This is a genomic window from Actinoplanes sp. NPDC048988, assembly GCF_043197815.1.
Taxonomy (GTDB): Bacteria; Actinomycetota; Actinomycetes; order Mycobacteriales; family Micromonosporaceae; genus Actinoplanes.
The window spans coordinates 224,409-280,527 of sequence record NZ_JBICTW010000012.1 but is presented as its reverse complement, the minus strand read 5'-3'; the positions used below and the strand labels follow the sequence as shown (position 1 = coordinate 280,527).

General features: G+C 71.3%; 50 protein-coding genes and 1 pseudogene (2 of these 51 only partly in view). 24 read left to right on the top strand and 27 right to left on the bottom strand.

All coding sequences use genetic code 11. From position 1 onward, the window contains the following. The 4 genes in view from ACGFJ7_RS31820 to ACGFJ7_RS31805 are tightly spaced (each overlapping or abutting the next) and all read right to left on the bottom strand, a layout consistent with a single transcriptional unit that may run on beyond the window. Window positions 1-1,385 carry the 5' portion of a molybdopterin-dependent oxidoreductase gene (locus ACGFJ7_RS31820; protein WP_392645427.1) on the bottom strand. Its footprint begins 16 nt before the window's first position, so the window shows 1,385 of its 1,401 coding nt (coding positions 1-1,385); it begins with the start codon at window positions 1,383-1,385; its stop codon lies beyond the left edge, outside the window. Further along, entirely contained in the window at window positions 1,358-2,038 is a 681-nt protein-coding gene (locus ACGFJ7_RS31815; protein WP_392645426.1) for a methyltransferase domain-containing protein, read from the bottom strand. The genes ACGFJ7_RS31820 and ACGFJ7_RS31815 overlap by 28 nt, the downstream gene beginning before the upstream one ends. After that, the gene (locus tag ACGFJ7_RS31810) at window positions 2,035-2,943 is read right to left on the bottom strand and encodes a DUF2064 domain-containing protein (protein ID WP_392645424.1); all 909 of its coding nucleotides are present in this window, start codon (window positions 2,941-2,943) and stop codon (window positions 2,035-2,037) included. Before ACGFJ7_RS31810 ends, ACGFJ7_RS31815 begins: the two co-directional genes overlap by 4 nt. Further along, the gene (locus ACGFJ7_RS31805) at window positions 2,940-3,599 is read right to left on the bottom strand and encodes a glycosyltransferase family 2 protein (RefSeq protein ID WP_360259994.1); all 660 of its coding nucleotides are present in this window, start codon (window positions 3,597-3,599) and stop codon (window positions 2,940-2,942) included. Before ACGFJ7_RS31805 ends, ACGFJ7_RS31810 begins: the two co-directional genes overlap by 4 nt. A gap of 133 nt (window positions 3,600-3,732) precedes the next feature. Here ACGFJ7_RS31805 and ACGFJ7_RS31800 point away from each other — a divergent pair, with 133 nt between their 5' ends. Together ACGFJ7_RS31800 and ACGFJ7_RS31795 are read left to right on the top strand one after the other, a co-directional pair. Then, a complete protein-coding gene (locus ACGFJ7_RS31800; RefSeq protein ID WP_392645422.1) occupies window positions 3,733-4,899 on the top strand; it encodes an NAD-dependent epimerase/dehydratase family protein in 1,167 nt (388 codons plus the stop codon). A 311-nt stretch (window positions 4,900-5,210) separates the two neighbouring features. Next, window positions 5,211-6,512 carry a hypothetical protein gene (locus tag ACGFJ7_RS31795; RefSeq protein ID WP_392645466.1) on the top strand — a complete coding sequence of 434 codons (1,302 nt, stop codon included), beginning with the start codon at window positions 5,211-5,213 and terminating at the stop codon, window positions 6,510-6,512. 4 nt (window positions 6,513-6,516) lie between these two features. On the opposite strand, the gene ACGFJ7_RS31790 is transcribed toward ACGFJ7_RS31795, so the two are convergent. Beyond that, window positions 6,517-7,785, bottom strand: a complete 1,269-nt coding sequence (locus ACGFJ7_RS31790) for a YbiU family protein (protein WP_392645420.1) — start codon at window positions 7,783-7,785, stop codon at window positions 6,517-6,519. A gap of 87 nt (window positions 7,786-7,872) precedes the next feature. Between ACGFJ7_RS31790 and ACGFJ7_RS31785 the strand changes: the two genes are divergently transcribed. Beyond that, the gene (locus tag ACGFJ7_RS31785) at window positions 7,873-8,955 is read left to right on the top strand and encodes an ROK family transcriptional regulator (RefSeq protein WP_392645419.1); all 1,083 of its coding nucleotides are present in this window, start codon (window positions 7,873-7,875) and stop codon (window positions 8,953-8,955) included. 76 nt (window positions 8,956-9,031) lie between these two features. Here the strand turns inward: ACGFJ7_RS31785 and ACGFJ7_RS31780 are convergent, their stop codons facing one another. The 3 genes from ACGFJ7_RS31780 to ACGFJ7_RS31770 are packed head-to-tail and all read right to left on the bottom strand — an operon-like array spanning window position 9,032 to window position 12,281. Further along, window positions 9,032-10,375 (bottom strand): flavin monoamine oxidase family protein, encoded by a 1,344-nt coding sequence (locus tag ACGFJ7_RS31780; RefSeq protein ID WP_392645417.1) that lies wholly within the window; start codon window positions 10,373-10,375, stop codon window positions 9,032-9,034. After that, a complete protein-coding gene (locus ACGFJ7_RS31775) occupies window positions 10,372-11,373 on the bottom strand; it encodes an agmatine/peptidylarginine deiminase (RefSeq protein ID WP_392645415.1) in 1,002 nt (333 codons plus the stop codon). Before ACGFJ7_RS31775 ends, ACGFJ7_RS31780 begins: the two co-directional genes overlap by 4 nt. Then, window positions 11,370-12,281, bottom strand: coding sequence for a nitrilase-related carbon-nitrogen hydrolase (locus ACGFJ7_RS31770; RefSeq protein ID WP_392645413.1), 912 nt, complete (start codon window positions 12,279-12,281; stop codon window positions 11,370-11,372). Before ACGFJ7_RS31770 ends, ACGFJ7_RS31775 begins: the two co-directional genes overlap by 4 nt. Window positions 12,282-12,365: 84 nt before the next feature. On the opposite strand from ACGFJ7_RS31770, the gene ACGFJ7_RS31765 reads away from it, so the two are divergent. Continuing rightward, on the top strand, window positions 12,366-12,986 hold the full coding sequence (locus ACGFJ7_RS31765; protein ID WP_360259982.1) for a TetR/AcrR family transcriptional regulator C-terminal domain-containing protein: 621 nt from the start codon (window positions 12,366-12,368) through the stop codon (window positions 12,984-12,986). After that, complete coding sequence (locus ACGFJ7_RS31760) at window positions 12,973-13,752, top strand: hypothetical protein (RefSeq protein ID WP_360259979.1); 780 nt, start codon at window positions 12,973-12,975, stop codon at window positions 13,750-13,752. Before ACGFJ7_RS31765 ends, ACGFJ7_RS31760 begins: the two co-directional genes overlap by 14 nt. Before the next feature lie 793 nt (window positions 13,753-14,545). Here ACGFJ7_RS31760 and ACGFJ7_RS31755 read toward each other — a convergent pair. Next, window positions 14,546-14,779 (bottom strand): hypothetical protein, encoded by a 234-nt coding sequence (locus tag ACGFJ7_RS31755; RefSeq protein WP_392645411.1) that lies wholly within the window; start codon window positions 14,777-14,779, stop codon window positions 14,546-14,548. A 209-nt stretch (window positions 14,780-14,988) separates the two neighbouring features. Between ACGFJ7_RS31755 and ACGFJ7_RS31750 the strand changes: the two genes are divergently transcribed. Continuing rightward, window positions 14,989-18,345: a family 16 glycoside hydrolase gene (locus tag ACGFJ7_RS31750; RefSeq protein ID WP_360259975.1), complete on the top strand. Its 3,357-nt coding sequence runs from the start codon at window positions 14,989-14,991 to the stop codon at window positions 18,343-18,345. Here the strand turns inward: ACGFJ7_RS31750 and ACGFJ7_RS31745 are convergent. Beyond that, entirely contained in the window at window positions 18,342-19,289 is a 948-nt protein-coding gene (locus ACGFJ7_RS31745; protein WP_392645409.1) for an endonuclease/exonuclease/phosphatase family protein, read from the bottom strand. The two genes, ACGFJ7_RS31750 and ACGFJ7_RS31745, sit on opposite strands and share 4 nt — an antisense overlap. An 86-nt stretch (window positions 19,290-19,375) precedes the next feature. Here ACGFJ7_RS31745 and ACGFJ7_RS31740 point away from each other — a divergent pair, with 86 nt between their 5' ends. The 3 genes from ACGFJ7_RS31740 to ACGFJ7_RS31730 are packed head-to-tail and all read left to right on the top strand — an operon-like array spanning window position 19,376 to window position 22,959. Next, complete coding sequence (locus ACGFJ7_RS31740) at window positions 19,376-20,053, top strand: response regulator transcription factor (protein WP_392645408.1); 678 nt, start codon at window positions 19,376-19,378, stop codon at window positions 20,051-20,053. Further along, entirely contained in the window at window positions 20,046-21,563 is a 1,518-nt protein-coding gene (locus tag ACGFJ7_RS31735; RefSeq protein ID WP_360259971.1) for a HAMP domain-containing sensor histidine kinase, read from the top strand. The genes ACGFJ7_RS31740 and ACGFJ7_RS31735 overlap by 8 nt, the downstream gene beginning before the upstream one ends. Before the next feature lie 55 nt (window positions 21,564-21,618). Next, complete coding sequence (locus ACGFJ7_RS31730) at window positions 21,619-22,959, top strand: DUF2079 domain-containing protein (RefSeq protein WP_392645407.1); 1,341 nt, start codon at window positions 21,619-21,621, stop codon at window positions 22,957-22,959. Window positions 22,960-22,993: 34 nt separating this feature from the next. Here ACGFJ7_RS31730 and ACGFJ7_RS31725 read toward each other — a convergent pair whose 3' ends face one another. Further along, window positions 22,994-23,443 carry a hypothetical protein gene (locus tag ACGFJ7_RS31725; protein ID WP_392645405.1) on the bottom strand — a complete coding sequence of 150 codons (450 nt, stop codon included), beginning with the start codon at window positions 23,441-23,443 and terminating at the stop codon, window positions 22,994-22,996. Window positions 23,444-23,538: 95 nt separating this feature from the next. Here ACGFJ7_RS31725 and ACGFJ7_RS31720 point away from each other — a divergent pair. Both ACGFJ7_RS31720 and ACGFJ7_RS31715 read left to right on the top strand, forming a co-directional pair. Continuing rightward, window positions 23,539-23,913: pseudogene (locus tag ACGFJ7_RS31720) on the top strand (NAD-dependent epimerase/dehydratase family protein); the annotation flags it as partial. A gap of 169 nt (window positions 23,914-24,082) precedes the next feature. After that, the gene (locus ACGFJ7_RS31715; RefSeq protein WP_360259966.1) at window positions 24,083-24,286 is read left to right on the top strand and encodes a hypothetical protein; all 204 of its coding nucleotides are present in this window, start codon (window positions 24,083-24,085) and stop codon (window positions 24,284-24,286) included. Here ACGFJ7_RS31715 and ACGFJ7_RS31710 read toward each other — a convergent pair. After that, window positions 24,255-24,812: a TetR/AcrR family transcriptional regulator gene (locus tag ACGFJ7_RS31710; protein WP_392645403.1), complete on the bottom strand. Its 558-nt coding sequence runs from the start codon at window positions 24,810-24,812 to the stop codon at window positions 24,255-24,257. The two genes, ACGFJ7_RS31715 and ACGFJ7_RS31710, sit on opposite strands and share 32 nt — an antisense overlap. A gap of 93 nt (window positions 24,813-24,905) precedes the next feature. Here ACGFJ7_RS31710 and ACGFJ7_RS31705 point away from each other — a divergent pair, with 93 nt between their 5' ends. The 3 genes from ACGFJ7_RS31705 to ACGFJ7_RS31695 are packed head-to-tail and all read left to right on the top strand — an operon-like array spanning window position 24,906 to window position 27,242. Then, window positions 24,906-25,766, top strand: a complete 861-nt coding sequence (locus ACGFJ7_RS31705) for an NmrA family NAD(P)-binding protein (RefSeq protein ID WP_392645401.1) — start codon at window positions 24,906-24,908, stop codon at window positions 25,764-25,766. Beyond that, entirely contained in the window at window positions 25,763-26,824 is a 1,062-nt protein-coding gene (locus tag ACGFJ7_RS31700) for an FAD-dependent oxidoreductase (RefSeq protein ID WP_392645399.1), read from the top strand. The genes ACGFJ7_RS31705 and ACGFJ7_RS31700 overlap by 4 nt, the downstream gene beginning before the upstream one ends. Beyond that, window positions 26,817-27,242 (top strand): PPOX class F420-dependent oxidoreductase, encoded by a 426-nt coding sequence (locus ACGFJ7_RS31695; protein ID WP_360259958.1) that lies wholly within the window; start codon window positions 26,817-26,819, stop codon window positions 27,240-27,242. The genes ACGFJ7_RS31700 and ACGFJ7_RS31695 overlap by 8 nt, the downstream gene beginning before the upstream one ends. 45 nt (window positions 27,243-27,287) lie before the next feature. Here the strand turns inward: ACGFJ7_RS31695 and ACGFJ7_RS31690 are convergent, their stop codons facing one another. Next, window positions 27,288-29,090, bottom strand: a complete 1,803-nt coding sequence (locus tag ACGFJ7_RS31690; protein ID WP_392645397.1) for a diguanylate cyclase — start codon at window positions 29,088-29,090, stop codon at window positions 27,288-27,290. A gap of 163 nt (window positions 29,091-29,253) precedes the next feature. Between ACGFJ7_RS31690 and ACGFJ7_RS31685 the strand changes: the two genes are divergently transcribed. Next, complete coding sequence (locus ACGFJ7_RS31685) at window positions 29,254-29,538, top strand: hypothetical protein (RefSeq protein WP_392645395.1); 285 nt, start codon at window positions 29,254-29,256, stop codon at window positions 29,536-29,538. Beyond that, on the top strand, window positions 29,535-30,671 hold the full coding sequence (locus ACGFJ7_RS31680; protein ID WP_392645393.1) for a hypothetical protein: 1,137 nt from the start codon (window positions 29,535-29,537) through the stop codon (window positions 30,669-30,671). Before ACGFJ7_RS31685 ends, ACGFJ7_RS31680 begins: the two co-directional genes overlap by 4 nt. Before the next feature lie 10 nt (window positions 30,672-30,681). Here the strand turns inward: ACGFJ7_RS31680 and ACGFJ7_RS31675 are convergent, their stop codons facing one another. Then, window positions 30,682-31,869, bottom strand: a complete 1,188-nt coding sequence (locus ACGFJ7_RS31675; RefSeq protein WP_392645391.1) for a GAF domain-containing protein — start codon at window positions 31,867-31,869, stop codon at window positions 30,682-30,684. A gap of 177 nt (window positions 31,870-32,046) precedes the next feature. Here ACGFJ7_RS31675 and ACGFJ7_RS31670 point away from each other — a divergent pair, with 177 nt between their 5' ends. Next, complete coding sequence (locus ACGFJ7_RS31670) at window positions 32,047-33,822, top strand: NAD(P)-binding domain-containing protein (protein ID WP_392645389.1); 1,776 nt, start codon at window positions 32,047-32,049, stop codon at window positions 33,820-33,822. Here the strand turns inward: ACGFJ7_RS31670 and ACGFJ7_RS31665 are convergent. Further along, the gene (locus ACGFJ7_RS31665) at window positions 33,805-34,491 is read right to left on the bottom strand and encodes an alpha/beta hydrolase (RefSeq protein ID WP_360259945.1); all 687 of its coding nucleotides are present in this window, start codon (window positions 34,489-34,491) and stop codon (window positions 33,805-33,807) included. The two genes, ACGFJ7_RS31670 and ACGFJ7_RS31665, sit on opposite strands and share 18 nt — an antisense overlap. Window positions 34,492-34,600: 109 nt before the next feature. On the opposite strand from ACGFJ7_RS31665, the gene ACGFJ7_RS31660 reads away from it, so the two are divergent. Then, complete coding sequence (locus tag ACGFJ7_RS31660; RefSeq protein ID WP_392645387.1) at window positions 34,601-35,455, top strand: substrate-binding domain-containing protein; 855 nt, start codon at window positions 34,601-34,603, stop codon at window positions 35,453-35,455. On the opposite strand, the gene araA is transcribed toward ACGFJ7_RS31660, so the two are convergent. The 7 genes from araA to ACGFJ7_RS31625 all read right to left on the bottom strand — a co-directional run bounded on the left by araA (window position 35,403) and on the right by ACGFJ7_RS31625 (window position 43,790). After that, window positions 35,403-36,884 carry an L-arabinose isomerase gene (gene araA / locus ACGFJ7_RS31655; RefSeq protein WP_360259941.1) on the bottom strand — a complete coding sequence of 494 codons (1,482 nt, stop codon included), beginning with the start codon at window positions 36,882-36,884 and terminating at the stop codon, window positions 35,403-35,405. The two genes, ACGFJ7_RS31660 and araA, sit on opposite strands and share 53 nt — an antisense overlap. Continuing rightward, entirely contained in the window at window positions 36,881-37,555 is a 675-nt protein-coding gene (locus ACGFJ7_RS31650; RefSeq protein ID WP_360259939.1) for an L-ribulose-5-phosphate 4-epimerase, read from the bottom strand. Before ACGFJ7_RS31650 ends, araA begins: the two co-directional genes overlap by 4 nt. Further along, window positions 37,552-39,198 (bottom strand): ribulokinase, encoded by a 1,647-nt coding sequence (araB, locus tag ACGFJ7_RS31645; RefSeq protein WP_392645385.1) that lies wholly within the window; start codon window positions 39,196-39,198, stop codon window positions 37,552-37,554. The genes ACGFJ7_RS31650 and araB overlap by 4 nt, the downstream gene beginning before the upstream one ends. After that, window positions 39,198-40,211 carry a galactofuranose ABC transporter, permease protein YjfF gene (gene yjfF, locus ACGFJ7_RS31640; RefSeq protein ID WP_360259935.1) on the bottom strand — a complete coding sequence of 338 codons (1,014 nt, stop codon included), beginning with the start codon at window positions 40,209-40,211 and terminating at the stop codon, window positions 39,198-39,200. The genes araB and yjfF overlap by 1 nt, the downstream gene beginning before the upstream one ends. After that, window positions 40,208-41,236: an ABC transporter permease gene (locus ACGFJ7_RS31635; RefSeq protein ID WP_360259933.1), complete on the bottom strand. Its 1,029-nt coding sequence runs from the start codon at window positions 41,234-41,236 to the stop codon at window positions 40,208-40,210. Before ACGFJ7_RS31635 ends, yjfF begins: the two co-directional genes overlap by 4 nt. Beyond that, on the bottom strand, window positions 41,233-42,759 hold the full coding sequence (locus ACGFJ7_RS31630) for a sugar ABC transporter ATP-binding protein (protein ID WP_392645382.1): 1,527 nt from the start codon (window positions 42,757-42,759) through the stop codon (window positions 41,233-41,235). The genes ACGFJ7_RS31635 and ACGFJ7_RS31630 overlap by 4 nt, the downstream gene beginning before the upstream one ends. A 68-nt stretch (window positions 42,760-42,827) precedes the next feature. Then, window positions 42,828-43,790: an ABC transporter substrate-binding protein gene (locus tag ACGFJ7_RS31625; protein WP_360260065.1), complete on the bottom strand. Its 963-nt coding sequence runs from the start codon at window positions 43,788-43,790 to the stop codon at window positions 42,828-42,830. Window positions 43,791-44,138: 348 nt separating this feature from the next. Here ACGFJ7_RS31625 and ACGFJ7_RS31620 point away from each other — a divergent pair, with 348 nt between their 5' ends. Then, window positions 44,139-45,128, top strand: a complete 990-nt coding sequence (locus ACGFJ7_RS31620) for a LacI family DNA-binding transcriptional regulator (RefSeq protein WP_360260062.1) — start codon at window positions 44,139-44,141, stop codon at window positions 45,126-45,128. A 433-nt stretch (window positions 45,129-45,561) separates the two neighbouring features. Here the strand turns inward: ACGFJ7_RS31620 and ACGFJ7_RS31615 are convergent, their stop codons facing one another. Further along, window positions 45,562-46,101: a GNAT family N-acetyltransferase gene (locus ACGFJ7_RS31615; protein ID WP_392645464.1), complete on the bottom strand. Its 540-nt coding sequence runs from the start codon at window positions 46,099-46,101 to the stop codon at window positions 45,562-45,564. A gap of 705 nt (window positions 46,102-46,806) precedes the next feature. Here ACGFJ7_RS31615 and ACGFJ7_RS31610 point away from each other — a divergent pair. Both ACGFJ7_RS31610 and ACGFJ7_RS31605 read left to right on the top strand, forming a co-directional pair. Continuing rightward, window positions 46,807-47,796 carry a LacI family DNA-binding transcriptional regulator gene (locus ACGFJ7_RS31610; protein WP_360260057.1) on the top strand — a complete coding sequence of 330 codons (990 nt, stop codon included), beginning with the start codon at window positions 46,807-46,809 and terminating at the stop codon, window positions 47,794-47,796. A gap of 239 nt (window positions 47,797-48,035) precedes the next feature. Then, the gene (locus ACGFJ7_RS31605; RefSeq protein ID WP_392645381.1) at window positions 48,036-48,944 is read left to right on the top strand and encodes an aminoglycoside phosphotransferase family protein; all 909 of its coding nucleotides are present in this window, start codon (window positions 48,036-48,038) and stop codon (window positions 48,942-48,944) included. A gap of 19 nt (window positions 48,945-48,963) precedes the next feature. On the opposite strand, the gene ACGFJ7_RS31600 is transcribed toward ACGFJ7_RS31605, so the two are convergent. Both ACGFJ7_RS31600 and ACGFJ7_RS31595 read right to left on the bottom strand, forming a co-directional pair. Further along, entirely contained in the window at window positions 48,964-51,210 is a 2,247-nt protein-coding gene (locus tag ACGFJ7_RS31600) for a beta-L-arabinofuranosidase domain-containing protein (RefSeq protein WP_392645379.1), read from the bottom strand. Window positions 51,211-51,272: 62 nt separating this feature from the next. Further along, on the bottom strand, window positions 51,273-52,427 hold the full coding sequence (locus tag ACGFJ7_RS31595; protein WP_392645377.1) for a PucR family transcriptional regulator: 1,155 nt from the start codon (window positions 52,425-52,427) through the stop codon (window positions 51,273-51,275). Between the two features lie 108 nt (window positions 52,428-52,535). Between ACGFJ7_RS31595 and ACGFJ7_RS31590 the strand changes: the two genes are divergently transcribed. Together ACGFJ7_RS31590 and ACGFJ7_RS31585 are read left to right on the top strand one after the other, a co-directional pair. Continuing rightward, complete coding sequence (locus ACGFJ7_RS31590) at window positions 52,536-53,597, top strand: ferredoxin reductase (protein WP_392645375.1); 1,062 nt, start codon at window positions 52,536-52,538, stop codon at window positions 53,595-53,597. Between the two features lie 16 nt (window positions 53,598-53,613). Next, entirely contained in the window at window positions 53,614-54,789 is a 1,176-nt protein-coding gene (locus ACGFJ7_RS31585) for a fatty acid desaturase family protein (protein WP_392645373.1), read from the top strand. Here ACGFJ7_RS31585 and ACGFJ7_RS31580 read toward each other — a convergent pair whose 3' ends face one another. Together ACGFJ7_RS31580 and ACGFJ7_RS31575 are read right to left on the bottom strand one after the other, a co-directional pair. Further along, window positions 54,790-55,248, bottom strand: a complete 459-nt coding sequence (locus ACGFJ7_RS31580) for a peptidoglycan-binding protein (protein WP_360259917.1) — start codon at window positions 55,246-55,248, stop codon at window positions 54,790-54,792. A gap of 375 nt (window positions 55,249-55,623) precedes the next feature. Then, window positions 55,624-56,037 (bottom strand): hypothetical protein, encoded by a 414-nt coding sequence (locus ACGFJ7_RS31575; protein ID WP_360259913.1) that lies wholly within the window; start codon window positions 56,035-56,037, stop codon window positions 55,624-55,626. A gap of 81 nt (window positions 56,038-56,118) precedes the next feature. Here ACGFJ7_RS31575 and ACGFJ7_RS31570 point away from each other — a divergent pair, with 81 nt between their 5' ends. After that, window position 56,119 carries a 1-nt sliver of a histidine kinase gene (locus ACGFJ7_RS31570; protein ID WP_360259911.1) on the top strand. The gene runs 1,106 nt beyond the window's last position, so just 1 of its 1,107 coding nucleotides falls inside the window; the start codon is cut by the window's right edge — 1 of its three bases falls inside, at window position 56,119; the stop codon falls past the right edge of the window.

Genomic DNA, 56,119 nt, shown 5'->3' with positions numbered 1-56,119 from the left:
ACCGAGATCCTGGCCACCCACTTGGTCTGCAGCACACCGGGCCGGTTCGGCGCGATCAGCCGGGCCGGAAAGCCGTGGTCGGCGTCGAGGGCCTCCCGCCCGAGCCGCAGAGCGATCAGCGTCCGATCGTCGCCGAGGTGCGGCCCCGCCACGACCGAACTGCGATAGCGCCCGGACGCCTGCAACGACACGACCTCGGCCTCCACGCCGGCCACGTCCCGGCCCAGCAGACCGGCCAGGTCGCGCAGCCGCACACCCGACCAGGTCGCGGTCGCGCTCCAGCCCTCCACACAGGCGATCGGCAGCACGGCGCTGTGCTGCGGCATCGCCGCCAGATCGGCCAGGCTCAGCGCGACCTCGCGACCGAAACCGGCCACCACGAGGCGATAGGCCGGATCGAGCGCGGCCTCGCGAACCCCGGCCGCCGCCGCGGTCCGGTTGACCGCCAGCCCCTGCGGCCCGTCACCGCGCCGCCGCGGCGCCAGCACACTGACCGCGGCCAGCGGAGCGACGGTCTGCCCCACTGTGGCCACCGTGACGACACCGGCGGCCACCCCGACCGCCACCAGCACCTGCCGCCGCGCTACAGCGCCCTTTCCGCCGGCGGCTTCCCCCTCGCTCCCTTCTTTACTTTCTTCACTTTCTTCGTCTTTGCCGCCTTCGCCGGCCCTCCCCTTCTCCCGCGCTTCCTCGGCCGTCCTCTGACCGCCGGTTCCCTGATCGCGCGCTTCCTCGGCCGTCCTCTCATCGCCGGTTCCCTCATCCCGGGCTTCCTCGCCCGCCCTCTCACCGCCGGTTCCCTCATCCCGCGCTTGCTCGCCCGCCCTCTCTTGCTGGGGCGCGGAGATGTGCCGGCGGCGCAGCGCGGTGCGGGCCGCGGGCAGCTGGACGCCGATGTGTGTCAGAAGGGCGCCGACCGCCAGCCAGGCGATCCAGTAGTGGGCGGTGGTGAAGAAGAACGGCATCGGCGCGTACAGGTGAGCTGTGTTGAGCACGCCGCTCACCACCTGGAACAGCGCGGCGGCGACCAGCGCGGCCACGCTCGCGCGCTCGGCCGCGTGAGCGACACCGCGCACCGGCGGCCAGATGAACAACCGTGGGTAGACCGACCAGAGTTTCGCGCCGAGCAGCGGAACCGTGGCCAGGCCGGTCGCCACGTGCAGGCCCTGGGTGAACCGGTAGAGCCCGGCCGGCCGCGACGGCCACCAGAACCAGCCGGGCGGGTGCTGGATGAGGTGGCTCAGGACGCCGGTGACGAAACAGACGCCGAACGCGGCGCCGAGCGCCACCCCCAGCAAGCTCGTCAGGCGGGCCGACCTCGACGGTCCCGGCGAGGTGGGCCAGGTCAGAATCCGCGTCAGGCGGGAGTCATCGTCGCGAACCATCGGCCCGCCTCCGTCCACGTCGTCCGGATGACCAACGCCGCCGCCCGGGCCAGGGGCGCGAGGTCGTCGGCGGCCACTTGCGCCCAGCGCAGCGGCGCCGCCGGCCCGCCGCTCCCGTCCCGCAGGGTGGCCGTTCCCGCCCAGCTGCCGGCGCCCGGCGCCTCCAGTTCGGCGTGCAGCAGCCCGTGCGGCGCGAGCAGGTCACGGCAGCGCCCCAGCAGCGCGGCCGGATCGCCGCCGATGCCCACGTTGCCGTCGGCGAGCAGCAGGTGCTCCCACCGCCCATGGCCGGGCACCGCCGCGAAGACGTCCCGGCGCAGGGCCAGCGCACCCCGGGCCAGGGCCAGCCGTACGGCGGCCGCACTCACATCGATGCCCAGCGCCGGCCGTCCCCCGGCCAGCAGAGCCCGGGTGAGCCGGCCCGGCCCGCATCCCACATCGAGGGTGGCCCCGCCGCACCGATCGAGCAGCCCGCCGTCACCGGCTCGCACCGACCCGCACCACCCGGCGGCGTCGACCCGGTGTTCGCGCCCGTGAACGTCGCGCAGCGCAAGCGTCGCGTCCTCCCCGGCCGTGGCCCGTGCCAGCGCCCGCTCGTAGACCACGAGGGCCGACCGCTCCGCCGTCGCGCAGTCGGCCACCGTCGCGCTCATGCCGCCCCACCCACAACCGGCCCACCCGCGACCCGCGCGTCCACGCCCGGCCCACCCGCGACCCGCGCGTCCACGCCCGGCCCACCCGCGACCCGCGCGTCCACGCCCGGCCCGGCCGCGACCGGCCCACCCGCGACTCGCGCGTCCACGGCCCACGTGTCCACGGCCCGCCCACCCGCGCCCTGCGCGCCCAAGACCCGCCCACCCAGGACCGGGCCGGACGCGACCGGGCCGGACGCGAACCGCGAACCCGTGCCCATCCGCTCGGAACCGGCCGCCACGGGTGCGAGGATGCGGCGGACCGCGGTGGGGAAACACGCGGTGTCGGGGCAGGCGGCGGCCACCTCCAAGGCGTCGGCGGCGGTGTCGACGTCGCGTAAAGGCGGCAGGAGGTACGGCTGGACGCCGCGGGTTCGCAAGGCGGCCAGAGTCGAAGCGCCGGTGTCCGGTGTGGACATCGGAACGGCCGGCAACACCCGGGCGGCGTCCGTGTCCCGCAGGCCCAGGGCCCACCATCCGCCGTCGTGGGCCGGCCCGAGAACGGAACCGGTCCGGACCAGCGCCTCGGCCGCCGCGCACAGCAGATCCGCGGTGAGCTGCGGGGTGTCCATGCCGATCAGGAGCGTCGGCACGCCGGGCAAGGCGGTGTCGGTGAACGCGTACGCCAATCTCTGCCCCAGCCCCTCACCGCGCTGCGCCACCCGGCACCAACCCGACGGCACGGGGTAGCTGCCTTCGAGGACGGTGGTCCGCCGTACGGCCGGAACTTGATCGACGGTTTTCCAGGTGTCGGCAAGCGCCACCCCGGCCAGCACCGCCGCCTCGGCCGGCGTGCAGGGCGGGCAGAGGCGGGTCTTCACCCGGCCGGGGACGGGAGCCTTGGCCATGACCAGAATCTGGATCATCGGCTCAGCACCGCCCGCATGTCGTTGATCGCCTGTACCGTCCCGCGAACGGTCCCGGTCACCTTCGACCGGGTCCCGGCCGCACGGGGGTGATACGCGACGTCGAGCTCGCGTACCCGCCAACCCGCCCGGGCCGCGGCCAGCAGCAGCTCCAGCGGGTAGCCGCACCGGCGGTCCCGCACGTCCAGCGCGAGCAGCGCGTCACGGCGAGCGGCGCGGATCGGGGCGATGTCGTGCACCGGCAGGCCGGTGGCGCGGCGCACCCGACGGGCGACGACCGCGTTGCCGAGACGCGCGTGCACGGGCCAGGCCCGCACGCCGGTCGGACGACGGCGGCCACCGACGAGATCGGCGTCGCCGTCCCGCACCGGGCCGGCGAGCCGGGGCAACTCGGCCGGATCGAACGAGCCGTCCGCGTCGAGCACACAGACGACGCCGTCGTCCGGGTCCGAAGCCAGAACCCCGGCGTGCACGGCGGCGCCGTACCCACGCCGGTCGACCTCGATCACCCGCGCGCCGAGACGGCGGGCCACCTCCCGGGACCCGTCGGTCGAGCCGTTGTCGGCGAGAATCGGCCGGAACCCGGCCGGCATGCGGGACAGCAGCCACGGCAGGGCGGCGGCCTCGTTGAGGCAGGGCAACACCACATCGGTCATGAACGCCGAAGCTATGCCCGGTCGGCGCCCCCGGATCTTACGGAACGCGAACGTCACCGCCAGTCCTTACGAAGCGCTGACGGATCGGCTCGCACCGCCGCACCACCCGGCCAGCGAACCTATGGTCACCGCCATGGCCCACATCCTCGTGACCGGCGGCGCCGGATTCATCGGCTCGGCGGTCACCGCAGCCCTGACCACCGCGAACCACCAGGTTTCCGTACTCGACAGCTTTCATCCGGTGGCGCACACCAGCCCGCCGGAAGTACCGGACGGCGTCACACTGCACCGGGCCGACGTACGCGACCCGGCAGCCGTCCGCGAGGCGCTGCGCGGCGTCGACGCGGTGGTGCACCAGGCCGCGCTGGTCGGGCTCGGCGCCGGGCCCGGCGACCTCCCCGAATACGTGAGCTGCAACGACCTCGGAACGGCGGTGCTGCTGGCCGCGATGAACGAGGCCGGCATCCGGCGGCTGGTGCTCGCCAGCTCGATGGTGGTGTACGGGGAAGGGAACTACCGCTGCGAGCGGCACGGGGCGGTCCGGCCCGCCGCCCGGGAAGCGGCCGAACTGCTCGCGGGACGATTCGAACCGCCCTGCCCGGACTGCGGGTGCCCGCTGAAACCAGGACTGGTGGACGAACAGACGCCGGTGGATCCGCGCAACGTGTACGCGGCGACGAAGGTGGCGCAGGAACACCTGTGCGCGGCGTGGGCGCGGGAGTGTGGCGGTACGGTGGCGGCGCTGCGCTACCACAACGTGTACGGGCCGGGCATGCCGCGGGACACGCCGTACAGCGGGGTGGCGGCGATCTTCCGGTCGGCGCTGGAGCGGGGCGAGGCGCCGCAGGTGTACGAGGATGGGGGCCAGTTACGGGATTTCGTGCATGTGGACGACGTGGCGGCGGCCAATGTCGCGGCTCTGGACGCCGTGACCGCACTGGCGGGCACACGCGAGTTTTCCACAGTGCCGGCTTGTCCACAGCCCACCAGCACGATCATCGAAAATTCCGGGAGAATGGCGTCGGGGGCTTCCCCCTTGGGAGGGTGGGCTCCGTGGGGTGGTGGATTTCGGGCGTTCAACGTCGCCTCGGGGCGGCCGACCACCGTCGGTGAGATGGCCGGGGCGCTCGCGGACGCCTTCGGCGGCCCTCGCCCGCACGTGACCGGCCGGTTCCGGCTCGGCGACGTACGCCATGTTGTGGCCTCCCCCGCCCGCGCGGCGGCCGAGCTCGGCTTTCACGCCGTGGTGCCACCCGTCGACGGTCTGCGGGAGTTCGCGTGCGCGCCCCTGCGCGGCTGATCCGCCGCCGCAAGCCCGTCCCGAACGGCAGTCCCGACCAGAATGCGCCGTCGCACGGCGACCCCGACCGGAATTCACCGCACGGCGACCCCGACCGGAATTCGCCACACGGCGACCCCGACCGGAATTCGCCACACGGCGACCCCGACCGGAATTCGCCACACGGCGACCCCGATCAGAAGTCGCCGTCGCACGGCGGCCGGCGCCGCGAACCCTTGCCGGACAGCGACCCGGCACAGCTCTCACCCTCGCGCCGGCGCGAGCCTTTGCCGGACAGCGACCCGGATCAGAACCGCGGCGGCCGGCGCAACGTGTCGCCACGGTTGCTCAAGTTGTGGCCGTCTTCCCGGGCCGACCGGTGGGCGCTGGCCGCGGTGGCCGGGCTGGTCGCGCTGGCGGCGGCGACCGGCGCGGTCCTTGGGCTGGCCGGGCGGCCGGTGCACGCGTCGGCCGCTCCTCTCTTCGGCCATGTGCTCCCGCACGCCGGGCCGGGCACCCCGGCCGCGATCGCTGTCGCCCTGGCGGTGATCCGGTGGGGTCCGCGCCTCGCGGAGCGGGTGCCGTGGCGGACGCTGCTCGCGGCGACCTGGGCCGCCGCGACCGCGTGGACGTTCGCCCTGGCGCTGGTGGACGGCTGGGGGCGCGGTGTCGCGGGGCGGCTGACCACGCCGTACGAATATCTCGCCGAAGTGCCCGGCGTGACCGACGTTCCCGCCATGCTGCGGGGTTTCGAGGGCCGCATCCTGGACGGCGGCCCCGACCCGTGGACCACCCATGTGGCCGGGCATCCCCCGGGGGCGCTGCTCGCTTTCGTCGGCCTGGATCGGATCGGGCTGGGCGGCGGCGCCTGGGCGGCGGTGTTCTGCATAGTGGCCGGGGCCTTCGCGACTGCGGCGATCCTGGTTACCGTGCGGGCCTTGGGCGACGAGCGAGCGGCCCGGACCGCGGCCCCTTTTTTGGTTCTCTTCCCCGGGGCCGTCTGGGTCGGCGCCTCGGCCGACGGCCTCTTCGCGGGGGCGGCGGCGGGCGCGATCGCGCTGTTGACCGTCGGCTTGTCTCGTCCTTCGCCGTGGGCGGTCGCCACCGGCGGGGTGGGGCTGGCCGCCTGCGCGTACCTCTCCTACGGCCTGGTTCTGCTGGCGCTGCCCGCCCTCGCGGTGGTCGCGGTTCGCCGCACCCGGTGGCGGCTGCTGATCTGGGCCGTTCTGGGGGCGGCCGCGGTCGTGGCGGCGATGACGCTGCTGGGTTTCGCGTGGTGGCACGGCTATTCGCTGGTACGCCTGCGTTACTACCAGGGTCTGGCCTCCGACCGCCCGTACGCGTACTGGGTGTGGGCGAATCTGGCGGCGTTCGCTCTCTGCGCCGGCCCGGCCGCGGCCCCGATCCTGCGCCGTGCCGCCCGCGCTCCACTTGTCGCGGCGTGGGCGGCGGCCGCTCTTTTGGCGGACCTGTCCGGGATGAGCAAGGCCGAGGTCGAGCGGATCTGGCTGCCGTTCGCGGTCTGGCTTCCGGCCGCGGCAGCGCTGCTGCCGCGGCACGATCGACGGTGGTGGCTGGCCGCGCAGGCCGTCACCGCCCTGCTGGTCAACCACCTGGTGCTGACCGCCTGGTGAGATCTCAGGCCAGGCCGAGGCCGCGGCGGCCGATGTCGTTGAGGTCGCTGGGCTGGAAGCGGTCGGGCCATTCGCGCTCGTAGTGCTCGGCCGGGAAGTCCGAGGGGCTTTCGCCCTTGGCGAAGGCGTCGCGGACGTTGGCGGCGTACTTCTCGTTGCGCGGGCACCACGGCGCGGCCGGGATGTACATGACGTTGCCCCAGCCCTTCTGCGCCTCGACCGGGGCGACGCTGTGGATCATGTCGCAGTGCCACCAGACGGAGTCGCCGGCGCGGACGTCGGGGATGCCGGACAGGGCCTCCATGAGAGGGGCGTGCCATTTGTGGCCGGCCGGGAAGACCTGGTTGACGGTGACGCCGCACATGTCGTCGTCGGGAACGTCGGACAGCAGCGGGCGCAGCATCAGGTACGCCATCGCCTCGGGGATCGGGACGGTGTGCAGTACGCCCTGGTCGTGGTCCATGTCGGACAGGGCGGTCCAGCCCTGGAACGTGCGGAAGGCCGAGCACATCGTGGAGCCGGGGTACTGCGGTCCGTCGGTGCGATGGGCGGCGTCCCACGGGTCGTACTGCTCGACGCTGCCGTCGAACAGGTGCCGGAAGGCCTGCTGGTAGGCCTGGGTCATCCACAGGTCGAGGGTGCCCGGGTCGAGGTGTGTGCCGAGGCCGGCCGAGTCGGCGCCCTCCGGGCGGCGGCGGATCCGGTCGGGGTAGAGCGAGTCCCGGTTCGGGTCGAACCACTGCGTGCCGTCGGGCGCCGTGTGCTTCCACTGGCTGTTGAGGAAGGCCTGCACCGTGGCCATGCGCTCGCTCTGCCGGGCCTGCATCTGCGCGTGCGACCAGTAGATCGGGTAGATCTCGGGTTTGGAGCCGACGCTGCCGAAGAAGTCGTCGCCGGGACCGCGGTAGTTCTCGAAGAAGCGGTTGCCTTCGACGTAGTCGACGATGTCCTGGTCCCAGCGCAGCGCCTGCTCCCGCTCGAAGTGCCCGCGCACGACGAGACAACCGCGCTTCTTGAGCAGTTCCGTGGGGGCGGTGCCGGCCTCGATGTCGGCGTAGTCGACGACCGGCCAGATCTCCTCGCCGCGGCGGCGGGTCGCGACGATGTCGTCGATGGCGGCCTGCACGCGCTGTTCGACAACGGCGAAGACCTCGTCGACCGTACGGCCGGACGCCTCGATGCGAGCGCGCAGCGCGGCCTTGATCTCACGGGTGGCCGCGGCCAGGTCGGCGGGAGTCTCCTCCCAGTGCGGCAGAGCGGTGATGGCCGGCACGGCGCCTCCTTCTAGTCAGGTCTCCTTACTTGAATGACGGTACGTGTCGCTTTCATTCTGGGCAAGCCCCCTTACTAGAATCGGCACGTGGAGACCAGCGACGAGCACGTACTGCGTACGCTCATGCGCCACCGCCGCCTGACCCGCGCCGAGCTGGCCACCGAGATCGGCATCTCGAGGCCGACCGCCGGCGAGAGCGTGCGCCGCCTGGCCGCGCGCGGCCTGGTGGCCGACACCGGCGAACGCACCCCCGGCGGCCGGGGGCGAGGCCGGGTCGGGTCGTACTACGCGCTCTCCCCCACGATCGGCGTCGCCCTGGCGGTCACCATCGCCCCGGAGGGCGTCGTCGCCGAGTGCGTCGACGTCTACGGCGACGTCGTCGGCCGCGCCGCACGCCCGGCCGACCCCTCGAAAGTCGCCACCGCGATCTCCGCGGCCGCCCAGCAGGCGCGCGGCGAGGACGGCCCACCGATTCGCCTGGCCGTCGTCGGTGCCGCCGACCCGGTCGACCGGGCCACCGGCCGGCTGGTTCACCTGCCCGACGCGCCTTTCCTGGTCGGCGAGCTGGACCCGGTCGCGATCCTCGGCCGCTTCGTGGACGGCCCGATCATCGTCGACAACGACGTGAACTGGGCGGCCCTGGCCGAACGCGATCGCCACGGGGCCGGCGACTTCGCGTACCTCTACCTGGGTGAGGGCCTGGGCTGCGCCATCGTCAGCGACGGCGAGGTGCGCCGCGGCCACACCGGCCTGGCCGGCGAGATCGCCCACATGCTCACCGTCGGCCCGGACGGCCGCGCGATCCGTTTCATCGAGCTCTTCGGCGAGCTGGACCTGCGCCGCGAACGCTCCGACGGCACAGGAGCACGCGGCGACAAGACGGCGATCGACGTAGACCGGCTGCTGACGAGCGACGCCACCACGCGGGCAGCCCTCGGCTCCGCGGTCGGCGGTGTCGTCGCCGCCGTGATCGCCCTGGCCGATCCGCGCGAGGTGGTGATCGGCGGCCCGTGGGGGCCGGCGCTGGTGGCCGAGATCCGGGCCGCCACCGAGCGGATGCCCCGGCACGTACCGGTCCGCGCCGCCGCCCTGGACGACGAGCCGGTGCTGGCCGGTGTGCGCGCCGAGGCCATCGACCGCTTACGCGCCCTGGTGGCCGCCGGCGAGTGAGTGTGATCAGCGAGCGCCGTCCCCGGTGCGCTCCACGCGAGGAGCGGCGTCAGGGCGGCCGCCTGACGCCGCCCGACTACCGCTGCTCGACGATGGCGGCCGCGGCCGCCTCGCCCATGCGGATCGCGCCGTCGACGTGCTGGAAGCCCAGGCCGGCCACGTCGCTGCTCACGAAGGACAGCGGGCCGACCGGGGTGCGCAGGTGACGGCCGTAGCGGGTCAGCGAACCGATGTCGAAGCTCGTTCCGAAAGCGCCCGCCGTCCACTCGTCGGACTGCCACGGGCTCTCGTAGTACGCCACCGGCGACAAGGCCCCGGGGCCGTAGTACGCGGCCAGCGACGTCAGCACCTCCTCCCGGCGGGTGCCGGCGTCCAGGGCGAGCAGGGCGTCGGCGCGCACGTCGGAGACGAAGCCGACCAGGATGCCCCGGTCGTCGCCGGCCACGTCCTCGTTGCTGTTGTCGTACGCCTCGTGCACCAGCGCGTACGGGCTGAACGCCGTTCCCGACAGTCCCTCCTCGCGCCAGAACGGGGTCTCGTACGTGATGTGCAGCTTGACGACCAGCCCGAAGGACTGATGCTGGCGCATCTGCGCCTGGACCGGCGGCAACGCCGGCGCGAAGCGGATCCGGTTGACCAGCGTCGGCGGCACCGCCAGGACGACGTGGCGCGCCCGGTAGCCGCCGGCCACGGCCGACGTGCCGTCCCACGAGATCTGGTCGACCGGCGTGGAGAGCCGAACCAGGCCCTCCAGACGCGCGGCCAGCCGCAGCGGCACCTCCTGCAGCCCGCCGTCGACGCGGCGGTCGAGGATGAAGTCGGCGTCGAGCAGGTGGGCGAAACCTCCCGCGCTGGCCGCCATCAGCACCGCCGACAGCGCCGAGAAAGTGTGCGCCGGCTTGGTCAGCATCGCCGGGCCGATGTAGAGGCCGATGTTGTCGCGCGCCTCCTGATCGCTGGTCTGCGACGAGAGCCAGTGGGCGAACGACATCTGGTCGAGTTCCACGGCCAGCGGGTGGTCCCACGGCACGAGCGGATCCATCTGCGCGGCCAGCCGGTCGAGTTCGGCGGCCACCCGTTTGATCTCCACCGCCGTTTCCGCCGGCACCGGGAACGCGTCACCGTGGAACGTCTTGCGGACGCCGTCACGGCCGATGTAGACCGACTCGCCCGAGCGGTACCGCGGATACGTCGTCAGTCCCAGCTCGTCGATCATCGCGAGCAGCGCCGTCTGGTCGGGCGAGACCCATTGACCCCCGATCTCCAGCCGTACGCCGTCGACGGTCTCCGTCAGCAGGCGCCCACCGACCCGGTCGCGCGCCTCGAGGACGACCACGTCGAGGCCGGCCTCCCGCAGGCGCACGGCCGCGGTCAGGCCGGTCACTCCGGCGCCGACCACCACCACATCCACGTCGTTCACGGTTCCACCCTCGGTTGCTGCTGTGTGATGCAGTGAATACCCCCGCCGCGCGCGAAGATCACACGCGCGTCGACCCCGACGACGTTCCGTCCCGGGTACGCGGCGGCGAGCACCTCGAGCGCGGCCGCGTCCCGCGGGTCGCCGAACGTGCCGGCCACCACCCCGCCGTTGCAGACGAGATGGTTGACGTAGCTGTGGTCGACCGGCCCGTCCCCGTCCGCCAGCCGTTCCGGCGCCGGCAGCTCGACCACCCGCCACTGGGCCGGCAGCGCGTCGCGGAGCGCCGCGCCGATCGCGTGGTCGGGGTGGTCCGGGGACGGCTGGACGTGCAACAGCACGGTCCCCGGCGACGGCACGGTGGCCACGATGTCGACGTGCCCGCGCGTGCCGAACTCCCCGTAATCCCTGGTCAGGCCCCTAGGCAGCCACACCACATCGCGTACGCCCAAGGTACGCCGAAGTTCTCTCTCGACGTCGTCCCGGCCCCAGCCGGGATTGCGGCCGGGGTCGAGCTGCACGGTCTCCGTCACGAGGACGGTCCCGGCGCCGTCGACGTGGAGGCCGCCGCCCTCGTTGACCATCGCCGAGTCGATCACCGTGGCGCCGGCCCATTCGGCGACCCGGCGGGCGATCCGCGCGTCCTTCGCCCAGCGGGCCCAGCTCTGCTGACCCCAGCCGTTGAACACCCAGTCGACAGCGCCCAGCCCTTGCGGGCCCACGACGAAGGTCGGCCCGATGTCGCGCATCCACGCGTCGTCGAGCGGCGCCTCGAGCAGTTCCACGTCCGAGCCGAGCCACTTGCGGGCGTGTGGCACCGCGCCGGGGTCGACCACCATGCGTACCGGCTCGAACTCGGCCACCGCGAGAGCCACGGACGCCCAGGCGCGCCGGGCCTCGTCGGCGTCCTCGCCCAGCGTGTATCCACTGGACGGCCACGCCATCCAGGTGCAGTCGTGCGGTTCGGTCTCGGCGGGCATCCGCCACGGCGCCGGCGTCACGCGAGACCTCCGTACGTCTCAGGTCGCCTGGTCGTGAAGAACGGGAAAAGGGTGAGCCAGTCGCGGCGCTGATCGAGGTCGAGGTCGGCGACGAGCACGGCTTCGGAGTCGCGAGGGGCCTGGGCGAGGATCCGGCCGTACGGGTCGGCGATGAAGGAGGAGCCGTAGAAGCTGATCCGGCCCTCGTCGCCGGTGCGGTTGGGCACGGCGATGAACAGCCCGTTGGCGATGGCGTGACCGACGATCACCTGCTGCCACAACGGCTGCGTGTCGAAGTGCGGGTGATCGGGTTCGGAGCCGATGGCGGTCGGGTACGCGAGCAGGTCGGCCCCGCCCAGCGCGTAGAGGCGCGCCACCTCGGGGAACCACTCGTCCCAGCAGGTCGGCAGCCCGAGACCGACATCGTCGAGGCGATGGACCGGGTACGCGTCCTCGGCCGGCCCGGGACGGAAATACTTGTCCTCCACGTACCCCTCGGTGACCGGGATGTGGGTTTTGCGGGTACGCCCGAGCACCCGGCCCTCGGGGCCGACGAGCACCGCGGTGTTGTAGCCGAGCGCGTCGGTCCCGTTCCTCTCGTACAGCGAGGCGTGGACCGGAATGCCGAACTTGCGGGCGGCTTCGGCCGCGAAGGACACCGTCGGCCCGGTCAGGAGGTCTTCCGCGGCGTCCGACGGTACGCCCGTGGGCTCCTCGAAGGCCGGATAGCGCGACAGCGTCAGCTCCGGCAGGAAGACGATCTGCGCACCGTCGGCCGCCGCCTGCCCGATGCCGCCGAGCAGCGCGTCCTTGAGCTCGCCGGCGTCCGCGCGCCACCGGTGCTGGACGAGGCCGATCCGCAGCGGCGGCCGGGCCGGCTCGTGCACCCGGGCGGGCGAGTCCCGCGGACCGGAGCTGATCAGGCGCATGTCTTCTTCCTCGCCGTCGGGGGACAAACGAATGTCGTTCGTTTTAGTATGGTGGTCGTTCGAGCGCTTGTCGAGGGGAGTTCCGTGGGGCGACCGGCCACGCCGAAACTGTCGGTCAGCAAGATCGCCACGACGGCGCTGAAGCTGGTGGACGCGCAGGGCGAGTTCACGATGGGCGAGGTCGCGGCCGCCCTGTCCGTACGCCCGTCGTCGCTCTACAACCACGTGGCCGGCAAAACCGAGATCGTCGAGGCCATGCGGGCCCGCGTCTTCGCCGAGGAACCCTTCACCCGGCGCGAGGCGGCCTGGGACGACGCCCTGCGCGCGCTGCTGCGCCACTACCGCGACGCCTTCGCCCGCCACCCCCGGCTGATCCCGATGCTCACCGCGCACACGGTCTCCTCCCCCGACGTCGTGCGCATGTACGACGACATCGCCACCGTGCTCAGCGACGCCGGCATCCCCACCGACCGCCTGCTCGACGTCATCACGGTGCTGGACAGCTTCGTCATCGGCTCGGCCCTCGACGTGGCCGCCCCCGACCAGGTCTGGGACAAGTCCAAGGCCCGCACCCCCGTCCTGCTCGCCGCCATCGAGGCCGCCGGCCAGGGCCGCCCCCGAGCCGACCGCGCCTTCGAACTGGGCCTCGACCTGCTGCTCACCGCCCTCCGAGATGACGATTGCGGCGGTCATGAAGCCCTCTGATCATCTCGGCGAGCCTCTCGCGGACGCGGTTCTGGCCGACGGCGTCGTCCACAAGACGGCCGGCCCGTGGACGCCCGCGGTGTTCGCCCTGCTCAAGCACCTGGAGCGGGTCGGCTTCGCCGGAGCACCGCGGGTGGTCGGCGACGGATACAGCTTCATCCCGGGCGAGTCTCCCCATCCGCACGCGTGGCCGGACGAGGCCGTCGGCGGCGTGGGAGCTCTGCTGCGCGGCCTGCACGACGCGACGGCAACGTTCACCCCGCCCGCCGGCGCCGTCTGGAAGCCGAACTGGCTACGCGACCTCGGCGGCGACGACATCGTGATCGGCCATTGCGACACGGGGGCGTGGAACATCGTCGGCCGGCACAGGCGGCCCGACGCGTTCATCGACTGGGAGTTCGCCGGCCCGGTGGATCGGCTGTGGGAGCTAGCCGAGACCGTGTGGCTGAACGCCCAGCTCGTCGACGACGACGTCGCCGAGACGCAGGGCCTGCCCGACGCCGCGACCCGCGCCCGCCACGCCCGGGCCATCGTCGACGGTTACGGCCTCCCCCGGTCCGCACGAGACGACCTGGTCGACCGCCTGGCCGACGTGGCGATCCACAGCGCACGCCACGAGGCGCTCGCCGAGGGCGTGACGATCGACAGCACCGCGGCCATCGCCGCCAACGGCTACCCCACCCTGTGGGCCATCACCTGGCGAGCCCGCAGCGCCTCATGGATCGCCCGCCACCGCCCCATGCTCCGCCAGGCGATCAGCGGATGAGCTCGCCTCCTCGGCAGGCGTAGGACTTTTCACCGCATCCCGCGCCGTCCAGACCGCGAACAAAGCCGATCACCGTGTGCGGCGCGCATTTCCGGACCCGGGTAGCACCGCTTCGAACCACTCGAAAGCGTGAAGATTATTCCGAACCAGCGACGCTCGCCCCTCGTATTCATCATTGAGCGGAGCGCGGTGGATTGATCCTTTTCTTATCCTGGTAAATCCTGCCTTGTGACCATAGAAGCGACAGGCGTAGCGTCGACGCAGAATTGAATTCCTTCTCACCTCACTCCCCATACAGGAGCCTCCAATGCCCAATTCCGCGCCACAGCCTTGCGATGCCCGAACCGCTAATTTCCGTCTCGGGACGCCGAACTTCGGGGCCAGTGCCAATTTCTCGTGGCCAATGGCTTCTTTCGGGACCACGATCGAAACGCCCAGCGGATTCAAGGTGACTCATTCGTTTCGCAGCACGAACCGCAGCGACGTACGAGATGTCGCGCTCGACTCGCTCCGGGCCGCCCTGGAGGCGGCGAACAGGATCGAAGCCATTGTGGCCACGCTCCGATCCGGCTATTCCACTCAGCTCAGCGGTTCACAGCAGAGGCAGATCGCCTTCTAATTGAACTTCCCGCCGAGCTGATCACTTCGGCCGGCCGCTAGCTTTCGCATCTCCGCCCGCCGGATAGGCCTTCCCCCTATCTGGCGGGCTAATCGCGTTCACCGTGACGCCGCAAAGCGTTCTCATCGTATAAGTACAGGTGGCTGGGTGAAACGACGACTCACTGAGGTGATCTCAGCGAGGAATCGATGGGTAGCGGTGCGCGATTCGCCCTTCACGCTGGTGTTTTTCGGCGCAGCGGCCAGTGGTGAAGACCTTCCCGTCGGGGATGACGTGGGACCAGCCGTCGGCGGCAGCGCGACGCAGGGTGTCGTGCAGGCCCGATGCGGTCACGGCCAGGACGCGGGCGGCTTCGTCGCGGCAGCGGTAGGCGGTGACCCTGGAGACGCCGATGCCTGCGGCGAGCACGGAGAGGTTATCGCCCTCGCCGCAATCGGCAAGTAGGTGAACAGATATCGCGCTCCTTGCTTCGTATAGTGCCTGGCCAGCGGCGGGATGCGGGACCGGCCGTAATCGGAAACAAGACTTTTCGATGAATGTGCCAAAGTTGTTTACTCGCGTGCAGAAGTGGGCCTACGGTGGCGGCCATCGATACTCGTCGAGGTCTGGACGGTGCTATGAGGAAGAAGCCGTTTGCCCTGCTCGCTGCCGTCACCCTGGTGGGACTGGTGCCCGCTCTGCCCGCCGCCGCGGCCGTGCCGCCGCAAGAAGCGGGTGTCACCCTTCGTACGTTCGACCTGCAGACCTCGCGTGACTCGATCTGCACGCTCAAGGCCGGGCAGACGCCCAACGTCGACAAGAAGATGCCGGCGATCAACTGGACCACCTCGGCCGACTTCGGGCTGGAGGACCGGTTCCAGTCCGAGGTGATCGGGAACGTCACCATCACCACCGCCGGGTCGTACGGGTTCCGGCTGACCAGCGACGACGGGTCCCGGCTGCTCATCGACGGGACCACCGTCGTCAACAACGACGGCGCGCACGGGCCCACCGCCGTCGAGGGGTCCGTCACCCTCACCACCGGGTATCACGGGCTGCACATCGACTTCTTCGAGCGCGACGGCGGCCAGCAACTGACCCTCGAGTGGCGGCCGCCCGGCGCCACCGCGTACACCCTGGTACCCGCCAGCGCCCTCAGCACCGACGCCGGTGTGGTGCGGGTGACCGCGCCCGGCAAGAAGGAGTGCGAGGGCGCCGGGGACAGCCCGGGCGACGGCCTGCCCCTGACCGGCGTGCACCCGGGCTACACGCTGACCAACCTGCGGCCCACCGGCTTCCAGCCGCAGGTCAGCGCCATGGACTGGTTCCCCGACGGCCGCCTCGCCATCGCCACCTGGGGTGGCAGTGACACCGTGGCGGGCGAGGTCTACGTGCTCAGCGGGGTCACCGGCACGACGTCGCCCAGCCAGGTGACGTACAAGAAGATCGCCTCCGGCCTGCGGGAACCGATGGGGCTGAAGATCGTCGACGGGAAGATCTATGTGTCGCAGAAGCACGAGCTGACCGAGCTCGACGACACCAACGGCGACGGCGTCATCGACCAGTACCGGCGGGTCGCCACCTGGCCGTTCGACGGGAACTTCCACGAGTTCGCGTTCGGGCTGCTGTACCAGGACGGGTTCTTCTATCTGAACCTGTCCGTGTCGATCAACCTGGGCGGCGCCACCACCGATCCGCAGGGCTCGCCCAACCGCGGGACCACGCTGAAGATCAACCGGTCGACCGGGGCCGTGCAGTACGTCGCCGGTGGGCTGCGCACGCCGAACGGCATCAACTTCGGGCCCGAGGGGGACATCTTCGTTCTGGACAACCAGGGCGGGTGGCTGCCCGCCTCGAAGCTCGTGCAGATCAAGCAGGACCGCTTCTTCAACCACTACACCAACCCGGACGGGCCGTTCGATCTCCAGCCGGTCACCCAGCCGGTGCTGTGGCTGCCGCAGAACGAGATCGCCAATTCGCCGAGTACGCCGGTCATGCTCAACTCGGGTCCGTACGCGGGTCAGATGCTGTTCGGCGACGTCACCTACGGTGGGCTTCAACGGGCGTACCTGGAGAAGGTCAACGGCCAGTACCAGGGCGCGGTCTTCCGGCTCACCCAGGGCCTGGAGATGGGTGTGCTGCGGCTGAGCGTCGGCCCGGACGGCGCGCTCTACGCGGGCGGGCTCGGCGCCGGCGGCAACTGGGGCCAGGAAGGCAAATTGACGTACGGGCTGCAGAAGCTCACGCCGAACAACGCGAGCGTCTTCGACATCAAGGCGATGCGGGCGGTCGCCGGCGGTTTCGAGCTCGAGTACACGCAGCCGGTCTCGGACGCGACCGCCGCCCAGCTGGCCGCCCGGTACCGCGCCGAGCAGTGGCGGTACGTGCCGACGCCGGACTACGGCGGCCCGAAGGTCGACGAGGAGGCGCTGCCGGTCACCTCGGCCACCCTGTCGGCCGACCGGCTCAAGGTGACGCTGAAACTGTCGGGGCTCAAGCCGGGCCGGGTCGTGCACGTCCGCTCGCCGCGGCCGTTCACCTCGGCGTCCAACGCCTCCCTGTGGAGCACCGAGGCCTGGTACACGCTGAACAGCCTGCCCGACGGCACCACGCTGAAGTCGGACCGGGTGGAGGCCGAGTGGTCGGGTCTGAGCGGCAGCACGTCGGTGGCCAAGGACCACACCGGCTACACCGGTTCGGGTTTCTCGGCCGGGCACGGCGCGGCCGGCTCGGCGACGACGTTCACGCTGAACGTGCCGTCGGCCGGGGCGTACCCGATCTCGCTGCGCTACAGCAACGGCCCGAACCCGGCCGCCGGGACCAAGACGATGAGCCTGTACGTCAACGGGACCCGGGTGAAGCAGGTCAGCCTGGCCGACACCGGCAACTGGGACACCTGGGCCGCTCTCAACGACACGGTGACGCTGCGGGCGGGCGCCAACACCGTCTCGTACCGGGTCGACACCGGGGACTCCGGGCACGTCAACCTGGACAGCCTGACCGTCGGCGCGAACGGTCCGGGCGGCACGAACAAGACGGGCACGATCACCGGGATCGGCGGCAAGTGCCTCGACGTGGACAACGCGACCATCACCGACGGGGCCAAGGTGCAACTGTGGACCTGCAACAGCTCGACCGCGCAGAGCTGGACGCGGGAGGGCGACACCCTGCGGGCGCTCGGCAAGTGCCTGGACGTCGACAACGGCGGCACCGCCAACGGCACCAAGGTGCGGCTGTGGACGTGCAACAACAGCGCCGCCCAGGTGTGGCAGGCCCAGGCCAACGGCTCGCTGCTGAACCCGCAGTCGGGCAAGGTGCTGGACGCGGCCGGCGGGGCGAGCGCGGACGGCACCGCCGTGCAGCTGTGGGAGTGGGCCGACGTCGCCCAGCAGCGCTGGACCCACAACGGCCCGAGCCGGGTCACGCTCTTCGACGGCGCGAGCCTGAACGCCTTCCGCAACGCCGACGGCAGCGCGCCGGCCTGGCCCGTCTCCGGCGGTTCGGCCGAGGTGCTGGGTGGAGACCTCAGGACCAAGCAGTCGTACGGGGATTTCAAGCTCCACGTCGAGTTCTGGCTGCCCAACCTCCCCGCTGACGTGACCGGTCAGCAGCGCGCCAACAGCGGCATCTACCTGCAGGACCGCTATGAGGTGCAGGTCCTCGACACGTACGGGAAAGCGGTCCTGGCCAACGACGACAGCGCCGCGATCTATCTGAAGCGCGCGGCCACCGCCAACGCCGGCACCGCGCCGGAGACCTGGCAGACGTACGACATCACGTTCCGGGCCGCCCGCTGGAACGGCACCACGAAGACCGAGGACGCCCGGGTCACCGTCGTCTGGAACGGCGTCACCGTGCAGAACAACGTGACCATCGACGGCCCCACCGGCAACGGCGCCGCCGAGAGCCCGGCCGCCCTGCCGATCCGCCTGCAGGACCACGGCGACCCGGGCGCCAACGTCCGCTACCGCAACATCTGGATCGAACCGGCCTAGGCTCGCGCCCTCGGCAGGACCACCGCGGCCAGCACCATGCGGTGGTCACTGCCGGGCAGGTCGTACGCCGCGTACCGGTCGATCCCGATCGTCCGGTCGGCCAGCACATGGTCGATGGTGATGGGCGGGATCGTCCGGTCCGCGTACGGGCCCCAGCTCGGCACCAGGCCCTTGCCCAGGGTCGCCGCCGCGTCCCGGTAGCCGCGGCCGAGCAGGTCGCGCAGCTCCTTGTGGTCGAGGGTGGAGTTGAAGTCACCGGCCAGGATGCGGTCCGGCCCGGGCTGGTCCCGCAGGTCCCGCCGCCATTCGTCGAGCACTTCCAGCGCGTGCGGCGCCGCCGGGTGGACCGACTCGACGACGACCGGCTTCGCACCGGGCGCCGTCACCGTGCCGTACGCCTGCTGGAAGCCCCCGTAGTTGAGGCGGGAGCCGACGCCGGTGAGCGGATACCGCGAGTAGAGCGCCGACCCGGTGGTCCCGTAGGGATCCTGGAGGCGTTGCGGCGCGATCGACGAGTACGGCAGCAGCCGCTCGAGTCCCGCCCGGGCCAGCGCCGCCTGCCCGGCCGCGGTGAACTCCTGCAGCGCCAGCACGCCGACGTCCTCGTCCCGGACCCGCCGCACGATGGCCTCCGGATCGGCCCGCCCGATCAGCATGTTCGCGCTCAGCACGGTCAGCGCCACCCCGTCCCGGGGCCCGCGATCCCGGTCCGGCACGATCCGTCCCACCACACACCCGGCGAGCAGCGCGGTCGCCACTCCCGCCACCACAGCGGCGCGCCACTGCTTGCGCGCGACAACCACGGCGAGCGGAATCAAAGACGCGATTGCGGCGTACGGGGTGAAGGGCAGCACCACCACCACGGCCCCCGGACTCCACCCACTGATCCGCAGCAGAGCCCAGACCAGCCCCGGCACCACCACCACCCACGCCAAGATCTTCACGCCGCACACGGTAGAGAGACCGGACAACCCTCCCAACCTGAAACAGGCTTCAGGTTGCCGAGGGCATGAGCTGCGATGATGGCCCGGTGCGGCTGTTGGTGGTGGAAGATGAGCGGGAACTGGCCGAGTCTCTGCGTCGCGGTCTGGTTGCCGAGGGTTACAGCGTCGATGTCGTTCACGACGGGAGCACGGGGCTCGAGTACGCCCTGAGCGAGGGCTACCAGGCGGTGATCCTCGACCTGATGCTGCCGCGGCTGAACGGCTTTCAGGTGTGCGCCCGGCTGCGGGAGTCGCGGGTCGGCACGCCGGTGCTGGTGCTCACGGCCAAGGACGGCGAGTACGACGAGGCCGAGGCCCTGGACACCGGGGCCGACGACTATCTGACGAAGCCGTTCTCGTACGTGGTCCTGCTGGCTCGCGTGCGAGCCCTGCTGCGCCGCGGTGGCGAACACCGGCCGGTGGTGCTGACCGTGGGCGACCTGGTCGTGGACCAGGCGCGACGCCTCTGTTCGCGCGGCCCGACCCCGATCCCGCTGACCGCCAAGCAGTTCGCGGTGCTGGCCTGCCTCGCCCGCCGGGCGAACGCCGTGGTCAGCAAGGCGGAGATTCTGGACGAGGTGTGGGACGCGGCCTACGACGGCGACCTGAACATCGTCGAGGTCTACATCCGCGCGCTGCGCCGCGGCATCGACGTGCCGTTCGGCCGGCAGAGCATCGAAACGGTCCGCGGGGCCGGCTACCGGCTGGTGGACACCGATGCGTAGGCGCCGGCTGCCGAAATTGAATTCGGTACGGGTACGGGCGGCGGCCGCCGCCGCGCTGGCGGCCGCGTTGTGCTTCGGGGGCGGGGCGCTCTGGCTGCGCCACGTCATCTACACCAACGCCATGGCGGCGTCCGTCGAGACCGCCCGGCAGACCGTCCGCGGCGTCGCCGCGACCTACGACACCGCCGCGGCGCGATCCCAGGCCGAGTCGGGAGCCCTCGTCGACCGGACGCCGAGTCCCACCGCGGGGATGAGCGAGGAGGAGGTGAGTGCCCTCATCAGCCGCATGCCCGACGGTGTGAAGAACGACTCCTACAAGTTCCCGTTCTTCACGGACTCGTACGCGGTCGTCGACACGGGCGGCAAGGTCCTGCTGGCCCAGGAACGCATGGCCTACTACATCCGGGAGAGCGGCCTGACCTTCCCCATCAGGCCGCCGGACATGCAGGACGGCTGGACCGGCCGGGTCAGCGTCCTGCTGAGCCCCTCCCGCAACGGCGAGCGGGGGCACAAGCTCGACGGGCAGACCGTCACGCTCGTCGCGATGAACGTCGAGGACACCAAGGGGTACGTGGTGGCCACCGTCTACGCGCTCGCCTCGCCGCTGCGCGCGCAGAACGCGGTCGCCGGCGTCGACCGCTGGCTGATTCCCGGAGTGCCCGCGTCGGCCCTGTTCGTCGCCGTGATCGCCTGGCTGGTGGCGGGCCGGGCGCTGCGCCCGGTGGAGCGGATGCGAGCCGAGCTGGCGCGCATCACCGCGGCCGACCGGACCAGCCGGGTGCCCGAGCCGCGCACCGGCGACGAGATCGCACGGCTCGCGGTGACCATGAACGCCACCCTGGACCGGCTCGCCGACGCGGCCGAGCGGCAGCGGCAGTTCGTCGCCGACGCCGCCCACGAGCTGCGCAGCCCCCTGGCCGGCCTGCGCAACACCGTCGAGGTCGCCCTCGAACACGGCGAGGCCGCCGACCTGAACACCGTCCGGTCCACCACCGAGCGGCTGCAGCACCTCACCGACGACCTGCTCCTGCTCGCCCGCCTGGAACGGACGGCCCCGCCCACCGGGAAACCGGTCGACCTGGCCGCGCTCGCCGAGGAACTGGCCGGCGAACGCGGCCACCGGACCCCGCCGGACGACAGGTTCATCGTGGTGGCGCCGGAGCCGGCCCTGGTGATCGGCCGCGAGCAGGAACTGACCAGGCTGCTGGGAAACCTGCTGGACAACGCCGCCCGGTACGCCCGCGACCGCGTCACCGTGACCGTCACGAAAGCCGAACCGGGCCTGGTGCGCGTCGAGGTCCTCGACGACGGCCCCGGCATCCCGGCGGCGGAACGGGAACGGGTCTTCGACCGGTTCACGCGCGTCGACGAAGCCCGCGATCGCCGCCACGGCGGCGCCGGGCTGGGCCTGGCCATCGCCCGTGACATCGCCGTGCGCCACGGCGGAAGCCTGTCCGTGGCCGACTCGTCGGCCGGGGCGCGCCTCGTCGTCGAGCTACCGCGGACCTGAACATTCTTCAGATTGCTTCAGCGGGGGTTCAGCCGCGGCGCCGGAGTCTCCCGGCATGCCCGCGACCGCTCCACGAGCAACCACCCGGACGCCGTACCTCCTGGCCACCGCCCTGTTCCTCGCCTACGCGTGCTGGTCGGTCCAGCGGCATCGGCAGCTGCGGACCAGCGGCTACGACCTCGGCATCTTCGAGCAGGCGGTACGCGGCTACGCCGGCCTCGGCGCACCCGTCTCGACGATCAAGGCGCCCGGCTTCAACCTCCTCGGCGACCACTTCCACCCGATCCTCGCCGTCCTCGCCCCGTTCTACCGGCTCGCCCCCAGCCCGATCACCCTGCTCATCGCCCAGGCCGCCCTGATCGCGGCGTCCTCGATACCGATCACCCGGCTCGCCACCCGCGTCGCCGGCCGCCTCGCCGGGATGAGCGCCGGACTGGCGTACGGCCTGTCCTGGGGTCTGCAGTCCGCGATCGACTTCGACTTCCACGAGGTCGCCTTCGCCGTTCCCCTGCTCGCGTTCGGCCTGACCGCGCTGCTCGAACGCCGTTTCGCCGCCGCCGCCGCGTGGACGCTGCCGCTCATCACGGTGAAGGAGGACCTGCCGGCCACGGTGGCCGTCATCGGCCTGCTCGTGGCCCTGCGCGGCCGGCGCCGTCTGGGCGCGGCGATGATCCTGGTCGCGGTCGGCGCGGGACTCCTGATCGTCGGCGTGCTGCTGCCCGCGCTCAACCCCGGCCACGTCTACGCGTACGCCGGGAGCACCGCCCCCGACGGCCAGAACCCGCTGCAGCGCCTGTTCCTGCCCGCCGTCAAACTGCGCACGCTGCTCGAGCTTGCGGCGCCGACGCTGTTCCTCTCGCTGCGATCGCCGCTGCTGCTCGCCGCCGTACCGACGCTGGCCTGGCGCTTCTGGTCGACGAACCCGTCCTACTGGGGCACCGGCTTCCAGTACAGCGCCGTCCTGATGCCCATCGTCTTCGTGGCCTTCCTCGACGCGCTGCCCACCATCGGCACCGGCCGCCCGGCCCGGACGGCCTGCGTCGCCGCCCTGGCCGCGACGATACTGATCCCCGCACCGATACGCGGCCTCCCGGACCACTGGAGAGTCAGCCCCCGAGCTCAGCAGGCGAAACTGGCACTCGCCCGAATACCGGACGGCGCCCACGTCGCCGCCGACAACAAACTCGCGCCGCAACTCACCGCCCGCCGCACCGTCTACCTGTTCCCCGCCTACCCGCAGCCCGACGTCCGCCCCGAGTGGGTGGCCGTCACCACCCCGCCGGACACCAGCATGGCCGCCCTCGTGACGATGACCGCCGCCCTCGACCGCCTGCCGGCCTACGGCTACCGAGAAGCACTCCGAACCAACGACGTCATCATCTTCCACCGCCAGTGACATGACTGCCCGCCGCGTAAACGGTTTCAGCGCGTCAGCGTTCCGCGGCGCCCAGGCGGGCCAGCGCGGCCACCCCGAGCAGCGTGCCGAAGCACAGGAAGGCCGCGACTTCGGCCTTCAGGTCGGCGCGGTACTCGCTCTCGCTGATCGGGACGAGCGCCCCGTGCACGTTGAGGAAGTAGCCACCGTCCACGACGGTCGGCTGCCCCGCCGGCCAGGGGTGCGGTCCGGTGGCCGTGACCACGATGGCCAGGGCGATCAGGGCCACCGCCAGCACGCCCGCGACGACCAGCAGCGGCCTGCGCCCGCCGGCTTTCCGCCGCCGGGTCAGATCACTCGCGATCAGCAGACCGATGCCGGCGAAGACGCCCAGGAACGCGACCCCGGCCGGAAGCGGCGGCAGACCCGGAACTGCGAGCCAGCCCACGGCCAGCAGGGACAGGCACGGTATGACCGTCGCCGCGACCGGCAGCAGCTCCCCCATGACGAACGCTCCCTTCCCTAAAGTTCTTATCCTCGGCTGACAGGCTGCACGTCGCCTCACCCACGCTGACCCACGTCCCGCGCGACGACGGCGAGATGGTCCGCCCGGCCGTCGACGGCACCTTGCGCGTGCTTCGCGCTTCCCACCGGGCCGGGGTACGGCGGGTGGTGCTGACCTCGGCGATCGGCGCCATCGCCTACGGGCACCCGCCGCGCGACACCCCGTTCACCGAACGGGACTGGACGAACCTCGACGCCGACCTCGCCCTGTGCCAAAGGTCGAGGACCCTGGCCGAACGCGCGGCCTGGGATTTCGTGGCCGGCGAGGGCCGCGGCCTCGAACTGGCCACGGTCAACCCGGCCGCCGTACTCGGCCCGGTCCTCGGCCCTGACCACTCCCCCTCGCTCGACGCCATCGCGAGCATGCTCGACGGCTCGGCCCCGGCCCTGCTGAAGTTCGCCACCGGCTATGTCGACGTCCGCGACGTCGCCGCCCTGCACCTGCTGGCCATGACCGCCCCGGCCGCCGCCGGGCGAGAGCTTCATCGCCACCGCCGTTCCCAGCCTGTGGCAGCGCGACATCGCCGCCATTCTGCGCGGCCGCCTCGGCGACCGCGCGGCCAAGGTACCCACCCGCGAGATGCCCCTGACGGTGGCCCGCGGCCTGGCCAAGGCCGACCCCCGGATGCGGGCCCTGCGCCTGATTCTGGGCCGCGACCTGGCCGCCACCTCGGCCAAGGCCGAACGCCTCCTCGGCTGGAAGCCCCGCCCCATCGAGGACACCGTCGTCGAGACCGCCGAAAGCCTGCTCGTCACTCGGCGGGAGCGGGGCTCACGCCGGTGACGGTCAGGTGCAGCAGGCGGGTGGCCTCGGCGGCCGGGTCGGGGTGGTGTTCGGTGGCCAGGGCTATCCCGGTGACCAGGTTGAGCAGGTCGGTGATGGTGACGCCGGGGGTCAGGGCGGACGCCGCGCGTGACACCAGCGGGGCGCCGGCCTCGGTCAGGCGGGCGGTGGCGCAATGGTCGTGGGGCTCGGACGGATCGGCGGTGTGGTCGCGGTTCAGGGCCTCGGCCAGGCCGCGGACGGTGGAGGCGAACGACGTGACGGCGGCCAGCCATTCCAGGAGGGCGGCGCGGGGGTCGGGATGGGCGGCGAGGCCGGCCGCCCGAGTGGCCAGGGTGTCGACCTGGCCGCGGAAGACGGCCTCCAGCAACGCGTGCCGGGTGGGGAAATGGCGGCGGACGGTGCCGGAGCCGACCCCGGCGGTACGGGCGATCTGCTCCAGGGAAGCGTCGGCGCCCTCGGTGGCGATCGCCTCGGTGGCGACGGCCAGCAGCAGCGCGTAGTTGCGGCGGGCGTCGGCGCGCATCGCGTCATCTCCAGGTTGATAAGTGGCGGACCCCGCCGTATGTTACTCCAGACGAAACGGCGAGCCCCGCCGTTTCGATGACGAGGAGTGCACATGTCTGTCCTGGTGGTGGGCGCCAACGGGCAGCAGGGAGGCGCGGTCACTCGCGCTCTGCTGGCAGCCGGCGTCGCCGTGCGAGGTCTGGTCCGCGATCCGGCCAAGGGCGTGCCCGGCACCGAGGTCGCCGTCGGTGATCTCGAGGACCGCGACTCGCTGGCCGAGGCGGTCCGTGGTGCCAGCGCCGTCTTCTCCATGCAGATGCCGCCGCTGAAGGACGGGACGTTCGACTTCGACGGCGAGCTGCGGCAGGCCGTCAACCTGATCGAGGCCGCACGGGCGGCCGGCGTGCGGCACTTCGTGCACTCGTCCGTGTCCGGCTCGCGGCGGCTGCCCGCGGAGGAGCGCTGGGCGCCGATGCGGCCGTACTACGCGGCCAAGGCCGGCGTCGAGGACCGGGTGAAGGAGGCCGGCTTCGAGTTCTGGACGCTGATCCGGCCCGGCTTCTTCATGGAGAACTTCCTGCCGTCGGCGGCCTACCTGCTGCCGCGCGGCCTCGAGGGCGGGATCGTCACGACCCTGAAGCCGGGCACGTGGCTCTCGCTCGTCGCGGTGGACGACATCGGCGCGGCCGTGGCGGCCGCCGTCACCGACCCGTACACCTGGAACGCCGTGGAATTGGAACTGGCCGGCGACCATCTCCCGCTCACCGCGATCGCCTGGGTGATGGGGATGACGGCACCCGACATGAGTGAGCAGGAGGCGCTGGCCGCGGGGATGCCGGCCTACGCCGTCCTGTCGAACCGGCTCATGAACGAGGTGCCGCAGCCCGCCCGCCCCGAGTTCGCGCGGGCGCTCGGCGTACCCCTCACGCCTTTCGCGCGATGGGCGTCAGAAAAGGGGGGAATACGCGGGTGATCTCGCGGGTTGGGGCGGTCGTGCGCCAAGTGACGGTGATGGTCATCGGTGGTGGTCAGGCCGGGCTGTCGGCCGCCTACCACCTGAAGCGGCGGGGCGTGGACTTCGTGGTCCTGGACGCGGCGCCGGCGCCCGGCGGGGCGTGGCTGAACCGGTGGGAGTCGCTGCGGATCGCGACCGTCAACGGCATCTTCGACCTTCCCGGGTTCCCCAAGCCACCGCTCGACCCCGCCGAGCCGAGCCGGGTGGCCGTGCCCCGGTACTTCGCCGCCTTCGAGAAGGCCGGCGATCTGCCGATTCTGCGGCCGGTGCGCGTGACCGCCGTACGGCCCGGGCCCGAAGAGACTTTGATCGTCGAATCGGATCACGGGCGGTGGAGCGCGCGGGCGATCATCAACGCGACCGGCACGTGGACCAATCCGGTGCGGCCGCACTATCCGGGGCAGGAGACCTTCGCCGGGATCCAACTGCATTCCCAGGAGTACGTCTCGGCCGACGCGTTCGCCGGTCTGCGGGTGGCCGTGGTCGGCGGTGGGATCTCGGCCGTACAGCAACTCGAAGAGATCTCCCGCGTCGCCACGACGTTCTGGTACACGCGCCGGGAACCGGTGTTCAAGAGTGTCGGCGAGTTCGACGGCAGCGGCATCATCGCCAAGGTGGTCGCGGACGTCGAAGCGGGCAACCCCACCGGGAGCGTCGTCTCCTACACGGATCTGGCCTGGACCCCGTACGCCCTGGCAGCCAAGGAACGCGGCGCGCTGGAACGCCGCCCGATGTTCACCGCGATCGAACCGCACGGCGTCCGCGACGCCGACGGCTCCTTCACCGAGGTCGGCGCGATCCTGTGGGCGACCGGCTTCAAGGCCGACCTCAGGCACCTCGAACCGCTGCACCTGCGCAACGAGCGCGGCGGCATCCAGCTGATCGGCACCCAGGTCGCGGCGGATCCGCGGATCCACCTGATCGGGTTCGGCCCCTCCCAGTCCACTGTCGGCGCCAACCGCGCCGGCCGCGAAGCGGTGAACACCCTTCTCCGAAAGGTGCTGGCCCATGTCTGACTTCGACCCTCGTACGCTCCTCGAAGAGAGCCGCCTCGGCGTGCTGGCCACGATCAAGGCGAACGGCCTGCCGCAGCTCTCCCCCGTCACCCCGTACTACGACCGCGACGCCGAGCGGATCTACGTGTCGATCACCGACAGCCGGGCCAAGACGGCCAACCTGCGCCGGGACCCGCGGGCGGCGCTGGAGGTCACCCGGGGCGACGGCCGGGCCTGGGCGACCGCCGAGGGCCCGGTGGAGCTGATCGGGCCGGGCGACGACCCGGACGGGCCGGAGGTGGAGGCGCTGGTGGACTACTACCGCAAGGCCGCGGGCGAGCACCCGGACTGGGCGGAGTACCGATCGGTGATGGTGTCCGACCGCCGCGTGCTGATGGTCCTCAAGGTCGCCCACGTCTACGGCCAGCAGCTGGGCTGACGCCTTCTCAGGGTCGCTCACGGCCGGCGGCTGGGCTGACGCTTCTCAGGGTCGCTCACGCCTGCGGCCGGCGGCTGGGCTGAGCGCTTTCGCGCGGTACATCGCGGCGTCGGCCTCGCGCAGCAGGCGGCCGCCCTCGCTGGGCGAGCCGGTGGCGAGGCCGACGCTGGCGCCGACCGTGACCTGCTGGGTAGCGGTGATCCAGATCGGCTCGGCAACGGCGTCCGCCACCCTTCCCTCGTCCGAAATATCGCCATGAACGAGAAGCGCGAACTCGTCGCCGCCGAGCCGGACCGCCAGCCCCTGCTCAGCGATCACGCTCAGCCGGTCAGCGACGGCGACAAGCACCTGATCGCCGGCGTGATGCCCGTACTCATCGTTGATCGGCTTGAACCCGTCCAGGTCGACCAGCAGCACGGTCACCGTCTCGTCCGCGGGGATCTCGTCGAGGCGCTGCTCCAGCAGGCTCCGGTTGGCCAGCCCGGTCAGCGCGTCGTGCGTGGCCCGGTGCCGCAGCTCGTCGTGCAGCCGCCGCGCCTCGGTGACGTCGCGGGCGTTGAAGACGATCGCCGCCACACTGGGATTGGGGGTCAGGTCGACCCCGACGACCTGGAGCCAGCGGTACGACCCGTCCGTGTGCCGCAGGCGCAACTCGGCGTCCGCGTCGGCACCGCGTTCGGCCGCGAGCCGGGCCACCAGCTCGGCCAGCCGGGGCCGGTCCTCCGGCAGCACCCGGTCGGCCAGCAGCGTACCGACCAGCTCGCCCGGGCCGGTACCGAGGATCTTCCGGGCGGCCGGGGTCGCGAAGCGGACCTGCCCGTCGGCACCCACCACCAGCGTGAGGTCCGACGAATGCTGCACGACCGACTGGAACCACTCGCGCATCCGCTCGTTGTCGGTGAACGCCGCCATCTGCCGGCTCAGCACCAGCACCGTGATCAGGACCGCCCCGACCGACACGCCCCACACCTGCGGATCGGCGCTCCGCGTGGTCAGCGCCGCCACCAGCAGCAGCTGAACCGCGACCACGGCCAGGTAGGGCAGCCGGCTGCCGTGCCGCGGTCCCACCGGTCCGGTCTCGGTGCGGCGCCGGTTCCGCAGCTCCTGCCAGCGCAGCGCCACCGGCATCAGCAGGCACGGCAACAGCTGCGACACGTAGATCACGCTCGGGTCGTCGGTCCCGGTCAGCAGGGTCACCGTGGACGCGGCGATCGCCGTGCCGGCCACACCGGCGGCGGCCAGCAGCCCGGGACCCTTGGCGAACGGCGCGGTCCCACTGAGCAGCAGCTTGAGCAGCCCGACACTGAGCAACAGCATGATCGCCGAAGCGACCGCCGCGCCCGCCACCTCGGCCCGGTTGCCCTCGGCGACCACGTCGGCGAGAACGAAATACCAGACGAAAACCGCGACAGCGGCCAGTACGGTCCCCGCGTCGAGCCACAACCGCAGACGTTGCCGCCCCGCCCCACCGAGCGGATGGCAGACCATGGCCACCATCGCGATCAGCATCCCGACCACGACGAACCCGGTCTGCACCGGACTCGGCCGATGCCCGGACAGGTGCATGACCGCCAACCCGGTCTGATACCCGTCCCCCACCGCACAGGCCACCCCGGTGGCGGTCACCGCCCGCCAGAACCGCCGCGCATGCCGCCGCCCGGCCGACGCCCGCGCCAGCCGCCACGCGGACACCGCGATCGCCACATCGAGCCCGCTCTGCACGGCCCACGAGACGGTGGCCCCACCGGGCCCGGCCAAAAACCACAGGACGACGACCACCCCGGCCACCGCCAGCCCGAGCAGCCCCGGATCCACCCGGAACCGCCGAGCCGTACCAGTGACGTCCATGGCCGTACCCATCGGCCAACCAAGCCGCAACGTAAGTGAAACCCAGCCCCGCCTCACGTCGCGAACGCGTCAGTCCGCTTCCGGGACTTCCCTTGACTTGCCGCTGGGTCGAGCGCCTTCTGGGAAGAAGACACGGTCCGCGCGGTGATGCGAGGTGAGCCCCGTGAGCACCAGTACCAAGGCCATCTTCTCGGCGGTCACGAGCGGACTGATCGCCTTCCTGTCGGCCCTGCTGACCGCCCTTCAGGGCGAGAACACCGGATTCGACACGGTGACGGCCGGCCAATGGGTCACCGCGACTCTGGCCTTCTTCGTCGGCACGGCGGGCACCGGAGCCGTGACCTATCAGGTGCGCAACCGGACGGCTCGGGGAGCCGTGGTGGCCGGCGAGGAGTCCGGGCCCGATCGATCCGGTCCCCCGGGAACGGAATTCCCGACCGAACCATGAGCGACATCCTCAAGGGCGTCCTCGGCGGCGGATGGGCTCTGCTGGTCGGCTGGATCATGCCGTCGGCAGTCACCGTCGTCGCGTTCCGTTTTCTGGTCGCCCCCTCCGTTCCGGCGGGCTGGCTCACTCAGGCCCTCCGGCTCGACGTGGAACGGCAAGGCCTGGCGCTGCTGGGCGCGGCGATCCTGCTGGGGCTGCTCCTGGCCGCCGTGCAGGTCCCGCTGTACCGGCTCGCCGAGGGATATGTCGGCTGGCACCCCCGGCCAGCATGGTCGCGCCGGGAGATGATCCGCCATCCGGTCTCCGCTCTGCTGGACCATTCGCACCGGCGGCAGCTCGACCGGAAGCACCTGCTCGTGGGCCGGCGGGACTTCGTCGAGCTCTCGCAGCTGGCCGAGAAACGAACGCTCCGCCCGGAACTCATGAAAAGGCTCGCGCAGGTCCGGGCCGACCCGCGCCTCAAGCCCTACGTCGAAGCGGGCTGGGAAGCGAATCTCGCGCATCTCGGCCTGCTGAAGGAGCGGGCGCGGCGATATCCGGTCGACGACGGGCAGGTGCTGCCGACGCGGCTCGGCAACGCCATCCGGCGGCTCGAGGAATACGGCTACGACCGCTACCGGCTCGACTCGCAATTACTGTGGTACGAACTGAACTCCTCGGCCCCCGCGGAGGCACGGAAGTTCGCCGACCAGGCGCGCACCACCCTCGACTTCCTGATCTGCCTGCTCTACGGCAACCTGATGGTGGCCGCCGCGGCGATCGCCGCGCTGGGCTGGGCCGGCCGCGAGAGGATCACGCTGGGCGTGGCGGCGGTCATCCTGATCGCGGCCGCCGCGCTCTGGTACCGGGTGGCCGTCGTCGTGACTGACGACTGGGCCGCTTCGGTACGAGCCCTGGTCAACCTGGGCCGCAAGCCGCTCGCCTCGTCGATGGGGCTGGACCTGCCCTCGAGCCTCGCCGACGAGCGCGACATGTGGGCCGCCGTGTCGCGGGTCGCGGCGCGCCCGTACGACGACCTCAGCGCCCAGCTCGACCCCTTCCGGGCCCCACCCGCCGACACGTCGCTCCACGTCGACTGGCGCCGCGACACCCCGTCGGCGACGGACGGCGACGGCCGGCTGACGCCCGGCTGACGCCCGGCACTCACTCGTGATGCTGACGGCGGAGCTCGAGGGTCACACCCGCGGCCAGGCGGTACGGGTTGGTCGCGACGAGGGCGCCGACCGCGCGGCGGAGGCGGCTGATCTCGGCGCGGACGGTGACCACGTGGGCGGTGTCGCCGTACAGCAAATGGCTCATCCTGCCCGCGGTCAGGCCGGCCGGGCCGCCGTCGTGCAGCAGGGCCAGGATGTCGGCGTGGCGGCGCGTCAGTGGTGTGCGCCAGGGTTCGGTCTCACCGCGTACCTCAAGAAGCGGTGGCGAACCGGTCAGGTCGAGCGTCGCGGTGATCGCGGCCCGCGGGCCGGCGGGCCGGACCAGCCAGCCTTCGGGCAGGCGTTCGGCCAGGCAGAGGCCCATTCCCGGTACGGCGACGGGTGCGCCCGCCGACGGAGCGCCGATCCGGTCCCGCGCGGACACCCCACTGGCGTGGGCCACCCAGCCGTGATCGTCGACGATGAGCAGGGGGCCGCGGGCGGTGCCGGTCACGTGCGCGGCCGAGCGCCGCAGCCGTTCGAGCCGGTCGGCGTGATGCCGCCACAGCCGCGCCTCGGCCAGCCGCACCCCGGTCTCGACGAGCACCCGGATCGCCGGGTGCAGGGTGAGGGCGGGCCCGCTGACGTCGACGATCCCGAGCAGCTCTCCGGTTCGCGGATCGTGCACGGGATGGGCCGAGCAGTACCAGGCATGCTGGGCCTGCTCGAAATGCTCGGCCGAGAACAGCTGAACCGGCGCCGCCTCGACAAGCGCGGTCCCGATGGCGTTGGTGCCGACGGCGGCCTCGGTCCAGAGCGCCCCTTCCCCGAACCCGAGCCGATCGGCCCGCCGGCGCAGCGGGGCGGGCCCGGCCCGCCACAGAATGGTGCCGTCGGCCCCGGTGACGACGAGCAGAAAAGCGGCGTCCCCGGCCATCCGCAGCAGATCACCGGCGACGGGCGCCAGCCCCGATCCGCGGCGCCGCCGCTCAACCTCCCCGGCCGGCACCGGATCGCGGGCGTTGGCCCGGCTGGGGTCGAGCCCGAACCCGAGCACACGCGACCAGGACCGCTCGACAAGCGCCCGCGGTCGATGCGGCGGCCGTCCCCCGGCCAGCACCGCGTCATGCACCCGCACCAGCTCACGGGCGTACCGCGACAGATCGGTGCCCGGCCGCACAGCGCTGTAGTCGCCCACGCCGCCTCCTCGCCGGTAGGCCCCTTTCGAGGCTCCCACGCCTGCCCGGACGAGGTCCAGATCAGCCAGGTTGTCGATGGTCCGGGCTGAACAACGAAGGGAATGGCCGGCTGGGGCGAGTGATGCAATGTGTTGCAACTCTGTTGCGCGGGGTGAGCGTGGCGGTTTCGTGTCCGTATGACGCAGACCCTCGGTATCTCGGCCAAGCAGCGCGTTGACGACTGGCTGGAGGCGTTCGAAAGGGCGCTTCGGGAACGCGATGTGCGAGGCGCGGCGGATCTCTTCGCCCCGGAGAGCTTTTGGCGTGACCTGGTGGCCTTCACCTGGAACATCACCACCGTCGAGGGGCGGGACGGGGTGGCCGACATGCTCGGCGAGACGCTGGCGGGGGCTGATCCGCGTGGGTTCGCGCTGACCGAGGAACCCACCGAGGCCGACGGCGTGATCGAGGCCTGGATCCGGTTCGAGACCGCCACCGGGCGCGGCACCGGTCATCTGCGGCTCAAGCCCGAGGGCGCCTGGACTCTGCTGACCACGCTGCGGGAGCTCAAGGGCTTCGAGGAACGTCAGGGTGAGCGGCGGCCCCTGGGCGCCGTGCACACGCTGCGCAAAGGGCGTGAGTACGGGACAGAGGCGGCGGAGCAGGACCCGTACGTCGTGGTGATCGGTGGTGGGCAGGGTGGGATCGCTCTCGGGGCGCGCCTGAAGCAGCTCGGCGTCCCGGCCGTGGTCGTCGACAAGCACGCGCGGCCCGGTGATCAGTGGCGTGGGCGGTACAAGAGCCTCTGTCTGCACGATCCCGTCTGGTACGACCATCTGCCGTATCTGCCGTTTCCGCCGAACTGGCCGGTCTTCTCGCCCAAGGACAAGATCGGCGACTGGCTGGAGATGTACACGCGGGTGATGGAGGTGCCGTACTGGTCGTCCTCCGCGGTCCGCTCGGCGAAGTACGACGCCGGCACCGGCCGGTGGAGCGTGATCGTGGACCGGGAGGGCGGAACGACGGAGCTCACGCCGGCCCACGTCGTCTTCGCCACCGGCATGTCCGGCAAGCCCAACCGGCCCGTCATTCCCGGGCAGGACGTCTTCCGCGGGGAGCAGCAGCACTCGAGCGAGCATCCGGGGCCGGAGGCCTACCGGGGCAAACGGGTCGTCGTGATCGGGTCGAACAATTCGGCGTTCGACATCTGCGGGGCGCTCTGGGAGCACGACGCCGACGTGACCATGGTGCAGCGGTCGTCGACGCACATCGTGAAGTCGGCCTCGCTCATGGACATCGGGCTCGGTGACCTCTATTCGGAGCGGGCCCTCGCGGCCGGGGTCACCACCGACAAGGCTGACATGATCTTCGCGTCGATTCCGTACCGGATCATGCATGAGTTTCAGATTCCGCTGTACGAGCGGATGGCCGAGCGGGACGCCGACTTCTACGCGCGGCTGGAGAAGGCGGGCTTCCGGCACGACTGGGGCGCGGACGGTTCCGGCCTGTTCATGAAGTACCTGCGACGGGGTTCCGGCTACTACATCGACGTGGGCGCGGCCGATCTGGTGGCCGACGGGCAGGTCAAGCTGGCGCGGGGGCAGGCCGTCCGGCTCACCGAGGACGCGGTGGTGCTGGACGACGGCACGGAACTGCCGGCGGATCTGGTCGTCTACGCCACCGGCTACGGGTCGATGAACGGCTGGGTGGCCGACCTCGTCGACGCCGAGACCGCCGACCGGGTCGGCAAGGTGTGGGGGCTGGGCTCGGACACCCCGAAGGACCCCGGACCGTGGGAGGGCGAGCAACGGAACATGTGGAAGCCCACCCGGCAGGAGAACCTGTGGTTCCACGGGGGCAACCTGCACCAGTCGCGGCACTACTCGCTCTATCTGGCGTTGCAGCTCAAGGCCCGTTACGAGGGCCTGCCGACGCCCGTGTACCGCCTCGCCGAGTCACACCACCGGAGCTGACGCGGGCAGGAAGCCGGCCACCGCGGCGAAGAAGGCGTCGGGGGCCAGGCTGTGGACGCGGTGGCCGACCGGGATCGTCGCCAGCCGGGCGTTCGGCAGGGCGGCGGTCACGGCGGCCAGCCGGCGCGGGGGGATGCAGCTGGTGGGCCCGCCCGAGACGACCAGGGCCGGCTGGGTCACGAGGGCGAGGCGGCTCCACCACCGCGGGTCGGCGCGGGCCACCTGCAGCAGGATCGCCGGCACGGGGCGGCCGGCCAGGAAGCGGCCCATCGGCGGCAGGCCGCCCCGGCGGGGCGGGGCCGCGAGGTCTTCGAGGACCAGGCGGGAGACGCGGTCCGGCGAGTGCTGGGCCAGGGCCAGGCAGGCGTACGCCCCCACGGAGTGCCCGACCGCGAGCGCGCCGGTCAGCGACAGCGCCCGCATGACGCCCAGCAGATCGTCGCGGAGAGCACCGAGCTCATAGGACCGGGTGCGGTCGCTCGTCGCGTGCCCGCGCAGGTCGACCGCCACGACCCGGTAGCCGAGCGGCACCAGCCGGGCCGTGAAGCGGTCCCAGGTGCTCGCGCTGCTGCCGGTGCCGTGGACCAGCAGCGCCGGCACGCCGGACGGGTCGCCCGCCGAGCGGTAGCCGAGCCGGACGCCGTTGATCTGGAGGGTGCCGAACGTCATCACACTGTTTACCAGAAATCCACCACGTAACAAGCACGTAACAAGAGATTGACTCGCCGCCGCGGGGCAGACATGTTGGCGTTAACAGGCCCGTGGCGAAGGAGTCCGGATGACGGTCATCGGCGTGGTCGCGCAGAACTCCATGTTGTACGGGCCGGCCAGCATGGTGCAGGCGATCGGCGACGCCGCCTTCGACGCCCGCTTGGCCGTATCGGTCGGTCACGTCGCCGACTACGGCGCCGAGGCGCGCGAGGTCGTGCGGCGCCTGGTCGACCAGGAGGTGGCCGGGCTGATCGTCGTCGCTCCGGTGGCCGCGGCGGCCCAGCTGCTGGCGGCCGTGCCGAGCGGCCTGCCGGTGGTGACGGTGGACGGCCTGCCCCAGTGGCGCACGGCGAACGTCGCCGTCGATCAGTACGCGGGCGGGCTGCTGGCCACCCGGCATCTGCTGGCGCACGGGCACCGTACGGTCTGGCACGTGGCCGGGCCCGAGCAGTGGCACGGCAGCCGGGCCCGGGAGGCGGGCTGGCGGGCCGCGCTGGCCGCCGCCGGTGTCGAGGCGCCGCCGGTCGTGCGGGCCGCGTGGACGGCCGAGTCGGGCTACCGGTGCGGGCGGGCGCTGGCCACCGACCCGCGGGTCACCGCGGTCTTCGCGGCCAGCGACGACATCGCCATCGGGCTGATCCGGGCCTTGGCCGAGCACGGCCGGTCCGTGCCGGACGACGTCAGCGTGGTCGGGTTCGACGACGTGCCCGAGGCCGGGTACACCCATCCGGGGCTGACCACCGTGCGGCAGGAGTTCGCCGAGGTCGGCCGGGAAAGCGTGCGCCTGTTGCTGGGCGCACGCCGTCCCGAGTCCGTACAGCTGCGGCCGACCCTGGTGCCGCGGGGCACCGTGCGGCACCGGGTCGAGGTCAGAAGCCGCGGGCGAGCCGGTAGTACGCCTGGTTCCAGCGGACCTCTTTGACGAACTCCCGGATCGTCGTGTCCGAGTCGATCACCAGCAGCTCGCAGGAGAGCATCTCGGCCAGGTCGCTCAGCTCCTCCACGCCGACGGCCGAGGTGAGCACCGTGTGGTGCGGTCCGCCCGCGGTCAGCCAGGCCTCGGCCGACGTGGACAGGTCGGGGGCCGGCTTCCACACCGCGCGGGCCACCGGCAGCTTCGGCAGGGCCTCGGTCGGCGGCACCACCTCGATGACGTTCGAGGTCAGCCGGAACCGCTCCCCCATGTCGGACATGCCGACGACCACGGCCGGGCCGGGGGCGGCGTCGAACACCATGCGCACGGGGTCCTCGCGGCCGCCGATGCCGAGCGGGTGGATCTCGAGGCGGGGCCGGGCGGCCGCGATCGACGGGCACACCTCGAGCATGTGGGCGCCGAGGATGCGCTCCTGGCCGGGCGTCAGGTCGTACGTGTAATCCTCCATGAAGGACGTGCCGCCCGGCGCCATCGCCTTGATCGTGTGCAGCAGCACCGAGGTCTTCCAGTCGCCCTCGCCGCCGAAGCCGTAACCGTCGGCCATCAGCCGCTGCACCGCGAGGCCGGGCAGCTGGCGCAGGCCGCCGAGGTCCTCGAAGTTGGTGGTGAACGCGCCGAAGCCGCCGGCGTCGAGGAACTGCCGCAGGCCGAGCTCGATCCGGGCCGCGTACCGCAGCGACTCGTGCCGTTCGCCGCCGTCGCGCAGCTCGGGCGCCACCTCGTACAACTCGTCGTACTCGCCGACCAGCTTGTCGACCTCGGTGTCCAGGGCGTCGTCGACGACCTTGACCAGATCATTGACGCCGTACGTGTTGACCGACACCCCGAAGCGCAACTGCGCCTCGACCTTGTCGCCCTCGGTGACCGCGACGTCCCGCATGTTGTCGCCGAAGCGGGCCAGCTTGAGCGACCGGATGGCCGCGTGCCCGCGGGCGGCCCGCACCCAGGCCGCGATGCGGTCGACGACGCGCGGGTTGCTGACGTGCCCGGCCACCGTCTTGCGGGCCACGCCGAGGCGGGCCTCGATGTAGCCGAACTCGCGGTCGCCGTGCGCGGCCTGGTTGAGGTTCATGAAGTCCATGTCGATCTCGGACCAGGGCAGCGCCACGTTCGCCTGGGTGTGCAGATGCAGCAGCGGGGTGCGCAGCGCGTCCAGCCCGGCGATCCACATCTTGGCCGGCGAGAACGTGTGCATCCAGGCGATCACGCCGATCACCCGCGGCGCGGCGTTGGCCTCCCGGATGACCGTGAGGATGTCCTCGGCGCTGGTGAGCACCGGCTTCCAGACCAGGCGGACGTCGAGGGAGGAGCCGAGCGTGCCGGCGATCTCCCGCGACTGCGAGGCAACCTGGTCGAGCGTTTCGGGACCGTAGAGCCCCTGGCTGCCGGTCAGGAACCAGATTTCTTGGTCACTCATGAGCGTCCTTCCGAAGAGCGCTGGCCGTAGACGTTCTGGTAGCGGTCGTACAGGCTGTCCACGGCGTCGCCGGGCAGTCGATCGATCGCTCCGAGCTGCCGGGCCAGAAGCATGGTGCGGGCGACGTCCTCGCACATGACGGCGGCCTTGACCGCCGCCTGGGCGCTGGCGCCGACGGTGAACGGGCCGTGCTGGCGCATCAGCACGGCCGGCGAGCGGCTGCCGCGCAGCGTCTCGACGATGCCGCGGCCGATGTCGTCGCTGCCGATCAGCGCAAACGGCCCGATCGGGATGTCGCCGCCGAACTCGTCGGCCATGGCGGTCAGCGAGCACGGGATCGGCTCGCCGCGAGCGGCCCACGCGGTGGCGTACGGGCTGTGGGTGTGCACGACGCCGTTGACCTCGGGCATGTGCCGGTAGACGTAGGCGTGCGACTCGGTGTCGCTGGACGGGCTGTGCTCGCCCTCGACCAGCTTGCCGTCGAGGTCGCAGACGACCATGGCGGCCGGGGTCAGATCGTCGTACGAGACCCCTGAAGGTTTGATGACCAGCAGGTCCTCCCCCGGCACCCGGGCCGAGACGTTGCCGGCGGTCCAGGTGACGAGGCCCCAGCGGGTGAGGTGCGCGTGCAGGTCACAGACTTCGGTCCGTACGGCGTCGAGGACGCTCATCCGAGCGCCTCGTTCCGCAGATCGCGCAGCCGGTGCAGCACCTTGTTCTCCCCACGGCCGAAGTAGTCGTGGAGAACCGAGTATTCGGCGAACAGCCGGTCGTACACGTCGGCGGCCGCCGGGTCGGGCTCGAAGACCGCCTTCTCGACGCGGCCCATCGTCGCCGCCGCGGTCGCCACGTCCGGGTATGCCCCGGCCGCCACCGCCGCGTGGATGGCCGAGCCGAGCGCGGGCGCCTGGTCGGAGGTGGCCACGCTGATCGGCCGGCGCAGCACGTCGGCGTAGATCTGCATGACCAGGGTGTTGCGCTTGAGCCCGCCCGCGGCCACGAACTCGGTGACCGGCACGCCGGCCTTCTCGAACGACTCGATGATCGTGCGGGTGCCGAAGGCGGTGGCCTCGATCAGCGCCTTGTAGATCTCGAACGGCCGGGTGGCCAGGGTCTGCCCCACGATCACCCCGGACAGGTGGTGGTCGACCAGCACCGAGCGGTTGCCGTTGTGCCAGTCGAGCGCGATCAGCCCGTGCCCGCCGGCCGGCTGCCCGGCCGCCTGCCGCGACAGGAAGTCGTGCACGCTCAGGCCGGCCGCGCGGGCCTGCTCGTGCACCTCGGGCGGCACGCCGTGCTCGACGAACCAGCCGAAGATGTCGCCGACGCCGCTCTGCCCGGCCTCGTAGCCGTAGAGGCCGGCCAGGATGCCGCCGTCGACCACGCCGCAGATGCCGGGCACCGGCGCGATCGTCTCGCCGTTCATGATGTGGCAGGTGGAGGTGCCCATCACGGCCAGCATCTGCCCGGGCGTGATGGCCTGGGCGGCGGGCGAGGTGACGTGCGCGTCCACGTTGCCCACGGCGACCGCGATGCCGGCCGGCAGCCCGGTCCAGGCCGCGGCTCGCTCGGTCAGGCCGCCGGCGCGCTCGCCCAGCGCGGACAGCGGATGGGCGAGCCGGGTCTCGGCGAAGTCGGCGAAGGCCGGGTTCAGGGCTTCCAGGTACGCCTTGTCGGGGTACTGGCCGCCCTGGAAGATCCCCTTGTAGCCGGCCGTGCAGGCGTTGCGGGTCTCGCGGCCGCACAGCTGCCAGATGATCCAGTCGGCCGCCTCGATCCAGCGCTCGGTCCGCGCGTAGACCTCCGGATCCTCCTCGAGGACCTGCAGGGCCTTGGCGAACTGCCACTCCGAGGAGATCCGGCCCCCGTAGCGCGCGATCCAGGGCTCACCCCGCTCGTGGGCCAGGTCGGTGATCCGGTCGGCCTGCGGCTGCGCCGCATGATGCTTCCAGAGCTTGGGGTACGCGTGTGGGCGTTCGGGGAGGACGTCGCGCAGCGGCGTCCCGTCGGCCAGCGTGGGCAGCACCGTGCAGGCGGTGAAGTCGGTCGCGATGCCGACGACGTCGGCCGGGTCGATGCCCGCGGCCTCCAGGGCCTCGGGCACGGCCGTACGCAGAACGTCGAGGTAGTCGTTGGGGTCTTGAAGCGCCCAGTCCGGGCGCAGCTGCTGCCCCGTGGCCGGCAGCGTGCGCTCGATGACGCCGTGCGTGTACTCGTGGACGGCCGCGCCGACCTCGGCCCCGTCGGAGACCCGCACCACCACGGCACGGCCGGACAGCGTCCCGAAGTCGACCCCGATGGTGTAGCTGGACATCACTTCGCCTTTCTGGTGACGAGGCGCTGCAGAACGATGAAGGCGAACAGCAGCACACCGATCGCCATCCGGGCCCACCAGGAGTTGAGGCTCGCGAAGTTCACGATCGTGTTGATCAGGCCGAGGACCAGGACGCCCAGGACCGTGCCGAGCACATAGCCGGAACCGCCGGTGAGCAGCACGCCGCCGATGACCACGGCCGCGATCGCGTCGAGCTCGGTGCCGGTGCCGTGTCCCGCGTACCCGGAAGTGGTCGTGATGCTGTAGATCAGGCCGCCGAGGGCGGCGCAGAACCCGCTGAGGGTGTAGACGCCGATCCGCGTACGGCCGACCGGAAGGCCCATCAGCAGCGCCGAGTCGGCGTTGCCGCCGATCGCGTAGACGTTGCGGCCGAACTTCGTCCAGGCCAGCACGACCGCCGCCACGGCCACGACGGCCAGCGCCACCAGGGCCATGCCGGAGATGTAGACGCCGGGCTCGAAGACGATGCGCGTCTCGGCGATGCTGGTCCAGAACTCGTTGGTGATCGGGATCGAGTTCTGGTTGATCAGCAGGGCGATGCCGCGGGCCAGGAACATGCCGGCCAGCGTGGCGATGAACGGCTCCACCTTGAAGAAGTGGATGACCGCGCCCATGCCGAGGCCGAGCACGCCGCCGATCAGCAGCACGACCGGGATCACGACGCCGGCCGGCCAGCCCGCCTGCAGCAGCGTGGCGGCCACGGTCGAGGTCATGGCGATCACCGCGCCCACCGACAGGTCGATGCCGCCGGTCAGGATCACGAAGGTCATGCCGACCGCGACGACCAGCAGGAAGGCGTTGTTGGTGAACAGGTTGAGGATCACCGAGGGGTGGGTGAAGTTCTCGTAGCTCACCGCGCCGAAGGTGTACATGACGATCAGCAGCGACAGGGTCGCCAGGACCGGGATGTACTGGGCGTTCGGCCGGTACGTCCGGCGCCGGCTGGCCGGGCCGCTCTTGTTGGTGGCCGGGGTGGTGCTGACGTCGATCATGCCGGGACCTCCGCCCGTGCGGCCGGCCTGGGAGTGGACCGGCGGAACAACATGGCCCGGAAGGTCGCCGACTGGGCGAGGCAGAGCACCACGACCACGACGGCCTTGAAGACCAGGGTCGCCTCGGGCGGGATGCCCACGGACTGGGCGGTCGTGTCGAGCGTGGCGATCAGCAGCGCGCCCAGCGTGGTGCCGGCCAGCGAGAACCGGCCGCCGGTCAGCGCGGTGCCGCCGATGACCACGGCCAGGATGGCGTCGAGCTCGATCAGGTTGCCGGCGTTGTTGCCGTCGGCGCTGGACACGTTCGAGCTGTAGATCAGCCCGGCGATGCCGGCGCAGGCGGCCGAGACGACGTACACCATCACGGTGAACCGGCGGGCCTGGATGCCCGCGAGCCGGCTGGCCACCGGGCTGCCGCCGACGGATTCCAGGAGCAGTCCCAGGGCCGTACGCCGGGTGAGCAGCACCGTGATCGCGAGGACCACCGCCGCGATCAGCACCGACACCGGCAGGCCGAGCACGTAGCCGGCGCCGATCACCTTGTACGGGCTCGACTGCACGTTGATGATCTGCCCCGACGTGATCAGCTGGGCCAGGCCGCGGCCGGCCACCATCAGGATCAGCGTCGCGATGATCGGCTGGATACCCAGCACCGCCACCAGGAAGCCGTTCCAGAGGCCGAGCACCAGCGACAACGCGATGGCCGCGAGCACCGCGATCGCCACCCCGCCGACGCTGTTCTGGTTGCTCAGGTCGCCGATGATCAGGCAGGCCATGGCGCCGGAGACGGCCATCACCGACCCGACCGACAGGTCGATGCCGCCGGTCGAGATGACCAGCGTCATGCCGATCGCGACCAGGACCAGGGGCGCGCTGGCCCGCAGGATGTTGACCGGCGTCCCGAACAGGTGCCCGTCCTGGATCCGGATGTCGAAGAAACCGTCGGAGAAGATGAGCGCGCAGAGCAGCAGCACCACGAGCATGGCGACCGGCCACATGAGCCGGCTCTTCATCGCTTTTTTCATGAGGTAGCTCCGCTGGCGATGGTCCGCATGATGCGGTCGGCGTCGACGTCGCCGGTGTTGTCGAGCTCCTCGACCAGGCGCCGGTCCCGCAGCACCTCGATCTTGTGGCTGAGACGGAGCACTTCCTCGAGCTCGGCGCTGACGAACAGCACGGCCATGCCGCCGCTGGACAGCTCGGCGACCAGGCGCTGGATCTCGGCCTTGGCGCCGACGTCGATGCCGCGGGTCGGCTCGTCGATGATCAGAAGCTTGGGCTCGGTGATCAGCCAGCGGGCCAGGAGCACCTTCTGCTGGTTGCCGCCGCTCAGATTCCGTACCGGAATCTCGGGGTTGTCGGGTCTGATCTGCAGGGCCTTGATGTATTTGCCGACCAGTTCGTCCTGGCGGCGCTTGGCGATGGGCCGGGTCCAGCCCCGCGCGGCCTGCAGGGCCAGGATGATGTTCTCGCGGACGGTGAGCTCGCCGATCACGCCCTCGGTGCGGCGGTTCTCCGACGAGAAGGCGATGCCGTGCGCCATCGCGTTGCGCGGCGACCGCATCGACACCGGTTTGCCGTCGAGCTCAAGCTTGCCGCTGTCGGCCTTGTCGGCGCCGAAGAGGAGCCGGGCCAATTCGGTACGGCCGGAGCCCAGCAACCCGGCCAGCCCGACCACCTCGCCGGCGTGGATGGTGAGGTCGAACGGCGCGATGGCGCCCTCCCGGCCGAGGTTCTCGGCCCGCAGGACGGGCTCGCCGCGCTCGATCTGCTCGGCCGACTCGCGCGGGCGGCTCTCCAGCTGCTCGAGCGTGGCCAGTTCCTTGCCGATCATCTTGCGGACCAGCTCGACCTGGGGCAGCTCGGCCGTGCGGTACTCGCCGATCAGGGCGCCGTTGCGCAGCACCGTGATCCGGTCGGCCACCTCGTAGATCTGGTCGAGGAAGTGGGAGACGAACAGGATGGCCACCCCGGAGTCGCGCAGCCGCCGCATGATCGCGAAGAGCTGGGCCACCTCGGAGGCGTCCAGGCTGGAGGTCGGCTCGTCGAGGATGAGTACCTTGGCGTCGATGTCGACGGCGCGGGCGATCGCCACCATCTGCTGCACGGCCAGGGAGTACGTGTTCAGCGGGGCCGACACGTCGAGGTCGAGGTCCAGGCGCTTGAGCAGGCCGGCCGAGCGCTTGCGCATCTCGGACCACTGGATGCGGCCGAAGCGGCGCGGCTGGCGGCCGATGAAGATGTTCTCGGCGACCGAGAGGTTGGCGCAGAGGTTGACCTCTTGATAGACGGTGCTGATGCCGGCTTCCTGCGCCTGCAGCGGGCCGGTGAACAGCACGTCCCGGCCGCTGAGCTTGATGTCGCCGCCGTCGATCCCGTACACGCCGGTGAGCACCTTGATCAGGGTCGACTTGCCGGCGCCGTTCTCGCCCATGAGGGCGTGGATCTCGCCGGGCAACAGCCGGAAATCGACGCCGTCGAGCGCGACGACGCCGGGGAAGATCTTCTGGATTCCGGTCATCTCGAGGACCGCGGGTGGCTCACCCATTCATCCACTCCGTTCACGGGCTGCGGGTCACCCCGGTGGCGGCCGGGGTGACCCTGATCAGCGGTCCTTTAGTACTTGCGGTCCGGCAGGGCGGCCTTCGCCTGCTCGGGGGTGAAGGTCGTCTCCTTGGTGAGGATCCGGGTGGGGACCTCCTCCTTGTTCTTGACCTTCTTGACCAGCTCCATCAGTTGTGGGCCGAGCAGCGGGCTGCACTCCACGATGAAGTTGATCTTGTTCTCGGAGAGGGCCGTCATGCCGTCCTTGACCGCGTCGACGGTGATGATCTTGATGTCCTGACCGGGCTTCTTGCCGGCCGCCTCGATCGCCTCGATGGCGCCCAGGCCCATGTCGTCGTTGTGCGCGTAGAGCACGTCGATGTCCTTGACGGACTGCAGGAACGTCTCCATCGTCTGCTTGCCGCTGGTGCGCTCGAACTTGCCGGTCTGCGAGGCGACGATCTTGAACTTCGGGTCGGCCTTGATGACGTCCTCGAAGCCGGTCTTGCGGTCGATCGCGGGCGCCGCGCCCGGCGTACCCTGCAGCTCGACGATGTTGACCGGGTCCGTCTTGCCGTCGTACTCCTTGGTCAGCCACTCGCCGGCCTTCTTGCCCTCCTCGACGAAGTCGGAGCCGAGGAAGGTCTTGTACAGCGACGTGTCCTTGGAGTCGACCGCGCGGTCGGTCAGGATCACCGGGATGCCGGCGTCCTTGGCCTCCTTGAGCACCGGGTCCCAGCCCGACTCGACGACGGGCGAGAAGGCGATGACGTCGACCCGCTGGGTGATGAAGGAGCGGATCGCCTCGATCTGCTTCTCCTGCTTGCCCTGGGCGTCGGAGAACTTCAGGTCGATGCCCTCGGCGGCGGCCGCCTCCTGGATGGACTTGGTGTTGGCCGTACGCCAGCCGCTCTCCGCGCCGACCTGCGAGAAGCCGAGCGTGATCTTGTCATCGCCGCCGCCGCCCGAGCCGGAGCCACCGTCGTCGCCGCCACAACCGGCCAGGGTCGAGGCGAGCAGGAGCCCACCGACCATCGCCACGGAAATTTTCTTGAGCACAGGGCCCTCCAAATTGTTAACGTTCACGCATTCAGAGATGGTCGTCAGCGCGACCGTGAGACACCGAGCGGAGCATCGAGAGGAGAGTCGCGGCCCATCCGGGCACCGCGTTTCAGCAGTGTTACCGTTCTCAAACGCTCCGTCAAGGTTTCGCCATCGGTTTGTTACCGGGCGATTGCCTTGGGTGCTGAACGCGCGGTCGCCTATGGACAGCCGGGCAGAGCTTGTGCGATGTTCACGCTCACAAACCTGCCGCTCCTTGCCTTCGGAGGTTCGTTCTTGCCATCGTCCGACGGCGATCGGTCCCGGCCCCGGCTCACGGTCATGCGCGACGTCGCCAAACTGGCCGGCGTCTCGCACCAGACCGTGTCGCGGGTCCTGAACAACCACCCCAACGTGCGGCAGGAGACCCGGCTGCGCGTGCTCGAAGCCATGCAGTCGCTGAACTACCGCCGCAACCTAGCCGCCCGCACACTGGTCACCCGCCAGTCCGACACCCTCGGCATCATCGGCTTCGAGACCACCCTGTTCGGGCCGGCGTCGATGCTGTACGCCATCGAGAGCGCCGCCCGCGACGCCGGCTACCTGGTCAGCATCGCCTCGGTCCGCGACCTGGAACGCCGCCACGTGGTCGAGGCGGTCGACCGCCTCACCCAGCACGCCGTCGACGGCGTCATCGCCATCGCCCCGAAACTGACCGTCACCAGCGCCCTGGCCCAGGCCCCACCGTCGCTGCGCTGCGTGGCGGTCGGCACCGCCGGCCAGTCGGACGCGGCCCCCACGGTCGGCATCGACAACGCGGCCGGCGCCTGCCTGGCCACCCAGCACCTGCTGGACCTGGGCCACCGCACGGTCCACCACGTGGCCGGCCCCGCCGACTGGCCCGAGGCGCAGGAACGGGTGGAGGGCTGGCGAGGCACCCTGTACGCGGCCGGCGCGGTGGTCCCACCCGCCGCCCCCGGCTGGTGGGACGCCGAGTCGGGCTACGCCCGGGGCCGCACCCTGGCCGCCGACCCGACGGTGACGGCCATCTTCTGCGCCAACGACCGGATAGCCCTGGGCGTCCTGCGCGCCCTGCACGAGGCGGGCCGCCGAGTCCCCGAGGACGTGAGCATCGTCGGCTTCGACGACATGCCGGACGCGGGCTACTTCCTGCCCCCACTGACCACGGTGCGCCAGGACTTCCGCGAACTGGGCCGCCGAGCCCTGACCCTCCTCCTGGAACACATGTCCGGCGACTCCACCACCGACCGCGTGCTCGTGGCCCCCCACCTCGTGCCGCGGGCGAGCACCGGCCCTCCCCCGTCCCGCTAGCCTCGCCCGGCCAGGCGCCCCAGCTCGGCCGCTCGCCCGGCTCGGCCGCTCAACCGCTCGCCCCGCTTGCCCGGCTCGACCGCTTGCCCGGCCCGACCGCTCGCCCGGCCCGACCGCTCGCCCAGCCCGACCGCTCGCCCAGCCCGACCGCTCGCCCAGCCCGACTGCTCGCTCAACTCGACCACTTGTCTAGCTCGCCCATAACGGCCGCTCGCCCAGGCCGACCACTTGCCTAGCGTCGCCCAACACGGCCGCTCTCCCTGATCGGCCGCCAGCCCGGACCAGAAAATCGGCCAGCTCAGCCGTTTCTCAGACTGGCCGCGACCCGAAGCGGCCACCGCCTGGAGCGGCCACCGCCCGGGGCGGCCACCACCCGGGGCGGCCACCACCCGGGGCGGCCATCACCCGGGGCGGCCACCACCCGGGGCGGCTGCTAGCTGAGGTCGGCGGGGATGAGCGAGTAGATCGCCAGATCGACCCGGCCGGCGGGGACGATGCCGGCGTTGCGGGCGAGACCCTCGTACGTGAAACCGGCCTTTTCGGCGACCCGGATCGACGCCTCGTTGCCGGGCGCGATGCGCAGGACCACCCGCTCGAAGGCCGCCTCGGTCAGCACCCAGCGGGACAGCGCGGCGGTCGCCTCGGTCATCACCCCCCGCCCGCGGGCCGCGGGCGCCGCCCAGTAGCCGACCTCGGCCGTCCGATGCCGCCAGTCGGTCTTCTTCAGGTCGATCATTCCGGCCAGAACGCTGTCGCACTCGATCGCGCGGATCAGGCCACGCCCACTCGCCCGCACCTCGGGCGCCTTCTCGACCACGAAGGCCACCGCCTGCTCCCGCCCGTACGGTTGCGGAAGCGGCAGCCACCGCCGCGTACCCGAATCCGCCACAGCGGCCACGATCGCATCCACGTCACCCTCGCCCGGCGCCCGCAGAGTCAGCCGCGCCGTCCGCAGAACCACATCGGGAAACATCTCTTCCACCACCCGACGATCTTCACCCCTCGACCCCACGCCGTCATCCCGGCGCCCTGACCTCCGCGCCCCTGGCGGCTCGAACACTCGCTCGACGGTTACCACGGCCGCCTCGCCGCCCCTCCGTTCGACAAGGCGGGCGGTCCCGCACGCCCTCGACTGGGCCTGGCGCCTGCGGACCGGGCGCGGCGCCCTCGACTGGGCCTGGCGCCCGCGAACCGGGCGCGGCGCCCTCGGACCCGGCGCGGCGCCACGCACCAAGTGCGGCGCTGCAAACCAAACGCGACAATCCGGACCGGCCGCGAAAATGCGGACCGGCCGGTGGTCCAGGCCGGGCGCGGCGCTGCCAACCAAACGCGACAATCTGAACCGGACGCGACACTGCGAACCCGCCGGTGGTCCAGGCCGGGCGCGGAACCTCAGGATGCGGCGACGCTCGGCCGACGGGTCGGAGCACGGTGCTCGGGCAGCGTGAGCGGGGGCCACGTTTCCTCGGCGCGCCTTATCCCGGTGCGCGGGCATCCGCACGACATGCGGCGTTCTGCGCCTCGCCGCCGTCGCGTGCCGCGTTTTCGTGATGGGGGCTCGTCTTGACGGTGTGTGCTGCGTTTCGTTGACGGGTTCGGGCTGCGCGGCGCGACTATTCTTCCGGCAAGGACAAGATGTGGGGTGCGGGTGAGGGTGAAGCGCGGGCGGCCGCCGGGGATGATGGATGTCGCCCGGCTGGCGGGGGTGTCGCATCAGACCGTGTCGCGGGTGCTGAACGAGCATCCGAACGTCAGTGAGCCGACACGTCTCAAGGTGCGCGCCGCTATCGCTGAGCTCGGGTACCGGCCCGACCGTACGGCCCGGGCTCTGGTCACCGGCACGTCGGCGGTGATCGGGGTGGTCGCGCCGAACACGGCGCTGTTCGGGCCCGCGTCGATGTTGAACGCGTTCGAGCAGGCGGCGCAGGACAGCGGGTTCGCCGTGAACGTGGGCAACGTGCGTACTCTCGATGAACGCTCCATCGCCCGCGCCGTCGAGCGCCACATGGACCAGCGCGTGGCCGGACTGGTGGTGATCGCCCCGGTGACCAGCGCCGAGTCGGCGCTGGCGGCCCTGCCCGCGGACATTCCGCTGGTCACCATCGACGGCGATCCGAGCCGGGAGAGCACGCGGGTGACTGTCGACCAGGTGGCCGGCGGGCGCGCCGCCACGGAACACCTGCTGGCCGCGGGCCATTCGACCGTCTGGCACGTCTCCGGACCGCAGGACTGGTTCGACGCCAACGGCCGCGTCCGCGGCTGGGAGGAAGCACTGCGCGCGGCCGGCGTGGAACCGCCGCCGTTGCTGATCGGGGACTGGAGCGCCGAGTCCGGTTACCGCAACGGCAAGCTCCTGGCCCGTCTGCCCGAGGTGACCGCCGTCTTCACCGGCAACGACCACATGGCGCTCGGCCTGCTCCGCGCCCTCAACGAGCAGGGCCGCCGCGTTCCCGCCGAGATCAGCATCGTGGGCTTCGACGACGTACCGCAGGCCGCGTACTACACGCCCCCGCTGACCACGATCCGCCCCGACTTCGACGCCGTGGCCCGCGCCGGCATCGACATGCTCCTGGCCCAGATCGAGTCCGGCGCCCCACCGACGACGGCCCGCCGCGTCATAGCGCCCACCCTCGTCTCCCGCGCCAGCGTGGCCGAGCCGCCCTCCTGAGAACGGCATTCCCTTGCTGCCGTGCAGGCTGGTATCGATCACTGTGGTGTGTTAGCGTTCACACGTCTCGACGTGAATTCGGCGCCGTGGACATCGAGTGAGAGTAAGGCCTAGCGGAGCCGTCAAGGGGAGTACGGCTTCGCTAGGTCTGTCTCGGTCTATAGAGAACGTTCACTTTCGGTCGGGTGGGGCCTAGTGGTTGAGAGCCACCGACCCGGCGCCGGGTAGCGTGGCCAGCCGTGACTGAGCCGGAGATCGAGGTCAGCGAAGATCTGGTCCGTGCGCTGCTGCGAGAGCAGCACCCGGACCTGGCCGACCGGCCCCTCAGCGAAGTCGCGGGCGGCTGGGGTAACCAGATGTGGCGCCTCGGCGACGACCTGGCCGTCCGGGTGCAGCGGATGGACACGAGCCCCGGCCCGCAGCTCAAGGAGCGCCGCTGGCTGCCCGTGCTGGCCGCACGCCTGCCTCTTCCCATTCCCACTCCGGTGCGCGACGGTTCGCCCTCCGCGCGCTTGCCCAAGATGTGGACCGTCATGACCTGGGTCCCCGGCACTCCGCTGGACCAGACGGCGATCACCCGCGGCGACCACGCGGCCGACGTGCTTGCCGCGTTCCTCCAGGCGCTGCATGTGCCGGCTCCGCCGGAAGCGCCGGGCGCCTCGGACTTCGGCACCCACCCCAGGGACTCCCGGGACGGGTTCGAGCGCTTCCTCGGCGCGGTGGACCTCGACGCCTTCGGCTTCGCCGCGGGTGACATCCGGGCCGTGTGGGACGAGGCGGCGGCGACTCCCCCCTGGCCGGGACCACGAGTGTGGGTGCACGGCGACCTGCATCCCGCGAACGTCGTCGTCGCCGACGGCACGCTCGCGGGCGTCGTCGACTTCGGCGCGCTCTTCGCCGGCGATCCGGCGTGGGACATCGCGGCCGCGTGGTTGCTGCTGCCCGACGGGGGCGCCTCGCGGTTCTTCGACCGCTACCCGCCGGTGGACGAGGCGACCGTACGGCGTGCGCGTGGGCTGGCCGCCATGAAGTGCCTGTTTCTCATGCTGATGGGCCAGAACGGCGAGCGCGGCCGGCCCGGCGGGAAGCCGAACTGGGGACCGGCCGGCCGCTCGGCCCTGCAGCGGGTTCTGCGAAGTCAGGCGTAGCTGCGGAGCCGGCGCGCTCCTAGACGGGCACGACGCGCCACACCGTGTCTCGGCTGTCCTGCACGACCTGGGTGCCGCGCGCGGTGCCGCCGTTGAGGGCGCCCAGCAGTTTGCCGCTGTTGGCGTTGCGGAGCTTGTAGAGGCCGTCGCCGGCGGGAACCAAGATCCAGCGGTGGTCGGCCGTGCCGTTGTCGTCCCACTGCATGACACGCGCGTTGTCGGCGGTGGACATGTTCTCGACACCCAGGACCTTGCCGCTGTTGAGGTTGCGCAGCCGGATTCCGTCGCCGTCCGGGATCTGGATCCAGCGGTGGTCCGCCGTGCCGGTGTCGTCCCACGTCAGGGCGAGGCCGCCGTTGGCCACCGACATGTCCTTGATGCCGAGCACCAGGCCGGTGGCCGCGTTCACCAGCTTGTACGCCCGCGTGGTGCTCCAGTAGACGGCGTAGTTGAACCCGTGCGCGTCATAGAACGGGCCCAGGTTGACCGTGGCGCCGTTCGCGGTGGCGGTGAAGGCCAGGCCGCTCGTGCGGCGCACGGAGGCGACGTCGAGCGCGGGCGGCGCGGACAGCGCCGCGTTCCCGTAGTTGCCGGCCAGCACCACCGGCCCGTACGCCATGGCCTGGATGCCCGGGTTGTCGTTGGCGGGCCTGGTGATCAGGCGCATCGGCAGGCGCACGACGACGGTGTCGCCGGGAGCCCAGACCCTGGTGATCGTGGCGTAGGAACCGGGGGCGGCGGTGACCGCCACCGCTTGGCCGTTGACGGTGACGGCCGCGTCCGAGGTCCACGACGGGATCCGGACACGGATGCTCCAGGTGCCGCTCATCGTGCCGGCCAGCGTCAGCGTCGTGGTGTCGGCGGCCGGGAACGCCGTGGTCTGGGTGACCGTGAGGCCCCGCTCGGACCAGTTCAGCGTCGACGGCACGAACAGGTTCACCGTCAGGGTGGTGCCGTCGCGGAAGTAGATGGAGTCCATCAGCCGCGTGTTGACCTCGACGCCGGTGCCCTGACAGCACCAGAAGGTGCCGTAGTCGGTGCTCCACGTGCCGCCTCCCCAGGCGGGGCCGACGCCGCGGCGGCCGCCGGGGCGCAGCGGCGTGAAGTACGTGACGTGGCCGTGGGCGTCGGCCGGGTTCTGCGCGCCGATGACGTGGTTGAGCACGGCCTGCTCGTAGAAGTCGAAGTACGCGGCCCGGTTCGGGTCGGTCAGCCACAGCTCGCGGGTGAGCCGCAGCATGTTGACCGTGTTGCAGTGCTCGCACGTGTCGTTGGTCAGGTACGACGCGATCGCGTTGGGGGCGCGGAAGTGTTCGGCCTGGCTGTTGCCGCCGATGGCGTACGTGTGCGCGCCCACCGTGAAGTTCCAGGCGTTGGCCGCGATGTCGCGGTAGCGGGTGGTGCCCGTGGCCTTGTACTCGCGGGCGGCGCCGATCCACTTGGGCACCTGCGTGTTGGCGTGCAGCCCGGCCAGCTGGTCCACGCCGGAGGCCAGCGGGTTGAAGACGGCCGCGTGGTCGAAGCGCTGGGCCACGGTCAGCCAGCGGGCGTCGCCGGTCTGCTGGTACAGGTCGGTGAGCACGGCGTTCATGCCGCCGAACTCGGTACCGAGCATCGCCTGCATCTGGGACGACGACAATCTGGAGGTACGCGTGTCGACCCACCCGGCGAGCGCCAGCAGCACCGTGCGGGCCTGGGTGTTGCCGATGTAGCGCCACACGTCGAGCAAGCCGGCGAGGGTTTTGTGGACGCAGTAGTACGGCACGTTGCCGTTGCTGAGGGTCCGGGCCTCCAGCGCCGTGAAGTCCGACTCGGGGAAGCCGGACAGGTAGCCGTTCGCGGCCTGGCATTTCGCCAGCTCGGCCACCATGTAGTTCGCCTTGTCGCGGCAGGCCGTGTCGCCGAGCACCGCCCACGCCTGCGCCCACGCGGTCAGGAAGTGCCCCTGCACGTGGCTGCGGAACGGGAAGCTCGGCGCGTCCCAGCCGCCGTTGGCCGCGGCCCCGCCGGTGGACCGCCCGTGGTTGGCCCGGAAGACGTACAGCAGCCGGTCGACGTCGACGAAGCGCAGGTAGCTCAGCGTCCGGTTCTGGTTGTCCAGGAACCGGCCGGCGGTGAGCCGCACCTGGCCGAGCTCGAACGGCTGGGCCGCGACGCCGAGGTCGGGGCGGGTGGGCGGGAGCTCGGCGGCGAGGGCGGGCGTCGCGCGGGTGAGGACGGGGGCGAGCGCGGCGGCGAACAGCAGGCTCCGGCGGGTGACAGGCATGGGGATCTCCGACGTAGTTAACGTTAACAATGGGAGGCCCCCTCACCATACATCGATGAGCGTCAACCCGGAACGGCCAGCGCGATGATCAGAGCGGACGTCCACTCCGGGTCACGGAGCCGGTCTCCGTACAGCTCGCGCAGTCTGGTCATCCGGTAGCGGACCGTCTGCGGATGGATGAACAGCTCGGCGGCGACGTCCTCGCGGCGGCCCTGATGGCGCAGCCAGCTGCGCAGCGTCTCGACGAGCTTGGCGTCGGGGCCGGAGCCGAGCGGCGCCAGGACCTTCGACCGCAGGTCGGCCAGGGCCTGCGGGTCGGCCGTGAGCACCAGTTCGGCCAGGTGGTCCTCGGTGTCGACGACCGTCCGGGTGGTGGCCGGGCCGATCAGCTCCGAGGTGCGCACCGCCCGGTCGTACGACGCCTTGGCCCGCAGCCACGGCCGCGCCGGGCCGACCACCGCGCTCTGGCCGCGCAGCAGGCCCAGTACGGCGGCCCGCGCCGAGCCGTCCATGTCCGGCACCAGCAGCACCTCGCTGAGCTGCAACGTCCGGGGGTCGAGCAGGTCGACGACCGTGCGGGTGGCGTGCTCGGGGACGAGCACGGCGGTCAGCGTGCGCGGCGGCGACCAGTCGGCGCGCTCGGCGGCCGCGACGACCACGTGCTCCGGTTCGCCGGCCAGCAGGGCCTGGGCCAGCTGTTCGAGGTCGCGGATCCGGGCCCGGCCGGAGGAGGCCAGCTGGTCGGCGTGCCCGGCCACGCTGGCCGCGGAGAGCTCGTCGATGTAGGCGAAGACCAGCTCGGCGAAGTGGGCGATGGTCGCGGCCGGCTGCCCGCTGCTGACACTGATGGCGGCCAGCTCGTGCCACGAGACGCGGGCTCCCACCCGGTAGGCGCCCAGCAGCGCGTCCAGGCTGCGGCCGTTGCGGGCCTCACCCCTTCCCAGCGCGTACGCCCCCTCGAGCGCCGGGCCGAGCGGCGACTGCGGCTCGGGGCCGTCGGCCCGGGACACCAATTCGAGGAAGGTGCCCAGGGCGGCCCGTACGGCCCGCTCGATCTTGGGACCGAGATCACCGGCGAAGGGCACGGCGTACGCGGGAACTTCGGTCATGATGGCATCGATGGTCCGCAACGCCACGTCGGGCAGGCGCATCTTCAACGGGGCGACGACTTCCGGCGAGAGCCGGAAAGTTCGGACATCCGGGAGAGCGTCACTCATCGTTTAATCGCCTCGTCCCGTCTCCTGCGAACAAAAAACGCGGTGGTGTTCACTTCCTCCGGTCAGGAATCTACCTCCGGAACGCAGGAAGCTTGTTATGTGGCTGTGATGCGCAACATACGGGGCAGTGCCTGGCGGGTGGTCGAACTGATCACCACGCCGGTGGTGCCCGCCGACTATCTCGACGTGATCGCTCCGCTGCGGAACGCCAACGTGCTCCGCGCGAAGGTCGACGCCGTGCGCCCGGAGACGGCGAACAGCGTCACCCTGCTCCTGCGGCCCGGCCGCGGCTGGGTGCAGCACGAGCCGGGTCAGTACGTCCGAGTCGGGGTGGACGTCGACGGCGTACGGCTGTGGCGCTCGTACTCGATCACCAGTTCGCCCCGGCGCACCGACGGCCGGATCACCATCACCGTCAACGCGGTTCCCGAGGGCGTGGTCAGCAATCACCTCGTACGGAACGCGAAGCGGGGTTTGATCCTGCACCTCGACCCGCCCACCGGCGAGTTCCAGCTGTGCGCGCCCCGGCCGGCCAAGGCCCTGTTCGTCACCGCGGGCAGCGGCATCACCCCGGTCATGGGCATGCTGCGCAGCGCCCTGCACGAGCTCTCCGACGTCGTCGTCGTGCACTCGGCCGGCACCCGCGAGGCCGTGGTCTTCGGCTCCGAGCTGCGCGCGATGGCCGCCGACGGGCGGATCCGCCTGATCGAGCGGCACACCCGGGCCGACGGCCGCCTCAAGCCGGCCGACCTCGACGAGCTGGTGCCCGACCTGTTCGACCGGCGGGCCTGGGCCTGCGGGCCGAACGAGATGCTGGACGACCTCGAGACCCACTGGGCCGACGCCGAAGCCGGCCATCTGCTGCGCACCGAGCGTTTCCGGCCCACGCTGATCAGCGGGGACGGCGGCGGAACGGTCACCTTCACCCAGTCCGGCACGGTCGTCGAGACCGACGGATCGGAGCCGCTGCTCGACTCCGGTGAGGCCGCGGGCGTGCTCATGCCGTCCGGCTGCCGGATGGGCATCTGCTTCAGCTGCGTGCTGCCGCTGCGCGAAGGCGCCGTGCGCGACCTGCGCGACGGGCAGCTCACCGTCGCCGAGCCCGGCGACAGCATCCCCGTACAGACCTGCATCTCGGCCCCCGCGGGCCCCTGCACCATCGACGCCTGAGCAAAGAGGAACCTGCATGACGACGATCCAGCGCAAAGAGTCCAACCCGATCGCCCACCTGACGCCCGAGGACATCGAGCAGATCGGCGTCGAGCTCGACGCCATCCGCGACGAGGTCATGGGCAGCCGGGGCGAGAAGGACGCCGCGTACATCCGCCGGGTGATCGCCTGGCAGCGCGGCTTGGAACTCGGCAGCCGCGGGGTCCTGCTCTTCTCGCTGTTCCCGCCGGCCTGGCTGGTCGGCACGGCCGGCCTGTCGATCGCCAAGATCCTCGAGAACATGGAGATCGGCCACAACATCCTGCACGGCCAGTGGGACTGGATGCGCGACCCGAAGATCCACTCGACGAAGTGGGAGTGGGACCACGCCTCCCCGGCCGAGCAGTGGAAGCACTCGCACAACGAGCTGCACCACACGTACACGAACGTGGTCGGCCGCGACAACGATCTCGGCTACGGCATCATGCGCGTCGACGAGGACCAGAAGTGGCACCCGGCGCACCTGGGCCAGCCGTTCTACAACTTCATCAACGCCTGCTTCTTCGAGTACGGCATCGCCGCGTACGACCTCGAGCTCGGCAAGAACCTGGCCACCAAGGAGAGCCGGCGCGACCCCAAGTTCCGCGCCGGCCTCAAGGCGGTCCGCAAGAAGATCGGCAAGCAGGTCCTGAAGGACTACGTGGTGCACCCGGCCCTGTCCGGGCCGTCGTTCCTGCACACCATCGCCGCCAACGCCACGGCCAACCTGATCCGCAACCTGTGGAGCCACTCGGTCATCATGTGCGGCCACTTCCCGAACGGCGTCGAGACCTTCGAGAAGACGTCGATCGAGGGCGAGACCCGCGGCGAGTGGTACCTGCGGCAGATGCTCGGCTCGGCCAACATCAGCGGCAGCAAGGCCATGCACCTGATGACCGGCAACCTGTCCCACCAGATCGAGCACCACCTGTTCCCGGACATGCCGAGCAACCGCTACAAGGAGATCGCCCCCAAGATCCAGGACCTGTTCCAGAGGTACGGCCTGACCTACACGGCGGGCCCGCTCCCCAAGCAGGTGGCCTCGGCCTGGTACAAGGTCTTCCGGCTGTCGCTGCCCAACCGTGGCCAGGCGGCCGTGCGCCGCCCGGTGGAGAAGAAGGCCCCGGCCGAGGCCAACCGCTGGCGCCGGGCCAAGGCCCCCGCCGCTCTGTAGCTAGCCCGCGTACATCCCGCTGATCAACGACTGCCACGTCATGGGGCCGACGATCCCGTCGACCGCCATGGCGGGCTCGTCGTTGTCGTGCAGGAACTGCTGCCAATCGATCACCACGGTCTCGGTGACCGGCCCGAAGATCCCGTCCACCAGCGGCGCGTTGTTCGGGTCACCGGACTGGTTGCGGTACTGGAACTCCTCCTGCACGGACTTCACGGCATCGCCACGGTCACCGGACCGCACGGTCAGAACGAGCGCCTTCCAGGTGGCCGGCCCGACGATGCCGTCGACGGCCAGGCCCTTCGACTGCTGGAACGCCCGCACGGCGGAGTTCGTCTTGGGCCCGAAGTCCCCGTCCACGGTCACGGTGTGCCCGCGGGCCCGCAGGTGATATTGAAGGCTCGGTACGGGGTGAGCCTTGTCCCCCTGCCGCACCAGCGGCCACGGCTGCAACGCCATCGCGATCATCCCCTGAGCCGGCGGCCACACCCGGACCGCTCCGGCCCCGCCATCGTCACTCCCCCACGCGATCCACAGTGTCCTCGGTCGCCCTCCCGACATCGGTTAGGCACAAGCAGGTCGAACCATTCCCACCACCCGACCATCCCCCGCACGTCGCCGGGTGTGGCCCCCGGGCGAGCCCGGCCAGCGCATCCGCCAGATTCGTCGTGCTCGCGATGAAACGCGTCAGGGCCTCGGCGACGGTGATGTCACCGGCTCGGGCGAATTCGAGGGCCAGCGCGGACGCGACCTTGGCCCGCACGTAAGGCGTCGCGAGGGCGCTTGCGATGACGGGGTCGCCGGGACCCTCGCGAGGGAAGCCACGTGTATCGATCACTCGGTGCTCGTGAACGATCGCGAGGGCAGGGCGTCCAGTTCCCGCTGCCAATCGTCCGCGGCCGCCAGGATCTGGGCGGGCCGGACCCGCAACTCGACCGGATTGTTCTCGCGCGGCCAGGGCGCGGCGGCTTCGGCAGTGAAGGAGAAGCGGACGACGAGTTCGTCGCCGCATGCGGCTGCGGAAAGGCTGAGAACGGGCTCGATGAACGAAAGCGATAGCCCGACTCGACCGGCCGCCACCTGGCGGAGCCACGCGGTCAGGTCGTGTGCCTCTCCGATGAGAAGGCAGGGGTCCGTGAACGACCAGGTTCGGTCGCCGAGGTCGACGGTGCCATCGATGACCAGCCACTGGTCGTCCCACTCGCCGGCGTCGGCCGGGAACTGCCAGCGCACCGGTCTCAGGTCCACTCGGGTTCCGTCACTCGCTTCGATGAGCACAACGCCACGTTAGTGCCGCGGCCTCCGCGGAGTCGGATAGCTTGGATGATCA

Coding starts and splice junctions, on each gene's coding strand:
- ACGFJ7_RS31815 (WP_392645426.1), bottom strand. CDS start 2,038: ATGAGCGCGACGGTGGCCGACTGCGCGACGGCGGAGCGGTCGGCCCTC.
- ACGFJ7_RS31810 (WP_392645424.1), bottom strand. CDS start 2,943: ATGATCCAGATTCTGGTCATGGCCAAGGCTCCCGTCCCCGGCCGGGTG.
- ACGFJ7_RS31805 (WP_360259994.1), bottom strand. CDS start 3,599: ATGACCGATGTGGTGTTGCCCTGCCTCAACGAGGCCGCCGCCCTGCCG.
- ACGFJ7_RS31800 (WP_392645422.1), top strand. CDS start 3,733: ATGGCCCACATCCTCGTGACCGGCGGCGCCGGATTCATCGGCTCGGCG.
- ACGFJ7_RS31770 (WP_392645413.1), bottom strand. CDS start 12,281: ATGCGCCTGATCAGCTCCGGTCCGCGGGACTCGCCCGCCCGGGTGCAC.
- ACGFJ7_RS31760 (WP_360259979.1), top strand. CDS start 12,973: ATGAAGCCCTCTGATCATCTCGGCGAGCCTCTCGCGGACGCGGTTCTG.
- ACGFJ7_RS31750 (WP_360259975.1), top strand. CDS start 14,989: ATGAGGAAGAAGCCGTTTGCCCTGCTCGCTGCCGTCACCCTGGTGGGA.
- ACGFJ7_RS31735 (WP_360259971.1), top strand. CDS start 20,046: ATGCGTAGGCGCCGGCTGCCGAAATTGAATTCGGTACGGGTACGGGCG.
- ACGFJ7_RS31730 (WP_392645407.1), top strand. CDS start 21,619: ATGCCCGCGACCGCTCCACGAGCAACCACCCGGACGCCGTACCTCCTG.
- ACGFJ7_RS31725 (WP_392645405.1), bottom strand. CDS start 23,443: ATGGGGGAGCTGCTGCCGGTCGCGGCGACGGTCATACCGTGCCTGTCC.
- ACGFJ7_RS31715 (WP_360259966.1), top strand. CDS start 24,083: ATGCCCCTGACGGTGGCCCGCGGCCTGGCCAAGGCCGACCCCCGGATG.
- ACGFJ7_RS31710 (WP_392645403.1), bottom strand. CDS start 24,812: ATGCGCGCCGACGCCCGCCGCAACTACGCGCTGCTGCTGGCCGTCGCC.
- ACGFJ7_RS31705 (WP_392645401.1), top strand. CDS start 24,906: ATGTCTGTCCTGGTGGTGGGCGCCAACGGGCAGCAGGGAGGCGCGGTC.
- ACGFJ7_RS31695 (WP_360259958.1), top strand. CDS start 26,817: ATGTCTGACTTCGACCCTCGTACGCTCCTCGAAGAGAGCCGCCTCGGC.
- ACGFJ7_RS31690 (WP_392645397.1), bottom strand. CDS start 29,090: ATGGACGTCACTGGTACGGCTCGGCGGTTCCGGGTGGATCCGGGGCTG.
- ACGFJ7_RS31680 (WP_392645393.1), top strand. CDS start 29,535: ATGAGCGACATCCTCAAGGGCGTCCTCGGCGGCGGATGGGCTCTGCTG.
- ACGFJ7_RS31670 (WP_392645389.1), top strand. CDS start 32,047: ATGACGCAGACCCTCGGTATCTCGGCCAAGCAGCGCGTTGACGACTGG.
- ACGFJ7_RS31665 (WP_360259945.1), bottom strand. CDS start 34,491: ATGACGTTCGGCACCCTCCAGATCAACGGCGTCCGGCTCGGCTACCGC.
- ACGFJ7_RS31660 (WP_392645387.1), top strand. CDS start 34,601: ATGACGGTCATCGGCGTGGTCGCGCAGAACTCCATGTTGTACGGGCCG.
- araA (WP_360259941.1), bottom strand. CDS start 36,884: ATGAGTGACCAAGAAATCTGGTTCCTGACCGGCAGCCAGGGGCTCTAC.
- ACGFJ7_RS31650 (WP_360259939.1), bottom strand. CDS start 37,555: ATGAGCGTCCTCGACGCCGTACGGACCGAAGTCTGTGACCTGCACGCG.
- araB (WP_392645385.1), bottom strand. CDS start 39,198: ATGTCCAGCTACACCATCGGGGTCGACTTCGGGACGCTGTCCGGCCGT.
- yjfF (WP_360259935.1), bottom strand. CDS start 40,211: ATGATCGACGTCAGCACCACCCCGGCCACCAACAAGAGCGGCCCGGCC.
- ACGFJ7_RS31635 (WP_360259933.1), bottom strand. CDS start 41,236: ATGAAAAAAGCGATGAAGAGCCGGCTCATGTGGCCGGTCGCCATGCTC.
- ACGFJ7_RS31630 (WP_392645382.1), bottom strand. CDS start 42,759: ATGGGTGAGCCACCCGCGGTCCTCGAGATGACCGGAATCCAGAAGATC.
- ACGFJ7_RS31625 (WP_360260065.1), bottom strand. CDS start 43,790: ATGGTCGGTGGGCTCCTGCTCGCCTCGACCCTGGCCGGTTGTGGCGGC.
- ACGFJ7_RS31620 (WP_360260062.1), top strand. CDS start 44,139: ATGCGCGACGTCGCCAAACTGGCCGGCGTCTCGCACCAGACCGTGTCG.
- ACGFJ7_RS31615 (WP_392645464.1), bottom strand. CDS start 46,101: ATGTTTCCCGATGTGGTTCTGCGGACGGCGCGGCTGACTCTGCGGGCG.
- ACGFJ7_RS31610 (WP_360260057.1), top strand. CDS start 46,807: ATGATGGATGTCGCCCGGCTGGCGGGGGTGTCGCATCAGACCGTGTCG.
- ACGFJ7_RS31600 (WP_392645379.1), bottom strand. CDS start 51,210: ATGCCTGTCACCCGCCGGAGCCTGCTGTTCGCCGCCGCGCTCGCCCCC.
- ACGFJ7_RS31595 (WP_392645377.1), bottom strand. CDS start 52,427: ATGAGTGACGCTCTCCCGGATGTCCGAACTTTCCGGCTCTCGCCGGAA.
- ACGFJ7_RS31590 (WP_392645375.1), top strand. CDS start 52,536: ATGCGCAACATACGGGGCAGTGCCTGGCGGGTGGTCGAACTGATCACC.
- ACGFJ7_RS31585 (WP_392645373.1), top strand. CDS start 53,614: ATGACGACGATCCAGCGCAAAGAGTCCAACCCGATCGCCCACCTGACG.
- ACGFJ7_RS31580 (WP_360259917.1), bottom strand. CDS start 55,248: ATGGCGTTGCAGCCGTGGCCGCTGGTGCGGCAGGGGGACAAGGCTCAC.